We start from the raw sequence: 56,486 nt of genomic DNA, 5'->3' as shown, positions 1-56,486 counted from the left end.
GCGCCGGGCGCGGCGCAATCCCCGTTTCCCGCTCTTCGGGACCGTGGCCGCGCATGCGCGCGGACTCCTGGACGGCGACGCGGACAGGCTCGTGGAGGCGGCGGAGCGGTACGGGACCGCTCGACCGCTGCTCAGGGCCCAGGCGTGGGAGGACGCCGGCGGGCTGCCGACGGCGATGATATCGCCCGAAGCACGCGCCTGCTTCGAGCGGGCGCTGGAGGGGTACGAGGCGTGCGGCGCCCACCGGGATGTCCGGCGCGTCCGGAGCCGACTGCGCAAGCTCGGGATCAAGACGGGCGCCAGGCCGAGCGTCAAGCCCGCCGCGGCAGCCCCGGCCGCCGGAGCACCGGACGCCGGGTGGCGCGGGCTGACCCCGTCGGAGCTGGGCGTCGTACGCCTGATCGCGCACGGGGCGACCAACCGGCAGGCGGCCGAACGACTGTTCCTGTCACCGCACACGGTGAACACCCATGTGCGCCACGCGTTCGAGAAGCTGGGCATCCGGTCGCGTGTGCAGCTGGCCCGTCTCTACCTCAGTGAAGTCGACCAGCCGGGGGCTGTCGGGTAAACCCCACAGCCGTCGTGTGGGCGATGCTCAGCCCGCTCTGGAGCGTTCTCGACAGATTGCGGTGCGCGCTCTCACCAGACTGTTGAGCACGGCTTCGACACAGCGCTTCGACGCACGGCTTCGACATGAAAGCGAGAACGACATGTCCCACCACCTCGACTCCCCCATCGCCCGCCAGGACCCTCGTCTGGACATCACGGACCTGTATGTGTTCCGAGGTGAGCAGGGCACTGTGTTCGTCACGGACCACAGTCACTCGCTGGCCGGCGAGGACATCCCCCGTGGCCTGCACCCCGAGGGCAAGTACGAGTTCAAGATTGACTCGAACGGTGACGCCGTCGAGGACGTCACCTACCGCTTCACCTTCGCCGAGGCCGACGCGAACGGCGTCCAGACCTACGAGGTGCGCCGGCTGGCCGGGCCCGATGCGCGGGACGACTTCGCCGAGGGTACCGTCATCGGCCGGGGCCGCACCGGCGAGCCCCTGGAGCTGCCCGGCGGCAGCCGCGCCTGGGTCGGCAAGGCGGGCGACCCCTTCTGGATCGAGCCGGACGTGCTGCACGCCGTCGGCCACGCCTTCCAGGACGGGACCAAGGTCGACCTGTCCTCCTGGGACCCGGAGCGGGCGGCGAACCTGTTCGCCGGACACACCGTGTACTCGATCGTCCTGGAGGTCGCCGACGAGGAGCTGCTGCCCATCGCCGGTGCGGACCGCACGATCGACGTATGGGCCGTCGCCTTCCTGGCCACGGACGCCGGCGGCTGGCGTCCGATCAACCGGGCCGGCCTGCCGATGATCCACCCGCTCTTCACCCAGTACGACGAGACCCTCGGCGACCGGCTCAACGAGAACGTGCCGAGCGAGGACGTCGCGCTGTACGGCAAGGCCCTCACCAAGTCGGTCGCCGGTGTGGTCCGCGCCTACGGCACGGCCGAGGACCCCGAGGCCTACGCCAGGACGGTCGTGGACCGGATCCTCCCCAACGTCCTGCCGTACGTGGTCGGCACCCCCGCCTCGTACGGGTTCGCGCAGTGGAACGGCCGCACCCTCACGGACAACGCGCCGGACGTGATGTTCTCCTTCGCCAGCAACACCCCGGTGACCCTGGGCATCGGCAAGGAGTCGATCACCGCGAAGCCGTCACAGACGTTCCCGTACGTGCCGCCGGCGGCCTGAACGGTCTGACGCACCGAGCCGTGCGGACCTGGCGCAGGTCCGCACGGCTCTTCTCATGACCGCGCCCGCCCGACCCGCACCCACGGAAAGAGGAACCACGATGTCCGCTCCCACGCTGAGACCACTCCCCTCCCCCACCCGCCTGTCCACCGTCCGTGGCTCGCTGACCAAGGCGGAGTGGTCACGCCTGGGAGCCGTCTTCGCCGTCGTCACCGCCTTGCACATCATCGGCTGGGGCATCCTCGTCACGGTCGTGGCTCCCCACCACTTCACCGTGGGCCAGAAGAGCTTCGGCGTGGGCATAGGTGTCACCGCCTACGTCCTCGGGATGCGGCACGCCTTCGACGCCGACCACATCGCGGCCATCGACAACACGACGCGGAAGCTGATGAACTCCGAGAAGCGGCCGCTGACGGTCGGCTTCTGGTTCTCCCTGGGCCACTCCAGTGTCGTCTTCGCCCTGTCCCTCCTCCTGGCCTTCGGGATCAAGGGTCTCGCCGGCCCCCTCCAGAACGACGACTCCGCCCTGCACAACCTGACGACCTGGATCGGCACCCTGGTCTCCGGAGCGTTCCTGTACGTCATCGCCGCCATCAACCTCCTTGCCCTCGTAGGCATCTGGAAGGTGTGCCGGGGCATGCGCTCCGGCCGTTACGACGAGACGGAACTGGAGGAGCACCTGAACAAACGGGGCTTCCTCAACCGCGTGCTCGCCACCTTGATGAAGTCGATCACCCGCCCCGGCCAGATGTACCCGCTGGGCCTGCTCTTCGGGCTCGGCTTCGACACGGCGACGGAGATCGCCCTGCTGGTCCTCGCCGGCTCCAGCGCCGCCTCCGGCCTGCCCTGGTACGCCATCCTCTGCCTGCCCGTGCTGTTCGCGGCCGGCATGTCCCTGCTGGACACCATCGACGGCACGTTCATGAACTTCGCCTACGGCTGGGCCTTCTCCAAGCCGGTCCGCAAGGTCTACTACAACCTCACCGTCACCGGCCTGTCCGTCACTGTCGCCCTCCTCATCGGCACGGTGGAACTCCTCGGCCTGCTCGCCGACAAACTCGCCCTGCACGGCGGCTTCTGGGACTGGATAGCCGGTGTGGACCTCAACGCGATCGGCTTCGTCATCGTCGGACTCTTCTTCGCCACCTGGGCCGTCGCCCTGCTCGTCTGGAGATTCGCCGACGTGGAGGAACGCTGGACGAACGGCCTGACAAGCCGAGGCACACCACCATCTGTCTAGTCCACGGCAGCGGACCGGTCCCCCGGTCCCGAAACCTGCCCATCAGCGGACAGCGCCGTGGCGAACACCTCCAGCAGCTCAGCCGGCATCCGATAACCCTGCACCTTCCCGAAGCCCGGCCCCACCGGAGCGACAGGAGCACGCAGTCCATCCGGCCACCAGCCCAACCGGGCCCCCCGCTCCAGGGTCTGCCTCAACGCTCCGGCATGCCCGCGCAGACTCGCACCAGGAGTAAGCCGCAACTCCTCGGCAGACACGAACCCTTCCCCCGCCACGGCACCCTGAACGATCCGCCGAGCCCGCGCAGGCAACTCCTCGTAGAACCGCGCCGCACGCTCGACGTTCCAGTCGGTGTCCAACCGAACCCGGTCCGCGTGCTTGGCCAGCAACGCCAACAGATCCCGCTGGAACTCATCGTTGGGCTCCCTGATGGTCAGGATGATCTCCACAAGGCCCCTCGTCTCTTCTCGTTTATTCCCGTCTACTGTAACGGGACACACATCCCGAAGAACGCCCGCCGCCGCGCATCACGGATTTCCCGCCCGGACCCGGCCCCGAACGGCTCCCTATTACGCCGTAATAGCCAGTGGTCCGGACCAGAGGTCCGAACCACTGTCACCGAACCCCAGCAGAGGTGGCCACGCGACCCCTGGGCTATTACGCCGTAATAGCCGTCACCGAGGCCGGTAGACGGTGGCCAGCACGGAGACGGTGACCTGATCGGGCAGAAGGCCGTCATCGCTCACGTCGGCACGACTCACATGCCGTGCGCTAGGTGTCATCGCCACCAGATCCAGCACCTCCTGCCGGGTCAAGGGCTCGGTGTACTCGACGCGTTCGGTAACGACGGCCTCGAAGAAGGGATCCAGCGCTCGGTGTAGGCGTTCTTCCTTCGCTGGGTCGACCGTGACCATCGCAGAGACCCGGCTGCGCAGCTCGGCAAGATGCCGCCCGGTAGGACGGACCACGACCAGCCGACCCGTCGGGCGCAGCACTCGACGGAACTCGGCCGGGTTGCGCGGGGCGAACACGTCCACCACCACATCGGCCACTCCGTCGGCCAACGGAAAGGGACGGAAGACGTCCCAGGCCACCGCGGCGATACGTTCATGGACGCGCGCCGCTGAGCGCAGTGCGCGCACCGACGTGTCCAGACCCAGACCACGGGCACCGGGCAACTGGTCGAGTACGCCGGCCAGGTAGTAGCCCGTGCCACAGCCGACGTCCACGATGCTGGCGTGTGCGGGCGCGGAGTCGACCACCAGGCGGGCCACGGCTGTGCGGATGGGCGCGTAGATGCCGGTCGACAGAAATCGCTCCCGGGCCTGGACCATGGACGAGTCGTCGCCGCTGGTGGCACGGATGCCTGTCAGCAGGCCGGCATAGCCGTGCCGGGCGACATCGAACGTATGCCCCGCCGGGCAACGCAGTGCGCCACGGCTGGGGGACAGACGGGCTGTGCGGCAACGGCACGTGGGGCAGCGCAGCAGGTCGAGAGAGAGTTCGAGGGCAGGGGGAAGCAATACGGGCACGAGACACTCCTGGCAACGGTGAGGGGAAGAGACCGTGCCTGCGGGGGCGGACAACCCCGGAAGGGTGGTGACTCACCCAGCAGGCACACCAAGGAGGGCGACGCCGCCCGGCGTCGCCCTCAACGTCTCCCCATCACAGGAAGCAGCAGTGCGGGGTGCTCATGAATGCCACACCATGAGTCTACGAGCCTCGGTCACACAGCGCGGGCCGTCGGCTATTACGGCGTAATAGCCGGGGGAGGCTGCGTGGGGACTGGCGCTGATGTCGCCGGGATGGTGCCGACATGGTGTCGGCTACCTGATGTCTCGTACAGCTCGTTGAGCGACGCTTCGACGTCACCACAGGGAACCGTCACCAAGAGCCTCGACGCCGTCGTGCCACTTGGCTTCCAGGCCACGGCGGGCATCGTCGTCGGGAAGCATCCCGGAAAAGGCGTAAGCCCCGGGCTGCTGAGGCAGCGTCCCTGCCCTGGCTATTACGCCGTAATAGCTGTTCCAGGCTCAGCTGGCCTTTGAGAGCGTCGAAGACGGCCTCGATCACTGACGGCCTCGGGTGAGGCGGCCGTGCCAGAGCGGCCTGCCCTTGCGGTCCGGCCGCACCAGATGGCACCCAGGCGCTCGGTCAGCAACGCCTCGAAACCTCCCGCTGCCGTAGTCAGCAGACAGAGCCGAAAGCCCCAGCAGAAGCGGGAATGGCTGTGACAGTAGCTGCATCCGGCGGGCCCGATCAGCGGGCCGGGGTGAGGGTCTGAAGAGGGCAGGGGGCTGGCTATTACGGCGTAATCATCGTGACCACCGCAGTGGGGGAGTGGCGGCACCAGGGGACAGACGTCAGGCAGGGGCCAGCACGCAGATCTCACACTTTCTTTGACCCTCACCTGGTGGGAACGCCACCAGACGTACGTGCCCCTGGAGCCCTCCGGGCAACTCGCCGTCGGCCCCCGCCCTGTGGACGGACTGGAGGTGGGGGAGAACCTGCTGAAAGATCTGCCACAGCCCATCGGGTCGGACGCCAGACGCTCCGCTAATTCTGCCAGGTTGCCTCCGCACCCTGCTTGCGCCAGAGCGAACTGCGCCGTGCCCGGTTTCCATCCAGCGTGGTCTCGTAGGTGAGGTGCACCGGCCCCGGGGCCAGCAGGACACCGGTGACCTTCGAGGGCTCGTAGCGCGGACCGCCTTCTGCCGCACCGTCCATCTCGGGCAACGCGGCAAGCATCTCGTCATACGTCCACCGCCGCCCCGGCCCCGACCTTCCCAGGGCCCGCTTCGCAGGCGGCCGGCCACCTGCGCGGACAGCGAGCCCTGCTTCCAACTGCACAAAACCGCCATGGGCGTCTCGTCACGGCCGTCTGGGGTGGGGACGAGCAACTCCAACGCCGCTTACAGGCCCGCGCCTTCACCCCGCGCCGATGCGGGCGGGCGAACTCGGAGAGGAGAAGTCGCGGCAGGGCTGGGGCGTTTCCTGTGGATCACGAAGCGGGGACCTCCGTCCTGAGCCAGGAGGGGATGATCGGTGAAGCTAGCCTGGCGGCATGCCCAACTCCTGGCGGTCCAGTGCCGAAGCGTTCGAGCAGAACCTGGGCCGGCATGGCGTCGCCGCCGGTGCCAGCACCATGGAGGCGGCGTGTGCTTCATCGTTGAGTGGGGCGTCTGGGGCTGGACCGGGAACCGGCCCGCGCTGTCTCTTGGACGACTGCTGGCGGTCAACGAGCACGGCGATCGGCAGGATCCGTACGGGCAGCCCCAGTACTGGAAGGTGGAGTTCCAGGCATGCTTCGCCGAGGACCCCGCCTGGGCAGACATGTGGGCAGGGTAGCCGCACCTTCGGGTCGTCTGTCCGGCCAGATGAAGTATCGAGTGGCCAGGCCGCGCCACTGCTTGAGCTTGTTGATGCACCGCTCGACGGTGTTGCGCCGTCTGTACGCCTCGCGGTCGAAGGCCGGTGGTCGGCCGCCGGATCGGCACCGCTTCTTGCGCATGTCGGCCAGGACCATCTCCGGTGTGGTCCTGGGCCGGCCGACCGGCCGGGGCACCCGTAACCGGGCCATGCGAGCGGGCGGCAGCGGCTGTCCGCGGCGACGTGGATCTTTGTGGTCGGGCCGCCGGGGGAGCGTCCGAGGATGTGATGGTCCGGTTCGTCGGCCAGGGCCCTTTTTGACGGGCCCCGACGGCGCGCTGATGAGCCCGCACGATCGTGGAGTCGACCGCGACGACCCACTCAAGATCGCCCTCGGTGTCGGCTCGGGCCAGCAGAGCGGTGAAGACCTTCTCCCAGGTGCCATCCGCGGCCCACTTCCGCAGCCGGTTGTGGACGCCATGCCCTTCCACGACCCGAAGTGCTCGGGCAGGTCCATCCACGGCGTACCGGTGCGGTACTTGAACCCGATCGCGTCGATCACCTGCCGAGGAGCACGCCCCCGCCCGCCCCGCCGAGGTGTCCACCCGCGGAAAGCGGTGAGGTGGCCCGCAGTCGCGGACCTGCTTGCTCTCATCGACCGGGCAAAGCCCTACTGCACAACCGAACAAGACTGAAACGTCACTTCAGCCCCAATCGCTGGCACAGCCCGCATTGGGCGCGGTATTGTACAGGAATTCCAACCTAGCCTGCTTCGCCGGCGTCGGTGGTGGTTCAGCCAGACCGTGGGCGGGGACCGGTAACAGCGACCGAAGCGACTGAACTTCGGGATCTATCTGACGCGTCGGGGATACCGAAGAAGCACAGCCCGGCCGGGCGGGCGGGGGCTTCAGTCGCTGTCCCGGCCCCCTCCGAGTCTTCAGTCGCTGCCTCCAGTCCCCTCCCACCCTTCAGTCGCTGCCCCAAAACGCCCTTCCAGACGTCCTCCCACCCCCAGCGACTGAAGCTCAGCGACCCTGGGACGCTTCGGTAGCTGGCCCGAAGCACCGCAAAAGCGCAGGTCAGAGGGGTGACGGGGGAAACGCAGCGACTGAAGCGACCCAAGGTTTCTATATATGAGGGGATTATGCGCGCGCGTGTGCGCGTCATAGATAGAAGCCTTCAGTCGCTACAGTCGCTAAATGGGTAACCCAACCCCGCCTGACCTGCGCTTTTCTCAGCGACCGAACGACAGCGACTGAAACTCCTCAGTCGCTGGGGCTTCAGTCTCAGTCGCTGGGAGCCGCCGGGGAGCCAGGGAGGGGACGAGCAGCCCGACTTGCCTGCGCCTTTCCGGGGTGGACATTCCATGCTCCTCGCGCTCACGTTCGCTAGTCTGTGTGCGTCACTGGGTAGCTTCGGTCGCTGGTAGGGGGTGTGTATGTCCGCTGAGCTGCACTTTTCCACCAGCGACCCACACCAGGCATGGCCGGGGTCTTCAGTCGCTCCCGCCTCCCTGGCGACGGCGCGCTGGTGTGCCCGCCGGGGGTGGCCCGTCCATCCGCTGGCTCCCGGGCGCAAGACGCCCGCCGCCAACTGCGCGGCCTGCCGGGCCACTCCGCACCCTGCCGCCGAGTGCGCCTGTCTGCCGCTCGGTCGCTGGTGCCACGGTTTCCACGCGGCGACGCTGGACCAGCGCCGTATCGGCCAGTGGTGGGGCGCCCACCCGGACTTCGGAGTCGGGGTCGCCTGCGGGCCCGCCAACCTGGTGGTCATCGACATCGACGCCCACGCGGCGCAGCCCCCGCACCGCAGCCGCATACTGCCGGGCATCGCCATCGGTGAACAGGTCGACCTGAGCGGCCTGTCGAACGGCTTTCACACCCTTGCCGTGCTCGCGGCGTTGCGGGACCAGGCGAGCCCGGCCGACGACGAGACGACGCTGCGGGTGCGCACGCCGTCGGGCGGGATGCATGTCTGGTACCGGGCCGGGGACTACCGCCGCTGGCAGTGCTCGTCCGGGTCCAGCAGGGGCCGTGCGCTGGCCTGGCAGGTCGATGTGCGGGCGCACGGCGGCTACATCGTCGCTCCGGGCACCGTGACCGACAAGGGCACCTACACGCCCATCGGGAGCGTCCGGGAGCCGGCGGAGCTGCCCAAGTGGCTGGCGCAGGAGCTGGAGCGGACCGGGCACCTGCCCGCGCCCAACATCCCCGCGCCGCGTCCTGTGCCCCCCAGGGCGCAGCAGGCGGTCCTCGCGGCGGGCGGGGGCCGGGGAGGGGCCACGCGGGCCCTGGAGGCTATTCTGGCGCCCGTGTGGGCATGCGGAGAGCTGGCCGAGGGCGCCGGCTTCTCGGACGCCCTCAACCGGGCCGCGTACACCCTGGGAGGCCTGGTGGCGGCCGGGCGCGTGACGCTGACGGAGGCCGAACGCATCCTCACCGAGACCGCCGAGGCGGTCAGGCCGGGACAACGTCGTCGGGCCGAACAGATCATCCGCAGCGGTCTGACGGCCGGCTCCAAACGACCCCTGTACAACGGCGGGGGACACCTGTGACATCGCCGAGCAACCAGAAACTCTTCGACTTCGATCCCGCCGCGGTGGCGGCCCAGATCCGCAGCCAGGTCGCTCTGCCCCTCCCGGCACAGAACGACTCCGGCCGGGTGAGCGACCCGCGGGTCACGGCCGCGGGCCTGCTTCCTGACACCCTGTCGGACCGAGGCAACGCCAAGCTGTTCGTGAAGCTGTACGCCAACGACTACCGGCATGTCCCGGGGATCGGCTGGTACCGCTGGGACACCACCCGCTGGCAGATCGACGAGGACGACACGGTCCTGTGGGCCGCGGGGGACCTGGCCGAGAACATCGCGCTCCAGGATCCGCGCGGTGTCTTCACCGCGGCCTCCCTCCAGCAGCACCGCAAGCGCGCGCTGTCCACGGCGGGCATCAACGCCATGCTGGCCCAGGCCAAGTCGGCCCCCGGCATGGTCCTGAACGCATCGCGGCTGGACGCCGACCCGTACGCCCTGTGCACGCCCGACGGGATCGTCGATCTGAAGACCGGGCTCATCAAGGCGCCCGACCCGAACAAGGACTTCCACTCCCGCTCGACCACGGTGGGCCCCCAGCACGTGCCCACCCCCCGGTGGAACCGCTTCCTGACGGACACCTTCGGCGACGACGCCGAGGGAACCGAGATGATCAGTTTTCTCCAGCTGCTGCTCGGGTATTCCGTCACGGGTGATGTCGGTGCTCAGGTCCTCCCGTTCCTGTTCGGTTCCGGAAAGAACGGTAAATCCGTCCTTCTGGACGTCCTGATGCGGTTGCTCGGGGATTACGCGGATGCGGCGCCGCCCGGGTTCCTGATGTCGCGCCCTTATGAGGGTCATCCCACCGATCTGGCCGAACTCCACGGCCGCCGGGTCATCGTGTGTTCCGAGGTGAAACCCGGGGACAAGTTCGACGAGGCCCGGGTCAAGCTGCTGACCGGCGGTGACCGGATCAAGGCCCGGCGCATGCGGCAGGACTTCTTCAGTTTCCAGCCCACCCACAAGCTCTGGCTGCTCGGCAACCACCGTCCCGAGGTCGGGACCGGCGGCTTCGCCTTCTGGCGCCGTATGCGTCTCATCCCGTTCGAGCGGGTGGTCTCCGACGACCGGAAGATCGACAACCTGGCCGACATCCTGGTCACGGAGGAGGGGCCCGGCATCCTCGGCTGGCTCATCGACGGGGCGCGGCGCTATCTGGAGGGCTCCCGGGACCTCACGGGCCCGGAGCGGGTCAGGATCGCCACGAACGCCTACGCCGAGACGGAGGACCACACGGGCCGGTTCTTCGAGGAGTGCTGCGTCCTGTCCGCCGACCTCCGCGCCGAGCAGACGGGCCTCTACAAGGCGTACAAGGACTGGTGCCACAATGAGGGAGTGCCCCCCATGTCTTCTCGTGCCTTTGCCGCGCGGGCCCGGGAACTCGTCGGATTGGCGTCGCCGAAGGAGATGATCCTGTCCAACCAGCGGAAGTACTACCCGGGTATCGGTCTGCTCACCGGCGAGGAGAGGGAAGCCGTCGCATGAGCTCCTTGATCACCGAAGACGAGATCAGTCACGAGACGGACCTCGTCTGGCTGGAAGACATCGGGCAGCTGGACTACGTTCGGCAGAGTCTCGACCGGCTGCCCACGCGGAGGGGAAAGCCGGCGTATCACCGTGACGGACGCATGGTGGGATACGCCTGCCTGAGCACCGAGGCGAAGCCGTCGCGTTCTTCGGGGACGTTCAGGCGCCGGGTGTTCTGGCTGCTTCCGCACGACCGCGACAGCGAGCCGGAGGGCCTGTACGCCAAGGGCGCGCCCGCCGAGGCCGTCGACCCGCGCACCCTGTCGGCGCGCGTCAAGGGCTACAAGACGGAGCGTTCCGAGGGAGGTCCGCCCTCCAGCGCCATGCAGGAACTCGGGATAACGCTTCCGCTCTGATCCGTTCTGGGCGCGGTTTCCCGAAAATATCGCACCTCGATATCAGGGTGTCCGTACGGCGTCCTGTTTCGCCGGGGAAAATATCGGGGTGCGACGTTCAGCATTCTCACCGGGGCAGGGAAACGGAGAGTTTCCGTACCTCGAACGGCGAGGATATCCGGGGAATATTCGGTGCGAGGAGGCCCGCGCCGGCCGGTAGCGCCGACCGCGCGGCTCAGCCCAGGTGGGCAGGGTGCTCCGGGGAGGGCAGCGCGCGCGGGCCCTGCCGCCGGTCGGCCCGCCAGTCCGTCACCGCCGGCACCAGCGCCACCAGGATCGCGAGGATGCCCGCGCCGACCGACAGGGCGACGGCGGTGGACGCCCCGTCGTGCGCGCCCCGGACCAGGTAGTACAGCCCCGGCAGGACGGCCGTACCGACCGCGCCGCCCAGCCGCTGGCCCGTCTGGAGCGCACCGCCCGCGACCCCCGCCATGCGCACGGGGACCTCGCGCAGGGTCATCGTCACGTTGGGGGAGATGACGAAGCCGCTGCCGATCCCGCTCACCAGGAGCGCCGGTACGACCGCCCAGATCGCGGTGTCCGCCGGGACCAGCCACAGCAGCAGCGCGGTGGCCGTCAGGCCCGCCGCCACCGCGACCAGGCCCAGGACCGTCAGCAGCCGCCCCAGGCGCTCCACGAGCCGGCTGGCCACCACGGCGGCCGCCGCGGACCCGAACGCGAAGGGCGTCACGGCCAGTCCGGACTCCAGCGGTGAATACCCCAGCGCGTCCTGGAAGTAGAGGGCGAACACCAGCCAGATGCCGCTGAAACCGACGAAGTAGACGGTGGCCAGCGCGGCCCCCGCCGCGTACCCGCGGACCCCGCGTATCAAGTGCGGCTCCACCAGGGGCTCCAGGCCACGGGCGGAGACCCGGCCCTCCCAGCGGGCGAAGCCGTACAGGAGCAGCGCTCCGACGGGGAACAGCCACCACATGCGGCGCAGCCCGCCGGAGTCGGCCTCGACGAGCGGCAGCATCAGCGCGAGGACGCCGGAGCCCAGCAGGCCCACCCCGGCCAGATCCAGGTGCCCGCGCCTGCCGGGAGCCGACCTCGGCAGCAGCCGGCGGCCGAGGAGCAGCGCCGCCGCACCGATGGGGACGTTGACGTAGAAGATCCACCGCCAGCCGTCCGTCCCCGTGGCCAGGGCGAGGATGATGCCGCCGGTGATGGGGCCGACGGCGCTGGAGATGCCCACCGTGGCGCTGAACAGGCCGAAGGCGCGGGCGCGTTCGGAGCCGGTGAAGAGCTGCTGGATCAGCGCGGAGTTCTGCGGTGCCAGGAAGCCGGCCGAGACGCCCTGGGCGAGCCGGGCCAGGACGACCAGGCCGATGGTGGGGGCCGCGCCGACGGCCGCGCTGCACAGGACGAAGGCGGACAGCGCGACGAGGAAGATCCGCCGGCGGCCGACGGCGTCGCCCCAGCCGCCCCGCCACCACCAGCGCGAGCGCGAAGGTGAGCGCGTAGCCCGACACGACCCACTGCACCGACGACGGCTTCGCGCCCAGGTCGCGCCGCAGGGACGGCAGGGCCACGGACACGATCGTCACGTCCAGCAGGATCATGAAACCGGCGACCAGGGTGACCCAGAGGGCATGCCACCGGTTGGGGTCCGGTCCGGGGGCCTGCCGGGTGTCCGGTGGGGCACTGGTGCGAGACAGAGGGCTCACCGCGACTCCTTTCACCGATGTCTCGCAGTGTGCGTGCGGGGCACGCCGACGGGCATCGCACGAACATGTGTTTAAAGGGTGATGAGGGGGAGGCGCATTGCCGTCAGATGACGAATGCTCCGTCTGCCGGGTCTGTCCAGGTTGAAGGGGTACGACGCGGTGTTCGAACGCGCTGGGCGGGGGAGCGCGCGGACAGCCATCCGACACACGGTGAGGACGTCAGCCATGGGGGGAGCCGCGGTGAGCCGCAGGATCGGGCGGGTGCGGCAGGGGAACGCCTCCGCGCGGGCGGACACGGTGGCGGCCGAGGAGCCGAGGGGATCGGCGCCGAACGGTCCACCCTCCAGCGCGACTTCTCCACCACGTCGTCCTGCGGCCTGTGCGGCAAGGCCAGCCTGGACGCCGTACGGACCGCCCGCCGGCCGTTGTCCGACGATCCCTCCCTCACCCTGACCCCGCAGCTGCTGGCCTGCCTGCCGGACAGCCTGCGGCAGGGGCAGAAGGTGTTCCCACGGACCGGCGGACTGCACGCGGCCGGGCTCTTCGACGAGCGGGGCGCGCTGCTGGACCTCCAGGAGGACGTCGGCCGGCACAACGCGGTGGACAAGCTGGGCGGGCCTCGTTCGAACTGGTGCAGAAGGCCGTCATGGCCGGCAGCCCGGTCCTCGCGGCGGGCTCCGCTCCCTCGTCACTGGCGTGCGAACTCGCCGACGAGAGCGGGATGACACTCGTCGGCTTCCTGCGCGGTGACTCGCTGAACGTCTACAGCGGTGACTGGCGCGTCGCGCTGTGAGACACGGCGGCCGGACAGCGCGTCGACGTGTGCGTGCTGTCCTGCTGGATGAAGTAGCAGATCACGGCCAGCCACACGGCGACCGCGCCGAGCGTGACCCAGGTCCACGGGATCCTCGGTGTGCGGCGCATGAAGGCCCGTTCCACCTCGGTCACCGGCCTGCCCGGCCGGCGGCCCGAGGCGTCGGTGTCGGCGATCCTCCGTTCCGCCGTCCGCCGCGCCCGTTCAGTCGCCATGGTCGACACCTTCGATCGCTCGTCGTGGTGGACGTCCGGCGGCCGGGCCTGGGAACGCACCGGCCGCCGGACGCCTTGGCGCGGCCGACGCCACGGGTTCCATCATTCCGGTCGGGCCGGGAAGCCACGATGGAGCAGACCCCATGGGCGCGGTGTTCCGCTCCTGTGGAGATCCCCATGGCTGAAGCCGGGATGCGCCGCAGTCACGTGGTCAGACATATGAGATGCGTATGACATCAGTATGAGAGGCGTGAGTGTACCTATCACGTACACTCGACACATGAACTCTCACCCTATGCTTCTCGCGACGGCGGAACGCCCTGGCTCCCCCCGCCCGGGTCGTTCCGCCGTCGTCGGCTTGCCCTGACCGACAGCCCATCCGCCGCAAGACCGGTCGAACATCACGGTCACCGCGACCTCCGTGATCGCCGGTCCCACGCACACCGGGGGAGTGGAGGACGCAGGCCCGGCGCGCGTACCTGCGCGAGTACCGGCCGCAGTCCCTGCTGCAACGGCTGATCGAGCCCGAGGAGGGCGCCCACACGGTCGTCTCTCCTCAGCTCCGAGCAGGCGTCCGCGACCACGGGCGGGGCGCTGCGCGTCGGCGGCGGTGACGTCGACGCGGTCCCGCCCTGACGCGGTCCCGCCCCGATGTCGTCCCCGGTCCAGGATGCTGTGAGCAGAGGAGTCCCTGAGTGCGATCGATCGGCATGGTTCTGCCCGTCATCCTGGACAGCGTCCCGCAGGTGGTCTGGGTCGTCGACCACCGGGGGAGGATCCTCTACACCAACCCGGCCGGTGTGGCGGCGCTCGGCTACGACGGCGCCGGCGAGCTGGTGGGCCTCTCCAGCCACGAGACCCTGCATCCCCGCCGCCCGGACGGGACGCCGTACCCGGCCGCCGAGTGCCCGATGCTGCGGCCGGCGACCACGGGCGTACCGGCGCACGGCAACGACGAGTGGTTCCAGCGGCGGGACGGCTCCTTCTTCCCCGCCTCCTGGTGGGCCGCCCCCATCGATCTGCCGGACGGGCGCGGGGTGGTCTACTCCTTCTTCGACGCCACCGAGAACCGCGAACTGGAGCGGGCCCGGCGGGAACGGGACGCGGCCCGCATCCGGGCGGACGAGTCGCGTGCCGCGCAGCGCCGGATCATGCAGAGCATCGAGTCGGTGCGCCGGCAGACGGCCCGCGACCTGCACGACGGCGCGCAGCAACGCCTGGTCAGCCTGCTGATCGGGCTGCGCCTCACCCGCGATCTGCTGCCGGACTCCGCCGACGCGGCCACCGGGCTCCTCGACCAGGCCATCACCGACGCGCAGACCGCGATCGACGAGCTGCGCGAGCTGGCGTACGGCGTCTATCCCTCGGTGCTCCAGGCCAAGGGCCTGAGGGCGGCCGTGGAGTCGCTGGCGGAACGCTGCGCGGTGCCGGCGACCGTGGTGGGGGAGTACCCGCACCGGCTGCCCGCCGAGGTCGAGTCGAACGCGTACTTCGTCATCGCGGAGGCACTGACCAACGCGGTGAAACACGCCGGGGCGTCACACATCCGCATATCCCTCGAACTGCGGGACGCGCTGCGCATCGAAGTCACCGACGACGGAATCGGCGGTGTGCCGCAGAACGCCGTCGGCGGCGGCCTCACCGGTCTGGCGGACCGCGTCGGCGCCTTCGACGGCGTCCTCGTCATCGACTCGCCGCCGGACCGGGGCACCTCCGTGCGCGCGGAGATTCCCATACCGGGACGAGCAGCGAATCGTGGGGATGCCCCTATGGCCTGTCCGTCGCGATCCCGGGCATCCTGAGAAGCATGTCCGTCAACATCGTGGTCGTCGACGACGACCCTGGGTTCCGTCGCATCGCGAAGACGCTGCTGACGGCGCGCGGTATGCGCGTCGTCGCCGAGTCGGAGGATGGCGCTTCGGCCCTGGCGGCGGTACGTGAACACCGGCCCGATGGTCTTCTGCTGGACCTGCACCTGCCGGATCACGACGGGGTGGCCGTCGCCCGTATGCTGCGGGCGGAGGATCAGCCGCCACGGATCGTGCTGACCTCCACCGAGCAGTCGTTCTGGTCCGTGGACGAACTGCAGCAGGCGGGGATCGAGTCCTTCATCGCCAAGGACCGGCTGTTCGACGCCGACCTCAAGGCGATCTTCAGCGCGACCGCCTGAGCCCGGTTCCCCCCGCTTCCCCCTACTGCTTGAGGTACCGCAGTACGGCCAGCACCCGGCGGTGCTGGCCCGAACCGGCCTGGCTGAGACCGAGCTTCATGAAGATGCCCGTCACATGGCGCTCCACCGCCGGCACGGTCACCACGAGCTTGCGCGCGATGCCGGTGTTGGAGTGACCCTCGGCCATCAGGGCCAGGACCTCCTTCTCCTTCGGCGTCAGCGCCGCCAGCGGATCCTGTTTGCGTTTGCGCCCGACAAGGGTGGAGATGACATCGGGGTCCAGAGCGGACCCGCCGGCGACGACCCGTTCCACGGCGTCGGTCAGGATCTGCGGGCTGGCGACCTTCTCCTTGAGGAGATAACCCACGCCGCTCGGATCGTCGCCGACCAGGTCCAGGGCGTAGGAGGCGTCGAGGAACTGGGAGAGCACGATGACGGCGGTCTCCGGCTGCGCGGCACGGATCTCCTGCGCCGCCTGCAGACCGTCGGCGTTCAGGTCGGGCGGCATCTGGATGTCGGTGATCACGACGTCGGGCCGCTGCTCCTTGGTGACGCGGACGAGGTCCACCGCGTTGTCCACCGCCGCGACCACGGTGATGCCGGCGCTGCGCAGGATGGTCGCGATACCTTCGCGGACGATCGCCTGGTCTTCTCCGAGTACCGCTCGCAGTGGTTCACTCATGACGTCATCCTAGTCCGTGGCCCATGAAGTGGGTCCATGGTGTGGTGAGGGCCAGTGATGTGAGGCATGGCAGTCATATGACATCGGTGGCAGTCATGTCCTGCTCCACCCAGATGGTCTTGCCGTCGCCCGAGTATCTGGTGCCCCAGCGCCGGGCCAGCGCGGCGGCGATCAGCAGGCCCCGGCCGTTCTCGTCCTGGGCCCGGGCGTGCCGGAGGTGCGGCGCCGTCGCGGAGTGGTCGGAGACCTCCACGGTGAGGCCGCCGTCCTTGATCAGCCGCACGCACGGCTCCCCGGAGGCGTGCCGGAGCACATTGGTGACCAGTTCGCTCACGATGGTCTCGGTCGCGAAGGACCGATCGGCCAGCCCCCACCCGGCCAGCCGCTCGCGGACCCACCGCCGGCAGGCGGCCACGCCGGCCGGATCCCGCGACCCCGTCCAGGTGGCGACGCAGTCCTCCGCCAGCCGGTGCGCCGCCGCGGTGAGCACCGCCGCGCCCCGCTCACGGGGTCCGCCCATCATCCGGTACACGACGGTGTCGCAGGTGCCCTGTGCGTCGCCCGGTGCGGCGGCCACCGCGTGCCGGAGCCGGACGGCGGGCTCGTCGCAGGGCGGCTCCCGCAGGAGCGAGGCCGAGTAGAGGGTCAGCACGCTGCCGGGGGCGAGCCGCGTCCGGGCGGCCTCGTAACCGACCCCGCTGCCCAGCGCCGGGCCGCGGGGCACCGGCAGCTCGCCCACGGTGCCGTCCGGCGCGGTCACCAGCGGGCGTGGCCAGCCCGCGGAGGCCACGGCGAGGTCGCCGGTGACGGGGTCGTAGACGCAGTACTGGCACCGGGCCCGCTCGTCGGCGGTCCGGGCGTCCGGGGGGATGCCGGCCGTGTCCGCGAGGCCCAGGCGCGGGACGACGTCGTCCAGGTGGGCGAGTATCTCCTCCGGGGGCAGTTCCAGGCCCGCGAGCGTGGTCACCGCCGTCCGCAGCAGGCCCATGTCCACCGAGGCGTCCAGGCCCTGCTCCGGCACCTCTCCGATGACCAGGGCGACGCGGGCGCTGGACAGCGGCAGGACGTCGAACCACGCGGTCCGCCGGCGCTCCGGCAGCCAGAAGTGCGCCGTGGTCATCGCCGTCACCTCCGGCAGGGACCGTGGCAGCAGCCGCCGTTGCAGGGTCACCGCCGTGGTGTGCTCGCGCATGAATCTGCGCGCGTTCTCGATGTCCGCCGACGCCTTCGCCACGACCTGCTCGACCAGGGCGAGGTCCTGCGCGTCGAAGGGGGCGGGGTGCCGTGGGCCGCGGTAGAAGCAGGCCAGGCCCAGCACGCGGTCCTGGTGCACCAGCGGGGCGACGATCATGGAGTGGACGCGGGCGGCGCGCAGCGCTCCCGCGCGGGCCGCGTCGTGCATGAGCCAGTCGGAGAGCGCTCCGGAGGGATCGACCAGCCGGGGAGTCAGGTCGCCGAGCACCTGGGTGTAGGGGGTGGGGAAGAAGAAGTGGCTGGGCTCGCCCACGGCGTACACGCCTTCCAGGCCGCCGGGGGCCTCGAAGGCCGTACGGCGCAGGGGAGTCGAGGCGTCGAGCGGGGCGCCGGGCGGCTCCGCCCCGTGCAGCACGCCGTCGACCAGGTCGACGGACACGGCGTCGGCGAAGTCGCGGGCGAGGGTGGAGGCCAGCTCCTGGCTGGTGCGGGCCGCGCTGAGCGTCGTACCGATCTGGCGGTGCGCCGCCGACAGCAGCCGTTCCGCGGCGCGCGAGCGGGCCTCGCCGGTCACGTCGTGGATGAACGTGGCGGCCCCGACGACCGTGCCGCCGTCACGCAGACACAGGGCGGTGACCCGGTAGACGCGGTGTCCGGCGCCCTTCGTCGGCACGCTGACGAAGCGTTCGGCCACCTGGTGCGGTCCCTCGACGACCTCCCGCAGCAGGCGGCTCGTCGGCAGGCTGGCGTCCAGGTCGGCCGCGTCGCGCTGCAGCACCTGGGCGGCGGTGCGACCGCGGATGCGCAGGGCCGCCGCGTTGCTGCGCAGCACCCTCAACTCCGCGTCGTACAGCTCCATTCCGGCCGCTGCGTGCTCGAAGGCCGAGCGGGTGTACGCGGCCTGGACGCGCGCGAACGCGGCGGTGGGTGCGGTTCCCGCGACGGCGACGTGGGTGTGCGACGTGTCGCGCCACACGTCGAGTTGGAGCACGGCGGACGCGTCGCAGCCCGCCCGGTCGAGCAGTTCGCCGAGGAAGCGGTGGGCGGGCTCGTGCCCGAGTCCGTCCGGCCGCCCCGCGCCGTCCGGCCGGACCCATGTCCCCTCCGCGTCGAAGGCGAAGGACTGCTCGCGTGTCATGTCGGAGAACCTCCTCCGCCGGCCGTTCGGCGCCCTCTCGCTTTTGCATTTCGTCCGAATTGTCCGGCCGGCACCATCCCACGGTGCCCACTGCCGGGCGGCTGGGCAAGCCTCGGCCCGGGAAACGGGGCGGGAACGGGTCGGTTTCACCTGTTCATGCGATGTGCGCGGGCGGCGCCGACGCGGGCGGTTTCGCCGTTGCCGCGTTCCGTGGATCTCCTCGGTCGTTTCCAGGTCCGAGTAGCCTGGTCCGCATGGACAGCGTCAACCAGCTCGGCCGGTTCCTGCGTGCCCGCAGGGCGGCGGTCTCCCCCCGGGAGGCCGGGCTGCCGGACGACGACGCTCCACGCCGTACCCCCGGCCTCAAGCAGGAGGAAGTGGCCCGGCTCGCGGGTCTCAGCGAGGGCTACTACGCCCGCCTGGAACAGGCCCGCGAGAAGTACCCCTCGGAGCAGGTGCTCCAGGCCCTCGCCCGCGCGCTGCGGCTGAACCCGGACGCCGCCCGGTACCTGCGCGGGCTGGTGCGCGACCAGGACCGGCCCGCCCCGCCGGACGCGGAGGTCTCCCCGCACGTCCTGCGCCTGATCGAGGCCTGGGACGCCACGCCCGCCCTGGTCCTCGGCTCCTGCCTCGACGTGCTGGCCGGCAACGCCCTCGGCCGGGCCCTCTACGCGCTGGTCCTGCCGTACGGCAATCTGGTCCGCTTCACCTTCCTCGACCGATCCGCCCGCACCTTCTACCGCGACTGGCGGGTCATCGCCGAGGCCGGCGTCGCCTGGCTGCGGGCGACGGCGGGCGCCGCGGCGGAGCACCCCCGGCTGGCCGAGCTGGTCGCCGAGCTGTCCGGGGACGCGGAGTTCCACCGGCTCTGGAGCCGTTTCGACGTGCGGGACAAGGCGAACGACACCAAACGCCTGCACCACCCCCTCGTCGGCGACCTGACCCTGAACTACCAGGTCTTCGACGTCGACGGCGCCCCGGGACAGCACCTCTTCACCTACCAGGCCGAGCCCGGCTCACCGAGTGAGCGGGCACTGGCCCGGCTGCGGGAGCTGACCGCCGCCGCGTGAACCGTCACGCCCGCTGAACCGTCACGCCCGCTGAACCGTCGGGTGTACCCCACGCCTGTGCGCGGGCAGCCCCATGCGCGGCGTCCAGCCCGCTCGATGGTGGCCGCGAAGGCACCGGCGGAAGACTGGTGGTCGTGCCGACGGGCTCTCTTCCCTCGGTCCTGTTATCGATGCTTCCTGTTATCGATGCTCACGGATAACTGTTGTCGATGCTCTCAGGTCGTGTTATCGTCGATCACGTCAAAGCGGCATCGCTGAGTACAACCTCACTCGAAGGACTGGTCACCATGACGGAAACCAACACCCGCGTCGCACTGGTCACGGGCGCCACCGGAGGCATCGGCCGGGCCGTGACCGACCGGCTCGTCCAGGACGGCTTCGCCGTCGCCGTGCACTACGCGGGCAACAAGGCCAAGGCCGACGAGGCGGTCGAGGCCATCAAGGCCGGCGGCGGCGCGGCCATCGCCGTGGGCGGTGACGTCGCGGACGAGGACGCCATGGCCGCGGCCTTCGACGCCATCGAGGCGGAGTTCGGCGGCATCGACGTCGTCGTCAACTCGGCCGGCATCATGCTCCTTTCGCCGATCGCCACACTGAAGCTGGACGACCTGGACCGGATGCACCGCACCAACATCCGCGGCACCTTCGTCATCTCCCAGCAGGCGGCCCGACGCCTGCGCCCCGGCGGCGCGCTGATCAACGTCTCCTCCTCCCTCACCCGCCTCCAGTTCCCCACCTACGGCGCCTACGCCGCGAGCAAGGGCGCGGTCGAGGCGATGACCCTGGTCCTGGCCCGCGAACTGCGCGGCAGGGACATCACCGTCAACGCCGTCGCCCCCGGCCCCACCGCCACCCCGCTGTTCCTGGAGGGCAAGGACCAGACGGCGCTCGACAACCTCGCGAAGGCGGCCCCGCTGGAGCGGCTCGGCACCCCGGCGGACATCGCCGAGGCCATCGCCTTCCTGGCCGGCCCGGCCCGCTGGATCAACGGCCAGACCCTCTACGCCAACGGCGGCATCGCCTGACACCCGGCGACTCTTCTCACCCCCCGCCTTCACCCGCCTCACCCCTTCGGCAATCCACCCCGCGGTCAAGGAGATCCCCATGAGCAAGATCGTCGTCATCACCGGCGCCTCCAGCGGCTTCGGCGCGCTCACCGCCCGCGCCCTCGCCGACGCCGGCAACACCGTCTACGCCGGTATGCGCGAGACCGCCGGCCGGAACGCGCCGCAGGTCCAGGCCGCCGCCGACTACGCCGAGGAACACGGGGTCGACCTGCGCTCCATCGAACTGGACGTCAACTCCGACGACTCCGTCGACTCGGCGGTCAAGCAGGTGATCGGGGAGCACGGCCGTATCGACGTCGTGATCCACAACGCCGGTCACATGGTCACCGGACCGGCCGAGGCCTTCACCCCGGAGCAGTTCGCCCAGCTCTACGACATCAACGTGCTGTCCACGCAGCGGGTCAACCGGGCCGTGCTGCCGCACCTGCGCAAGGCCGGCCGGGGCCTGGTCGTGTGGGTCTCCAGCTCCAGCGTCAAGGGCGGCACCCCGCCCTACCTCGCCCCCTACTTCGCCGCGAAGGCCGCGATGGACTCCCTCGCGGTCAGCTACGCCGGCGAGCTGGCCCGCTGGGGCGTCGAGACCTCGATCGTGGTGCCCGGCTCCTTCACCAGCGGCACCAACCACTTCGCCCACTCAGGCCACCCGGCCGACGGTGCCGTCGAGGCGGAGTACGAGACCAAGTACCCGGGACTGCTCCAGCAGGTCTCCCAGAAGCTCGCGGCGCTCGCCCCGGAGGGCGCCGAGGCCTCGCTGGTCTCCGACGAGATCGCCCGGATCGTGGCGCTGCCCGACGGCGAGCGCCCCTACCGCGTCCACATCGACCCGGCGAACGACGGCTCCGAGGAGGTCTCGGAGGTCGCCGACCGGATCCGCCGCGAGTTCCTGACCCGGATCGGCCTGGACGACCTGCTGACCGTGCACCCGGCCGGCGCGTGACGGCGCGTACCACCGGCATCACCAGGCGAGGGGCCGACCGGACAGGTCGGCCCCTCGCCCGGTGTCACACCGAGTCGGCCGGTGAGTCACTGAAACCCACCAGATTGAGCCATACCTGACACATACTCTCCGGCGTCCCGCCGGACAGCCGCGGCCGGACGCCGCCGCCGTGGCCGGGCCGACCGCGCGGGAGACCGAGACCGCGCTGCTCGCGGCGGAGGCCCTGACCAACAAGCGGACCGGCGAGCGGCCGTTCCTCCCGCCGCGCACCGTGGGCTCCCCTCTCTGCCACCTCGCGAGCGGCCCTGCGCGATGTCCTGTCGCGCTCGGCGGAGCCCGGTCCGGTCCCGAACCGCCGACCGTGACCTGGGGAAACGCAGGCAGCGTCAAATGACGGATGCCTTGTGGGGCCGTCCGCTGCGAGAGTCGTGCCATCGAGGCACGTTCTCGACATCCCTAGGGAAGGGGCAGGGCGATGACGTCAATCGCCGATGATCTGGGAAGCATCCTTGACGTCATTGAGCAGCCGGCCTGGGCCGTGGACGCCGATCACCGGGTGTCGTACGCCAATCCGCCGGCTGCCGCGTTCACGGGTCACGACCGCCCGTCCGATCTGCTGGGCACCGACGGCAGGCCCGAGGAACACCCCGGCGTGCGGTCACCGACCCGCGCCGACCCCTCCCGTGGGCGCGGCACCCTCACGCACGCGGACGGTTCCCTCCTCCCGGTCGAGTGGTCCCGGGTCCCCCTGGCCCGGCCGGACGGCGAGGCGGCCCTGTACGTCTTCCGCACGAGCACCGGCACGTCCGCTGCCACCCGGGAACCCCCCAAGGAGGAGGGACCACCCCGGGCGCTCGCCGCGCAGGCGCACACCGACCGGTGCCGCACCGCCGCCGGCACGCTCCAGCACGGCGCCCAGGAACGTCTGGCGTCGGTGCTGCTCGGCCTGAACCTGGCCCGTGAGCGACTGGGCGGACAATCCGCGCCGTCGCCGGCGGCCGGGCTGCTCGACGACGCCGTCCGGGACGCCGAGGAGGCGCTGGCCCAGGTCCGGGAGGTCACGGCCGCGCTGTATCCGGGCGTGCTCGGGCTCCGTGGACTCCCGGCCGCGCTCACCGCCCTCGCCGCGCAGTGGCCGGTGCCCGTCGCCGTCTTTGGGAACCTGCGGCAACGGCTGCCCGACGCGGTGGAGTTGCACACGTACTTCCTGGTCCGGGAGGCGCTCGCCCGGGCGGTGCACGGCGCCCGGGCCGGCCGGGTGCGGGTGGTGGCGGAGCTCGGCCCGGACCTGGTGGTGACGGTCGCGGACGACGGCACGGCTCCCGGTCACGGGCCGGACTCGGCACCCCTGGCGGCGATAGCCGACCGGGTGGCCGTACTGGACGGGACGCTGAGCGTGCGGCACGCGCCGGGGGAGGGCACCACGGTCCGCGCCGTCATCCCCGTCCCGTACTGATCCGCCCGCACCGCGCCGGTGCCACGCAGGACGCACCGGCGGATGTCTTCCCAAGGCGTCAAATGACGGATGCCCGAACCTCGTCCGAGCCGACAGGCTGGGCCCGTGGTCGTCAGGACAGTGAACGGAGCAGACCATGGACCAGCATCGTGAGCACGCGGCCCGCCCGGCCGGCCAGGCACCGCCGGCCGGCCCCTCCGACACGGTCCGGCACGGGATCCGGGTGTGGCTGGCCCCCGCCGGGACGATCCGGATACCCGTCCGGGCCCGCTTCGCGTACGACCGCCTCGATCCCTGCGCGGTGCGGGTCTCCTTCTGCCCGCGCCACCAGCACCGGGTGACCTGGATCTTCGCCCGGGACCTGCTCGCCGACGGCCTGTACTTCCCCGTGGGAGCCGGCGACATCCACATCGCCCCGGACGGCGGTCCGGCCGGGGCGAACGTCCGCATCACCCTGAGTCCGCCGTCCGGGGCCGCGCTCATCGAGGTGCGCAGGGCCGCCGTACGCGACTTCCTGCGGGCCACCGAACGGCTCGTCCCGCGCGGACGGGAGGAGATCGACATCGACGCCTTCCTCGCGGAATGCGTCGAGGAGGGCTGAACCCGCCGTCCGCATCCTGATCCTCGCACGTTCATGTGATGCGGAACGGCCGTACCGCTGGAAGGCTCAACAGCAGCAGAAAGCCGACGAAAGGTGTACGTCATGGGATTCGTGACGGTGGGCCGGGAGAACTCCGAGTCGATCGAGCTGTATTACGAGGATCACGGCAGTGGCCGTCCGGTGGTGCTGATCCACGGGTATCCGCTCAACGGGCACTCGTGGGAGAAGCAGGAGCGGGTGCTGCTGGACGCGGGGTACCGCGTGATCACGTACGACCGGCGGGGGTTCGGCCGGTCGAGCCAGCCGACGGTGGGCTACGACTACGACACGTTCGCGGCGGACCTGAAGGCGCTGCTGGACCACCTGGACCTGCGGGACGTCGTCCTCGTCGGATTCTCCATGGGGACGGGCGAGGTCACCCGGTACCTCGGCCGCTACGGGTCGGAGCGGGTGGCGAAGGCGGCACTGCTGGGCGCGATCCCGCCGTTCCTGCTGAAGACCGACGACAACCCCGAGGGCGTGGACGCGTCGGTGTTCGAGGGCATCAAGGCGGCCGTGCTGAAGGACCGTCCCGCGTATTTCAAGGACTTCCTCGACAACTTCTACAACGTCGACGTGTACGCCGGGACGCGGATCAGCGACCAGGCGTGGCAGAACAGTTTCAATGTCGCGGTGGCGGCGTCGGCATGGGCGGCCTACGCGTGCGTCGACACCTGGCTGACGGACTTCCGCGCGGACCTGCCGAAGATCGACGTGCCGACGCTGCTGGTGCACGGCGACGCGGACCGGATCCTGCCGTACGAGAACACCGCCAAGCGGCTGCCCGGACTGATCAAGGACCTGACGTTCGTCACGGTCGAGGGCGGCCCGCACAACATCGCCTGGACCCACCCGGAGGAAGTCAACACCGCCCTGCTGGACTTCCTCGCCAAGTGACCGCGCCGAGCCCCGACCGGTCCCCGTGGCCCGGGCGGAGCGGAGCCACCCGGCACCTGCTCACCCTCGCGGCCGGAGCGGCGAACGCCTTCGGGTTCCTCGCCCTCGGCGGCGTCTTCACCAGCGTCGTCACGGCGAACTCCGCACTCCTCGGCCTGCACCTGGGCAACGCCCACCTGGCCGCCGCCCGCCTCGTCGCCGTAGCCCTGCTCGGCTACGTCGTCGGGGCGGCGGCCGGCGGCCTGGTGGCGGCCGGCCGGGGCCGGCTCCGCGGCGCGGGCATCCGGGGCGGCCTGCTCCTGGAGGCCCTGCTGCTGTGGCTGGTGGTCTGCGGCTGGCTGGGCTGGCACATGGCACCGCACGGCGCGGCCCGCACCCTGCTGCTGTTCCTCACCGCCGTCGCCATGGGCTGCCAGAACGGCAGCGTCCGGGTCACCGCCGGCAGCGAGATCACCACCGCCTATCTGACGGGCCTGCTCACCTCGACCGTCACGGCGTTCGCCACCCGGGGACGCCTCCAGGCGCGCAGCGTCGGCATCGTGGCCTCGCTGATCGCCGGGGCCGCCGTCGACGGCGCCGCCTACCGCTGGCTGCGCCCCGGCGCCCCGCTCGTGCCGGCCCTGCTGGTCACCGCGGCCCTGGCGGCGACCTGGCTGCGCGCGCCGACCCGCCCGGCCGCCGTCCCGCTGCGGCTCTGAGCCTTCCGAGCCCCCCGTTTCCGAGTCCGCCCCCCCCGGGGCACGGCCCGTTTCGACAGAGAGAGCGCACGACATGACCGCATCCGATGGTGACCCGACGCCGGACCAGCAGGACCGCGCGGTCGGCCGCTCGGCCACCGGCGGCGACGGCCCGGCCAGCGACAAGCGGCCGTCCCACCGCTCCTACCACCACCCGGCGGCCGGCTGGGGCGCGGCCAAGAGCGTCGGCCGCGTGCTGATCAGGGAACGGGCGCTGTTCGAGGGGCCGCGGGCCATCCTCAAGATGAACCACGAGAACGGCGGCTTCGACTGCCCGGGCTGTGCCTGGCCCGACGACACCAAGGGCCTCAAGCTCGACATCTGCGAGAACGGCATCAAGCACGTCACCTGGGAGATGACGTCCAAGCGGGTCGGCGCCGACTTCTTCGCCCGGCACACCGTCTCCGAGCTGTCCGAGTGGTCCGACTTCGCGCTGGAGGACCAGGGCCGGCTGACCGAGCCCCTCGTCTACGACGAGACGAGCGACCGGTACGTCCCCATCACCTGGCAGGACGCCTTCGCCCTCGTCGGCCGTGAACTGCGCGCCCTGGACAGCCCCGACGAGGCCGCCTTCTACACCTCGGGCCGGCTGAGCAACGAGGCGACCTTCCTCTACCAGCTGATGGCCCGCGAGTTCGGCACCAACAACCTGCCCGACTGCTCCAACATGTGCCACGAGGCCTCCGGCCGGGCCCTGACGGCGGCCCTCGGCACCGGCAAGGGAACCGCCGACCTCAAGGACTGGGAGACCGCCGACGCCCTGTTCGTCATGGGCGTCAACGCCGCCTCCAACGCCCCCCGCATGCTCACCGCGCTCGCCGAGGCCTACCGGCGGGGCGCGCAGATCGTCCATGTGAACCCGCTGGTCGAGGCGGCGGCCACCAGCACGATCGTGCCGCACGAGTTCACCGACATGGCGCTGTTCAAGGCCACCCGCACCAGCACCCTCAACCTCCAGGTCCGCGCGGGCGGCGACATGGCACTGCTGCGGGGCATAGCCAAGGCGGTCCTGGAGGAGAGCCGCAGTGACCCCAAGGCGCTCGACAAGGAGTTCATCGAGCGCCACACGCACGGTTTCGAGGCCTACCGCGAGCTGTGCGAGGCCACCTCCTGGGAGGAACTGGAGGAGCAGTCCGGTCTCACCCGGGCCGACATCCTCAAGGCCGCCGGGATCTACTCCCGCTCCGACCGCACCCTGATCAGCTGGTGCCTCGGCCTCACCCAGCACGAGCACGGCGTCGACACCGTCCGCGAGATCGTCAACGTCCTGCTGCTGCGCGGCAACCTCGGCCGGGAGGGCGCCGGCCCCTCGCCGGTGCGCGGACACAGCAACGTCCAGGGCAACCGCACCTGCGGCATCGACCACCGGCCCCGGCCCGAGTTCCTCGACCGGCTCGCCGACGTCTGCCGTATCGACCCGCCGCGCGAGCACGGCATGGACACGGTCGACACCATCGAGGCCATGAACCAGGGCCGGGTGAAGGTCTTCGTCGGCATGGGCGGCAACTTCGTGCTCGCCGCGCCGGACACCGCGTACACCTCCCAGGGGCTGCGGAACTGCGAACTCACCGTGCACGTCAGCACCAAGCTCAACCGCAGCCACCTCGTGCACGGCAGGAAGGCGCTGATCCTGCCCTGCCTCGGCCGCACCGAGAAGGACCACCAGCGGCGCGGCCTGCAGTCCGTGTCCGTGGAGGACTCCATGAGCATGGTGCACCTGTCGGTCGGCATGAAGAAGCCCGCCTCGCCGCACCTGCTGTCCGAGCCGGCCGTCATCGCCGGCATGGCCCGGGCCGCCCTCCCGGAGAGCACCACGCCCTGGGAGTCGTACGTCGAGGACTACGACCGCATCCGCGACACGATGGCGAAGGTCCTGGACGGCTTCGAGGACTTCAACCGCAGGGTGCGGCTCCCGCTCGGCTTCCGCATCAAACAGCCCGCCCGGGAACTGGTCTTCCTCACCCCGTCCGGCCGCGCCGAGTTCTCCGCCGCGCCGCTGCCCGAGGCGCCGCCACGGGACGACGTGCTCATCCTGCAGACCATGCGCAGCCACGACCAGTGGAACACCACGATCTACTCGGACAACGACCGCTACCGCGGCATCAGCGACCTGCGCACCCTCATCCTCATGAACGGCGACGACATGCGCTCCCGCGGCATCGAGCCCGACAGCCTCGTCGACATCACCGCCACCGCCCGTGACGGCAGTCAGCGGCACTTGAAGCGGTACACGGCGATCGAGTACAGCATGCCCAGGGGCTGCGCCGCCGGATACATGCCGGAGATGAACGTCCTGGTCGCCGCCAGCGACTACAGCAAGCAGAGCAACCAGCCCCTGATGAAGAACATCAAGGTGCGGGTCGCGCCCAGCGCCGAGGACTGACCGGCCATGACGACAGCCGGCGCGCTCGCCCGTCTGCCCGCACTGGCCGCCGCGGACCCCGCGCAACTGCTGCCCGCCCGGGAGCAGATGGCCTTCACCCTCGGGTTCCACATCATCCTCGTGCCGTTCGGCGTCGCCCTGACCACCCTCATGCTCATCGCCCACCACCGAGGGCTGCGCAAGGGCGACGCCGAGGCGCTGCTGCTCGCCCGCCGCTGGTCGAAGGCGGCCGCCGTGCTGTTCGCGGTCGGTGCCATCACCGGGACCGTCCTCTCCTTCGAACTGGGCATCCTGTGGCCCGGTCTGATGGGCGCCTACGGTTCCGCCTTCGGCTTCCCGTTCGCGATCGAGGGCCTGTTCTTCTTCCTCGAAGCCATCTTCGTGGCCCTCTACATCTACGGCTGGGACCGCATGCCGCCCTGGGCGCACTTCTGGACCGGGGTGCCCGTCTCCCTGGCCGGCGTCGGCGGAACCGCCTCGGTCGTCGCCGCCAACGCCTGGATGAACCAGCCCGGCGGCATCACCGTCGAGCACGGCAGGGTGGTCGCAGTCCGGCCCGCCGAGGTGTTCTTCAACGACGCCTTCTGGCTGGAGTTCTGGCACATGCTGATCGCGGCGTACATCGTCGCCGGCTTCGTCGTGGCCGGCGTCTACGCGGTGGGCATGCTGCGCGGCCGGCGCGACCGCTACCACCGGGTCGGCTTCCTCACCGGATTCGTCACCGCCGCCTGCGCGCTTCCCGTGCAGATCATCGTCGGCGACACCATCGCCCGGCAGGTCTTCGACGACGAACCGGCGAAGTTCGCGGCCGTCGAGCTGCTGCCCGACACCGGCTCCCACGTCCCCGAGACACTGGGCGGCGTACTGGTCGACGGCAAGGTGCGCTACGGCATCGAGATCCCCGACATGGCGTCCCTGCTGGCCGGCTTCAAGCCCTCGACCACCATCAAGGGACTGGAGGCCGTCCCGGCCCGCGTCCGGCCGACCGACGCGCAGGCGAACATCGTCCACTGGGCGTTCGACATCATGGTCGGCACGTCCTTCCTCATGCTCGCCGTCGCCCTCTGGTTCGCCTGGCTGTGGTGGCGCCGCCGGCACACGCTCGCGACCGACCGCTGGTTCCTGCGGGCCGCCGCCGCGTGCGGGACCGTGGCGATCCTCTGCCTGGAGAGCGGCTGGGTGGTCACCGAGGTCGGCCGCCAGCCCTGGATCGTCGTCGGTCACCTGCTGACCCGGGACGCGGTGGCCACCCGGGGCGACCTGTGGCCCTTCTTCGGCGCCGTCCTCCTGCTCTACCTGGCCGTCGGCACCGCCGCCCTGTGGGTGCTGCGGTCCATGACACGGCGCTGGCGGCAACAGGGCGACGAGGCCGTGTCCGTGCCCTACGGTCCCGAACGCCCCGCCGGGACCACCACGGGAAAGGCGTCCTGACATGGCGGACCTGGTAGCGGTGTTCCTCTTCATCGGGGTGATCGCCTACTGCGTCCTGGGCGGCGCCGACTTCGGGGCGGGGTTCTGGGACCTGATCGCGGGCGGGGCCGGCCGCGGGCGGGAACCCCGCCATCTGATCGACGACTCCCTCGCCCCCGTCTGGGAGGCGAACCACACCTGGCTGATCTACTGCCTGGTCATGCTGTGGAGCGGCTTCCCCCCGGCGTTCGCCGCGCTGACCTCGACGCTGTACCTCCCGCTGGGGATCGCCGCGCTCGGCATCGTGCTGCGCGGAGCGGGCTTCGCCTTCCGCAAGGCCTCGATCCGCACCCCCGAACAGCGCGTGTACGGCGCCGCGTTCGCGTTCTCCTCCGTGCTGACGCCCTACTGCTTCGGCTCGGTCGCGGGCGCCCTGGCGTCCGGGCGCGTGCCCACCCGGGGCGACGGGGACCCCCTCACCAGCTGGCTGAACCCGACCAGCGCCCTCGGCGGCGTGCTCGCCGTGCTCGCCTGCGCCTACCTGGCCGCCACCTACCTGACGGTGGCCGCCAGGCGGCACGGGGACCCGCACCTGTTCCGGTACTTCCGCGACCGTGCCCTGGCGGCGGGCGTCGTCACCGGCGCCGTCAGCATCGCGGGAATCTTCGTCCTGCGGGCGGACGCCCCACGGCTGTTCCACCAGCTCAGCCACCGCGCGCTGCCGCTCGCCCTGCTCGCGGCGCTCTGCGGCCTGCTGGGCCTGGCCCTGCTGCGCGCCGAGCGGACCCGTGGCCTGCGCGCGACCGCCGCGGCGGCCGTCGCCCTCATCGTCAGCGGCTGGGGCGTCTCCCAGTACCCCTACCTCCTCGGCACCCACCTGCCGGTCCAGGACGCGGCGGCACCGCACGCCACCCTCGCCGTCCTCGTCGGCGTCGCCTGCGCCGCGGGCATCCTCATCCTGCCGTCCCTGGTCCTGCTGTTCCGGGTCATGGGACGGGTCGACGTCGCGGACCCGGCCTCGCACGAGACTTCCTGAGCGGGGGGCTTGAACGGTGGCCCGGGACAGAGGTGACGTGCCCGGGGTACGGCGGGCACCTCAGGCCTCGCTCCCGCCCGGCTCGGCGTCCGGGGCCGGGCGCTCGTGCGCCGTGGGGTCCGGGTGGCCGGCGGCGTGGACCAGGCGCCGCAGTGCGGCCTCGCTCGGTGAACCCGGTTCGGCCTGGTAGGTGCCGAGCTGGTGGCCGGGGGAGCCGTTGACGGTGAACGTCTGGTAGGTGAGCGTCAGCTCACCGGCCCTCGGGTGCAGCAGCCGCTGGGTCTGGTGGGTCTTGGCACGGACGTCGTACTTGGCCCACAGCTGTGTGAACTCCTCGCTGTGCGTGGACAGCTGACCGACCAGGGCGTGCAGGGCGCGGTCCTCCGCGTCCAGTGAGGCCGCCGCCCGCAGGCCCGCCACACAGGTCCAGGCGATCTCCTGCCAGTCCCGGTAGAACCGCCGGGCCGCCGGGTCCAGGAAGACGAACCGGAGCGGGTTGGTCTCCGTGCCCATGACACAGAGCAGGGCCTTCGCCGGGGCGTTGGCCGCGAGGATGTCGAACCGGGGCCCGAGGATCAGCGCCGGAGTGCTCCAGGAGTCGATCAGCCGTACCAGGTGGGCCGCCGCGCGGTCGTCGGCCGGCGGACAGCCGCCGCGGCGCTTGCGCAGTCCCTGCCGCGCCAGTCTGTGCAGATGCTCGGCCGCCTCCGCGTCGAGTCCGAACACCCGGGTCAGCGCGTTGAGGACCTGATCGGAAGGATGTTTCTCCCGGCCCTGCTCCAGCCGCGCGTAGTAGCCCTCGCTCACGCCGGCCAGCATGGCCACCTCATGGCGCCGCAGCCCCGCGGTGCGGCGGGGCCCCTCGTCCGGCAGACCCACTTGCTTGGGCGAAGTGGCAGCTCGGCGAGCTCGTATGAACTCACCCAGCGGGTTGACGCGTTGCATTTGACTAAGGTTACTTGCTGGGGTGACACATGAAACGTCACATCACCGGGTGTAGGTGTACGTGCCGCGTATACCCACCGGGAAATAGCGAACGGAATTCTTCGCGCCCGCCGTAGGGAATTGCACGCTTTTTACTCGGGCGCAGCGCGAGCAGCTCACGCGTGTACCTCAATGCCTCCTCCAGGGGTCCGGCACCACGCACAGCGGCAGCCACCCGTCCGCGCGCCGCCCGACCCGGCGCAGCGCCCGCTCGGAGAGCGCGCCCAGATACACCGGGGGACGCGGCAACGGGCGGGCTTGAGCGGGGCGCCGGGGTACCGACAGCAGTGCCCCGGACTACTCGGCGGGATCCTCGGTCCATACGGCTTCGAGCGCGTCGAGCAGTTCGTCCAGCAGGGCGCCGCGCCGGCCGAAGTCCCGTCCCGCGGCCTCGTACTCCTCCGGCGGCGCCAGCCGATGCCGGCCAGCAGCCGGCCGCCGCTGATCAGGGGGCCGGCGGCCGGGTTCAGCTCCGGCGGAATGGTGGTGCCCTGCCCGCCGTAGCCGACGCGGGGCCGCACCGCCGCCACATTGCGGTCGCCGGCCCAGAGGCTCGCGGCACCGGCACGCCGCATGACTGCCTCCGCGGGGTGGGGCTGACGGCCGGGCCCACCCCGCGCAGGCCCTGTTGAGTCAGTACCGTGCACACGTGAAGTCACTAGTTGTTCAAGATGTCTGCCTGTGACAGTGGCATCTGTCGCGCAGGCGACAGGTTCGACCTAGAGTGAGGCTGATCCACGCATTCGTCCGTCGCCGACTCGGCTGGGAAGGGTATGACGCATGGCCCAAGACGTTCCCGAACCGGTGCCCCAGATGGTCCTGTCCCCGCTGACCAGCGCGGCGATCTTCCTGGTGGTCACCATCGACAGCGGCGGCGAGACCACGGTCCGTGAGCTGCTGTCCGACGTCGGCTCACTGGAACGGGCCGTGGGGTTCCGCGCCCAGCCCGAGGGCCGGCTCAGCTGTGTCACCAGCATCGGCTCACACGCCTGGGACCGTCTGTTCACCGGACCGCGCCCGGCCCGGCTGCACCCCTTCCGGGAACTGAGGGGACCGGTGCACCGGGCCCTGGCCACCCCCGGCGACCTGCTCTTCCACATCCGGGCCGCGCGGCTCGACCTGTGCTTCGCGCTCGCCACGGAGATCATGAGCCGGCTGCGCGGAGCGGTCACGGTCCAGGACGAGGTCCAGGGCTTCAAGTACTTCGACGAACGCGACCTGCTCGGCTTCGTGGACGGCACGGAGAACCCGACGGGCGCCGCGGCCCGCGCGGCCGTCCTCGTCGGCGACGAGGACCCGCCGTTCGCGGGCGGCAGCTACGTCGTCGTACAGAAGTACCTGCACGACCTGGAGGCCTGGGAGGCCCTGCCCGTCGAGGCGCAGGAACGGGTGATCGGCCGGCGCAAGCTGTCCGACGTGGAACTCGCCGACGACGTCAAGCCGGCCGACTCGCACGTCGCCCTCACCACCGTCACCGACCCGGACGGCACCGAACGCGAGATCCTGCGCGACAACATGCCCTTCGGCGCGGCGGGCCGGGGAGAGTTCGGCACCTACTTCATCGGCTACGCCCGCACCCCCGAGGTGACGGAGACGATGCTGGAGCGGATGTTCCTGGGCACGGAGTCGGCGCCGCACGACCGGATCCTGGACTTCTCCACCGCGGTCACCGGCTCCCTGTTCTTCACACCCTCCGTGGACTTCCTCGAAGACCTCCCCGAGCCGCCGTCCGCCGGAACCCCCGCCGCCGTCACACCGACCGACAGCCAGGTCCGATCCTCCGGGTCCTCCCTCGGGATCGGCAGCATGAAGCGGAGCCTTGCCCGATGAACAATCTGCACCGTGAACTCGCGCCCGTCTCCGATGCCGCGTGGGCCGACCTGGAGGAGGAGGCCCGCCGCACCTTCAAGCGCCATGTCGCGGCCCGTCGTATCGTCGACGTCCCCGAACCGGGCGGCGTCGCGCTCGCCGGCGTGGGCACCGGTCACCTGGACGCCGTCGACACCCCCGCGGACGGGGTCATCGCGCACACCCGCCGCTTCCAGCCGCTGGTCGAACTGCGCGTGCCGTTCACCGTGGACCGCCGGCAGGTGGACGACGTCGCCCGGGGCGCCAAGGACGCCGACTGGCAGCCGGTCAAGGACGCGGCCCGGCGGCTGGCGTTCGCCGAGGACCGGGCCGTGTTCGAGGGTTACCCGGCGGCCGGGATCACCGGGCTGCGGGCGAGCTCCTCCAATGCGGCGCTGACGCTCCCCGCCGACGTGCGCGACTACCCGGACGCCATCAGCCAGGCGGTGACGGCCCTGCGCCTGGCCGGCGTGGACGGCGCCTACACACTCGCGCTGAGCGCCGAGGCGTACACGGCCGTCAGCGAGACCTCCGACCACGGCTACCCGGTCATCAAGCACCTCGCCCGGCTGCTCGACGGCGACATCGTCTGGGCGCCCGCGATCGACGGCGCCTTCCTGCTGTCCACCCGCGGCGGCGACTTCGAACTGCGCCTCGGCCAGGACGTGTCGATCGGCTATCTGTCGCACGACGCGACGAGCGTCACGCTGTACTTCCAGGAGACCCTGACCTTCCTGGCGTACACCGGCGAGGCCGTGGTCGCCCTGTCACCCGCCCCGGCCGGCGTCTGACGCGCGAGGCCGGTCGAGCAGGCCCGTCGGCTGCGCCGGGAGAACCTTTGGTGACTGAGCTGCTGTAGTGATGTCAGGACTGACTCCCAACCCATGTAATGTGTCGCACCATCACCGTGGCATGGCCACGCAAAACATGACTCTTTATTGGAAGGCAGATCCATGTCCATAGAGGACTACACCGGCGGGTCGGCACCTGATGCGGGCGTTCTGGTCGTGACGACCAACGACGTCCCGGGCCACGACGTGAAGCAGGTGATCGGCGAGGTGTTCGGGCTGACCGTCCGCACCCGGCACCTGGGCGCACAGATCGGCGCGGGGCTGAAGTCCGTGATCGGCGGTGAGCTGCGAGGCCTGACCAAGACGCTGGTGCAGGCCCGCACCGAGGCCATGGACCGCCTGGTGGAGGCGGCGCGCGCCCGCGGCGCCAACGCGGTGCTCGCCGTGCGGTACGACGTGACGACGGCCCAGGACTCGGGCACCGAGATCTGCGCCTACGGCACGGCCGCGGTCATCGCTCCGGCGGCCTGAGGCCTACGGCGTCACCGGGGCGGCGTGACCTCCGAGGGTCCTCTTCGGTACGACCTCCACGGCACCGTCGTCGCGTCATTCCGCCCCGGTCGGCACCGGCAGCACGGCACGGACGGTGGTGCCCGCGGCCGAGGAACACGTCACCGTCAGCGTTCCCTCCAGCAGGGTGACGCACTCCGTCATCGCCGCCACCCGGGCGTCGGCACCCGGCCCGCGCGGCGGACACGCGTCACTGACCACGCTCACCACGAGGCCGCAGCCGATACGCGTCAGCTCCACCTCGGCACGGCTCGCGCCGGAGTCCTTCACCGCGTGGGCCAGTGCCTCCGCGACCAGGAAGTACACATGGGTCTCCACCGCCCGCGGCAGCCGGCCGGCGCGGACGGTGACGGTGGCGGGAACCGGGCTCGCCGCCGCGAGGGCGGCGACGGCCGGGCCCAGTCCGCGCAGCTGGAGCACCTGCGGACACAGCCCCGCCGCCACCTCCCGGACCTGTGCGAGTGCTGCCTCGGCATCCCGGATCGCGTCGTCGAGGAGTCCGCAGGCGGTCGGCGCGGAGGCCTCGCCCAGCTGCTCCCGAGCCATCCGCAGACCGAGCAGGAGGGACACCAGCCGTTCCTGGGCCCCGCCCCGCAACAACTGCGCGGCCTGCCTGCGCCGGTCCGCCGCGGCGTCGGCGGCGGGCGGCGCGGTGGCGTCCGCGCCCTCCCGCCTGACGTCCCGGCGCGTCACGTTCTCGGCGATGGACTGCGATGAAGCCGTCATGAAGTCACCTTGGCACCGGCCGCCCGGCGGCGATAGCGGCCCCAGCTGTATGACCTCATAAGCGCCGCTTATGAGGAGGAGCTCATGCGCCGTCCGGGCCCCGAGGCCGGTCCAGATCGACCCGGTGCAGCAGAGCGAGCAGCACGAGGGTGACCGCCGCACTGGCCCCGGCGGCCAACGCGTGTCCGCCCGCGTACGCCAGGCGCGGCACCGCCGGATCCCCGGGCGGCAACCGGAACATCGAGTCCACCAGCAGCAACGTGCCGCAGCCGAGCCCGGCCAGCGCCACACCGCACAGCGGGGCGATCACGAACAGCGCGCGCAACGGACGAGGGCGGTCCGGGACGGGACGTACCCGCCCGCTTCGCGCCAGGAGCGCGGTGAGCGCGCAGGCGACGGCCAGCACGAGCAGGTCGGCCCCGATGGTGTCACTGGGCCGGTGCCAGCCCGCCGCCACCGTGTAGGCGCCGACGAAGGTCGCCCACAGCGCGCAGACGCCGACGGCGACGCCCCGCAACCGGTGGGGAACCACCAGGGTGAGCCCGAACAGCACGCTCATCGCGATGGTGGTGTGCCCGCTCGGAAAGCTGTTGCCCAGCAGCCGCTCCGGGGCGTCCACGAGATCGGGACGGTACAGCGCATACCGCTTCAGCACCTCGGCGAGCAGCAGGGAGACGCCCACGGTACCGACGGCCACCACCGTGAGGGCCCAGCGCCGCCGTGCCAGCCCGATCAGTACCAGCACCGCCACCGCCACGCCCAGCGAGGACAGGGTGATGTGATCCAGCATGCCGTTCGCGGCCCGGGCGGCGGCCAGGGTCTCGTCCTCGCGCCGCCCCGCCAGCACCGCGTTCTCCCAGCGCTGCCCGGTCGCCGTCCGTACGAACGCCCCGTAGACACCGGCCAGCAGCAGCGCCGCGCCTGCGGCGGCGGCCTCCAGCCGCCCGCGCACGCGCGTACCGAAGGGCTTCTCGTCTCTCCCACAAGGGCACACGCACTGATGTTAGGTCAGCGTCCTTGAATCGGGTGAGTGATGATCCCTCATACTGGACTGTTACCGTCCATCGGTATGGGAACACCTGACATCATTGAGGCGGCTGCTCAGGCCTGGATGGCCAGTGTCGGAGCCATCGCCGAGGCCGTACCCGGCGGACAGCGCACGGAGCGGGAGCCGGGGCTCGCCCTTCTGGCCACCGGGGCGCCCCTCGCCGCGGTGAACGGCGTCTTCGACGTGCGGGCCGCACCCCGCGCGGCCGGGATCGGCGATCTCGCGAAGCGTGCCGCCGAGGCGGTCGACGCACCCTGGTGCATCCAGTACCGGACCGGACCGGACGCCGAGATCGCGGGTGTGGCGGCCGATCACGGACTGACGAGTACCGCACGGAGCCCCTTCATGGTCAGGGAGCTGGGGGAGCACACCCCGGGCGGCGGTCCCCTGCCCGCCGGCCTCACCGTCAGGGCGCTCGGGGCCGGGGACAGCGCCGTCTTCGTCTCGGCTCTGGCGGCCGGATTCGAGGCACCGGTGGAGACGATGAGCCCGCTGGGCTGCCCCGAGATACTGGCTCTGCCGTGTGCGACCGGCTATCTGGCCGAGCTGGACGGCGACGTGGTGGCGACGGGGCTCGCCCTGCGCGCCGAGGACTGCGTCGGCGTCTTCAACATCTCGGTTCTTCCGGCGCGGCGCCGACAGGGACTCGGCGCGGCCGTCACCGGCGCCATCCTGCGCGCCGAGCAGGACCGCGGGGCCCGGGTCGCCTACTTGCACGCGTCGGACATGGGGCTGTCGCTGTACGAGTCCCTGGGCTTCCGCACCGTCGAGCAGTGGACGCGCCACACGCGGTGAGCGGGCTTGCCGAACGACGGGTGAGCCAGGTGTGGCGGCCGGACCAGTGGAGCCGATGGCTCATGCGCTGCGCGGCGGTCGGCCACGAGCTGCCGGGCGGCGGGGACGATCCGCGTGGCGAAGAGGCCGATCCGGTCCGGGGTCTCGCGCTCCGGCACGAGGTTGACCGTGTCGCACCGCTGGTCCGTGACGAAGGGGGCGAGGACGCGGGGCCCTCGCTCCGCATGGGCGTGCAGCGGCCGGCCGTCGGGGCCGGACAGCGGCGGCCCGGCGCTCGCCGTGGCGCCGGTGACGGACCCGGCCGGCTGGATCCCCGGCGGACGTCCTGCGGGACCCGGCAGGCGGCACGCGTGGCCGCCGAGCCAGTACCGCCGCCGAGCAGCACCAGCAGCAGGCCGGCGGACCAGCTCATGACCGTCGTCGCCGTTGGTGATCCGGGACCAGCGCACCTAGGCCCTGTCGTCAAACTCCCGTCTGCCGCGCGGCGCCATGCACGCACTCTCGCCGCACCGGGCCCCGACCCAAGTACATCCAGTACGAGGGCCGGGGCCTGGCACGCCGAGAGCACGCACCTGACGCCGCGCGGCCCGCCCTCCGGGCGGACGACGGGAGTTTGACGACAGGACCTAGGACACACAGACACCATGCGGCTTACGCATGGCCCATGTGTACGACGTGCTAGGTTCGGCCTTATGAGTATGGGCCTGGCCGAGCGAGTGCGGTCCGCGGTCGCCGCGCTGCTGCACGCGACCGGCGAGTCGCAGACCGCTCTCGCCGCCGCGCTGGGGGTGAGCCAGGCCCAGGTGAGCCGCCGTCAGTCCGGGAGCGCGGCCTGGAGCCTGGCCGACTGCGACGCGGTCGCCGCACACTACGGCGTGGACGTCCTCGACCTTCTCGCCGGACCCACCCGCGCCGTCGAGGCGCTGCCCGCGGCACGCCGTCGCCTCCCCGGCGGCCCGGCCGCCACCGCCCGGCCCGCGGCCGTACCGGACGGGGGGACCCGATGACGGACTTCGACGCGATCGACGCCCTGCTCGCCGGCGCCAGGCAGGAGGTCCCGCTGCCGCCCGCCGGGGAACGGCGTGCCCTGCGCGAGGGGCTGAACCTCTCCCGGACGCAGCTCGCTCGGGCCCTGGAGGTCAGCCCGTCCACGGTCGCGGGCTGGGAGTCCGGACGCGATCCGAGCGGCGAAGTCCGGGAGAAGTACGCGTACTTCCTGAAGGGCGCGCGGACGAAGCTGGCGGCGGCGGCCCCGGCCGAGCCGGAGGAAACCGAACCGGCGGAGGCCGGGACCGACCCGCACCCCGTCTCCGGGGGCGGCGACGACGGCGACGGCGACGACGACGTAGTGGCCCTGCCCGCCCCCCAGCCCTGCGTCCTGTGCGGACAACCCGCCCGCCACCAGGTCGCCGGATTCCCCCAGCACCTGGACCCCGCACAGTGCGGCACACCCGAGCGCACGCGTACGACCCGCCCCGCGCGGCCGGCCGAGGAGCCCCCGCCTAGGCCCGCCCCCGCCCACCCCCGCCCGCAGACAGGCGGTGGCGTCAAGGTCGTCCCCGCCGGCCGCCGGCTCAAGACCGCCGACGACCCCGACCTGATCGCCGCCGCCGTGACGGCCGCCCTGGACCAGCACGGCGGTGACATCGAGGCGGCGACCGCGGCGCTGGTCAGGCGGGCCATCCCGGACGCGATGGCGTTGCTGGACCAGACCCGCAAGGGCGGCCGGTACGACATCGTCGCGCACCCCTGGCTGCCCGACGTCCTGCGCAAGCAGACCTCCCGCGGCCCGGACCAGATCTGGGAGGCCCGCCCCAAGTGGACGCGCGCCGAACTGCCGCCCGGCGCACACGAGGTCACCGCGCTGGACGTCAACGGCGCCTACCTGTCCGCGCTCAAGACGCACCTGCCGCTGGGGCAGCTGGAGCACTCCACCGGCAACCAGCACGACCGCCGCCGCGCCGGCGTCCACCTGATCACCCCGCCCGTCTGGGAGCACGACGCCTACCTGCCGAACCCCATCGGCAGCCGCGACGAGCCCGGCCCGCTCTGGGTGACGGAGCCGACCCTGCGCCTGCTGCTGCGCCTGTCCGGACCGAAGTACGGCCTGTGCGACCCCCCGGAGATCCACGAGTCCTGGACCTCCGGCGCGACCGAGGGCCTGCTGGAGAAGTTCCGCGTGGCGCTGAAGGAGGCCCGGGACCGCGCGATCGCCCACAACGACGACGTGACACTGGAGTACGTCAAGGCCATGTACTCCAAGTTCGTCTCCACGATGGGGGAGTCGAACTACAACCGGGAGCTGTACCGCACCGACTGGATGCACCTGATCCGCTCGCAGGCCTTCGCGAACCTGTGGTGGAAGGCGCACCGCGCCTACGACGAGGGGCTGATGGTCGTCCGCGCGATGGGCACCGACGAACTCCACGTGATCGGCGACTGGCGCGCGGTGTTCCCCGAGGGACGCGGGGTCAGCGAGGTGAAGGTGAAGGACGTGTACACCGTCGGCACCCCGGTGGCGGCCGACCAGGACGTGTAGCGTGACGCGTACGTGAGGTCGTATCGGGTCGAGGGGCGGCAGGAGAGAGGGAGATGCCGGAGAGGACGCTCAACTTCGGTGCGTACGGGGCGCGTGGCATCAAGGGGTACGAGGCCGTCGCCCGGCAGCTGGACGCGCTGGCCGGATTCGTCGCCACCCCGGTCACGGCCCGGCGCGGCCTGCTCGCCCGTCTGCGGTACCTCACCCGCAGCGACCAGTCCCGCCAGGCGGCTCGCGCGGCCGGCCTGACCGTCACCGACCGCACGCTCAGGGCCTGGCTGCGAGGCGAACGGAATCCTTCGAAGAGGAACCTGGAGCGGATCGAGACGGCGTACCGCACGGTCCGCCGCCAGAACGTCTCCCGCTACCTGGTGGCGCGCCTCAACCGCGAGGGCCGCGGCACCCGCGTGGAGTTCCACCCGCTCAACCAGTCCCAGGTCCTCCGCCCCCGTCAGCGGGTGGTCGCCTACCGCACGCTCAACGTCCGCCGCTGGGACCGCATCGTCGAGGCCTGGGCGGCGGGCGACGCGCAGGCGCTTGACGACGCGTGGATCTACGACGCGGTGGTGGACCTCGGATCCGAGTGGGGTCAGTACGAGTACGTCACCAACATCGGCTTCGCCGCCTGAGTCCTGATGCCCTTCACGGCGGCGCCCGCCGGCGTCGGTACGGCAGGTCTCCCGTGCCGTGCGTCGCGATCGGACAGCCGCTCAGCACCTCCTCGGCGATGCCGAAGCCGGCGACCGGTGTGGGTGCGGCGGGGACCAGTTCCCCGACGACCGCGTCCGTGGCGTCGGGCAGCGCGACGGCCTCCTCGGGGCGCAGCCGGTCGGTCAGCAGCAGGTCGCCCGTGTGCGGTGCGATGCTCCGCAGGGCGAACAGCCGGTGCACTCACATCTGACCCATCCATGTGTCACGACTCGGTTCGCCGGGGTCCGCGCCCGCGCGCCCTGCTACGCTAGGTAGACCGACCTACCTAGTCTGGACTGTGATGGGCGGACCCGATGTGAGCACGACGGACAGCACCCGACGGCGCCCGGCCCGCGAACGCCTCCTCGCGGCGGCGGCCCGCCGCTTCTACGCCGACGGCGTGGCGGCGACCGGCATCGACACGATCACCGCCGAGGCGGGCGTGGCGAAGATGAGCCTCTACAACAACTTCTCCTCCAAGGCCGACCTGGTCAGGGCCTACCTGGACGCCCGGCACGAGGAGTGGCTCGGCCTGTACCGGGCCCGGCTGGAGCACGCCCGGGGACCGCGGGACGGCGTGCTCGCGGTGTTCGACGCCTACGCCGACCACGCGGCCTTCGCCTACGAGCACGGCTTCCGCGGCTGCGGACTGCTCAACGCCGCCGCCGAGCTGCCGGCCGGCGACGAGGGCCGTGCCGTGGTGCGCGCCCACAAGGAGGAGGTGGAGCGGCTGATCGCCGGACACCTGGAGGAGCTGCTGCCCGAGCGGCCCGAGGAGGTCCGGGCGACGGCCGAGCACCTCGCCTTCCTCCTGGAGGGAGCGATGGCCCGCGCCGGCCTGGAAGGCGACGGCGACCGCCTCCGGCACGCCCGCTCCATGGCGGCCACCCTGCTGGACCGGCTGTGAGCCGGCCCGCCGTACCCGGCCGGTCCGCCGGAACGGGGGCGCTGTGCGTGCTGGCGGCCTCCGTCCTGTGGGGCACGACGGGTACGGCCGCCACGTTCGCGCCGGAGGTCGGCCCGCTCGCCATCGGCGCCGTCGCCATGGGCCTGGGCGGATTTCTCCAGGCCCTCCTCGCCGCCCCGCGGATCGCCCACCACGCACCCCGCCTGCGCGAGCAGCGCGGCACGGTACTGCTCGGCGCCGCCTCCGTCGCGGTGTATCCCCTGGCGTTCTACAGCTCCATGCGCCTGGCCGGAGTCGCCGTGGGCACCGTGGTGTCCCTCGGCACCGCCCCGCTCGCCTCGGCCCTGATCGAACGCGTCGTGGACGGCCGCCGGCTCACCCGCCGCTGGACGGTCGCCGCCGCCCTCGGCCTGCTCGGCACCGCCTTGCTGTGCGTCGCCGAGGCCGCGCACGCGGGCGACGGCACGGGCCAGGCATCCGTGGCCGCCACCCTTCTCGGGGTGAGCCTCGGCCTGGTCGCCGCCGCCACCTACGCGCTCTACTCGTGGGCCGCGCACCGGCTCATCACCCGCCGGATCCCCTCCCGCGCGGCGATGGGCGCCGTCTTCGGGCTCGGCGGACTGCTCCTCCTGCCCGTCCTGCTGACCACCGGCGCCCCGCTCGTCAGCTCCTGGTCCAACGCGGCGGTCGGCACGTACATGGCCCTGGTCCCCATGTTCACCGGCTACGTCCTGTTCGGCTGGGGCCTCGCGCACGTGCCGGCCAGCACCGCCACCACGCTCTCCCTGCTGGAACCGGCCGTCGCGGCCGTACTCGCCGTCCTGGTCGTCGGCGAACGCCTCCCCGCCGCGGGCTGGGCGGGCATAGCACTGGTCGTCGCCTGCCTCACGGTCCTCACCACCGCACCCCGCCGGCGCAACCACGCCCCGCGTCCGGCCGGGGCGGAACCCCACGCAGCACCGCCGGTCACGGCCGGCCTCACCATGACCCCCGACCAGCCGGCAGAGCGAGCGGAGGGGCAGGGCGCGGACCGCTGACGGCCATCGCGGGCATGCGGCAGCGGTCCCGTGCGCCGGCGGCCCCGCGCGGCTACGGCGCCGGATCCTCCTGCGTGCGCCGGACCGCCTTCTTCACGGCCTGCTCCAGCTCGTACCGCGACCCGCCCTCGCGCGCGGCGTACGCGGACAGAGCGGTCTGGAACGCCTCGGTCGCCCCTCGCCACGCCCGCCACTGCGCGTCGTACGCCTCACCGCACAGGCCGGCCAGCTTCGCACGCTCCGCTTCACAGGAACGTTCCAGCTCGACCAATTCGTCGGGAATGTCTTTCACACAAGGATGCTATGCAGGGCATCGCCAGGACGCCCGTCAGCCCTTCGGAACGCGGCGAGCCGAAGCGGTCGCGGTCTCCGGCGCGGGGCAGCGACCGCATCCGCGCTCCTTGTGGGTCTAGTGGCCCCCGCTGCGGATGACCCACTTGATCCACAGACGCAGGCGTGTGACGTCCCCGAACGAGGCGACCTCCGTCCGGTCCGACGCGGACAGGACGCCGACGAGCACCTCACGGCCCGCCTTGTCGAACGCCGTGGCCGGACCACCCGAGTCACCGCCCGCCGGCAGGCCGGTGCCGCGCTGCGCGCAGAAGTCCCCGGTGCCCACGAGCAGATCGCACCGCCGGTCCGCGTGTGCCACGATCCTGACCTGCGCCTGCCTGAGCACGTTCGACTGGCACGAGGCCTCGCTCTTCGGCGGCGCGCAGGTGGCTCCCCAGCCGTAGGACCGCACGCTGCGCCCCACCTTCACACTGCCGCTGGTTCCCACCCCGATGGGCTCGATGTCCAGGCGGGGCACCCGCACGAGGGCCACGTCGGCTCCGGGGGCGAACACCGTGCCGTTCTCGACGCGACGCACGACCTTCCCGTGCCGCTGGTCGAGACTGCCGACGCGGAACGTGACGTCCCAGTTGTCGTAGCGGACGCAGTGACCGGCGGTGATCACCCACTCGGGGGCGACGACGGTGCCCGTGCAGGACGGCTCGCCGTCGGTGTACACACGCACCGCCCACGGGCCGTGCTTGCTGACGGTGCCTCCCTGGATGGCCGAAGCCGGTTCCGCCATCGCCAGAAAGAAGGCGATGAAGGCGCACATCACGCCGTATACACGCGTCTTGCTCAACATGGGGTGTTCCTCGGGTTCGATGGCTGCCAGTTGCATGCGTCCGGCAAGAGCGAAGGCCCGCCCGGGTGGTTCCGCGACCGCGCGATCCGTGCACTGCGGGAACAGAACAGTTCCTTCCGTGCTGACGTCCCGTCAGGCTTCCCGAACATGAGACCGCCGGTGCCGCGGACGCCAGTTGACTCGCGTTTGGTTTTCCGTTCCCTCAGCGTTCAACCGGGGACCGCTGTCGGTGTCGTGTGAACTTCCTAGGGTCCATGAGGCTTTCCCGAAAGAAGGGGCTCATGGACTCACAGCTCGCGATCCGGGCGCGCGGGATCAGCAAGTGCTTCGGTGACGTCGTCGCGCTCGACGGCGTGGATCTGGATGTGGCGCGGGGACGGATCCACGGCCTGGTCGGACCGAACGGTGCCGGCAAGACCACGCTGCTCGGCCTCCTTCTCGGTCTGACCGTGGCCGACAGCGGCAGCCTGGAGATCCTCGGCACGCCGGTGGGCCGGGCGTTCGAGGCCCCCGGCGGTGTCTCCGGGTTCGTGGACGGGCCGGGGCTGTACCCCTCGCTCACCGCCCGGCAGAACCTCGCCGCGCTCGCCGCTCTGCGCGGCGACGACACGCGGTCGGCGCGGATCGACGACGCACTCGACCAGGTCGGGCTCACGGACGTCGCCGACGAGCGCACCCGCGGCTTCTCCCTGGGCATGCGCCAACGGCTCGGCCTCGCCGCGGCCCTGCTCACCGGGCCGCGGCTGCTCGTCCTGGACGAGCCCTCCAACGGCCTGGACCCGGCCGGAAAGAAGCACGTCCACGGTGTCCTCACCCGGCTCGCGCGGGAGGGCACGAGCGTCGTGCTCTCCAGCCACCGGATGGACGACCTGGAGGCCCTGTGCTCCGAGGTCACCATCCTCGCCACCGGACGGACCGTCTTCTCCGGGCCGCTGGGCGAACTGGCCGCCGAGAACCGCGAACTCGACTACCGGCTGGTCACGTCCGACCCGGAGCGCGCACGCCGGCTGGCCGCCGGCACGCCCAGGATCCACCTGGCCGACGGCACCGCGGGACGCCGGGGCGGAGAGGCGCTCATGGTGCGCGCGCTGGTGCCCGACCTCGACGACCTGGTGGCGCGGCTCGTCCACGAGGGCATCGCCCTGCGCGAACTCGCCCCGGTCGTCTCCCCGTTGGAGGCGGCGTTCCTGGCCCTGACCGAGCAGCGCAAGAGCGGCACCCAGCAGCGGGACGACGCCGGCGCCCCGCGGAAGTCCGACGCCCAGCAGCAGGAGACCGGTCGATGACCGCAGCGCCGACCCCCACCGCGACCACACCCCCCAGCCCCACCGCCGTACCCCCTGCGCACACCACCGCGTCAGGCCGCGTCACGGTGGCCCGGAGCTACCGCTTCGAAGTCGTCAAGCTCCTCTCCCAGTGGCGGATCCGCCTGCTGCTCCTCGCCTGCTGGATCGCGCCGGCGCTGTTCGTGGCCGGGGTGAGCGCGCAGAGCACGCTGCCCACGGACACCCTCTTCGGCCGCTGGATGCACGCCACCGGGTGGGCCGGCCCCCTGGTGACGCTCGGCTTCGCCGGCACCTGGGCGCTCCCGCTGCTCACCTCCGTCGTCGCCGGCGATGTGTTCGCCTCCGAGGACCGGCTCGGCACCTGGCGCCACCTCCTGGTCGCCGTCCGCTCGCCCCGGCGGATCTTCGCGGCGAAGGCACTGGCCGGCCTCACCGTCATCCTGCTGCTCGTGGCCGGGCTGGCCGTCTCCAGCACGGCCGGCGGACTGGTGGCCGTCGGCAACCAGCCGCTGGTCGGACTCGACGGCCACCTGCTCACGCCGGGGGACGCCGCCGGCACGGTCCTGTCCGCGTGGGCCGGTGTGCTCGCCCCGACCCTGGCCCTCGCCGGGATCGGGCTGCTCGGGTCGGTGGTGCTGGGGCGCTCCCCGATGGGGCTGCTGCTGCCCGCGCTCGTCGCGCTGGCGATGCAGCTCGCCCAGATGCTGCCGCTCCCCGTCGCCGTACGCCTGGCCCTGCCCGGCGACGCCTTCCTCACCTGGAACGGCCTGTTCACCAGCCCGGCCCAGCTCACCCCGCTGCTCATAGGCATCGTTGTCAGTCTCCTGTGGGCCGTGACGGCGACGGCGCTGGCCTGTGTCCTGTTCCTGCGGCGCGACTTCACCAACCCCACCGACGACGGCTCGGCGCGCCGCGCGGTCACCACGGCCGCCCTGCCGCTCGCGGGGCTGCTCGGCGTGACGGTCGCGGTCGTGGCGGCGACGACCACGGCCACGGGTTCCGGGATCGAGCAGGCCAAGGTGCAGCACGCGCTCGCCACGGAGTTCGCCCACCTGTACCGCCTGCAGACCGAGCAGCTCCACCGGCCCGCCGTCACCGAGGCGCAGCTCAAGACCTCGGCGGCGTGCACCAAGGCCGGTGTCCAGGACGGCGCCCGGGGCCCGGGCAACGACTGGCGGTGCGTCGTCTCCTGGCATCTGCCGGGCGTCGCGGCCACCGGGTCGGCCGTCTACCAGCTCGACATCACGGCGGACGGGCGGTTCGTCGCCGACGGCGACGGACCGAAGGAAGTCAACGGCTACTTCGTGGTGCGGACCCCGACCGGAGACGCTCCGAACCCGCTGTGGCAGTTCGACGGCGACGTCGACCTGCTCTCCGCTTCCCCGGGCTCCCGGACCCCCTGAACCCTTCCTCTCCGGCCACCCCCCAACTCTCCACCGAATCCCAGGGAATGACGCATGCAGACAGCACGCCGCCGCCGGCAGGCCGAGAAGAAGTACTACGACCTGCTGGGCAGACGTGTCAGCCGCCGGGCCACGCTGGTCACGGCGTGCATCACCACGGCCGCCCTGGCCACCGGCACCGCCGTCGCCGAGACCCGCCAGTTCGGCACCGACCAGGTCGGCCAGGTCACCGACAAGGGCCAGGTCGTCTCCGCCGACCAGTACATCGCCCCGTACGGTGACCGGCTCGTCATCGACGACGGCAAGATCATGTCGTCGACGGTCAGCCCGGACGGCAGCCACCTCGCCGCCTCGGTCACCGACGGCGACGCCTCGCTGGTCGTCGTGGACCTCGCGACCGGGCGGATCAAGCAGCGCGTCGGCACCAACGCCGCCGACGACCTGCGCATCAGCAGCAACGCCGTCGGCCAGGAAGGCCCGGCGTACTCACCCGACGGCAAGCAGCTGTGGCTGGGCCAGCTCGACGGCTACACCAGGTTCACGGTGAACGCGGACGGCACCCTCGCCGACCCGGTGGCCGTCAAGATCCCGGCCGACGGCAGCAAGCAGGCCCTTTCCGCCGCGGCCGTGTTCTCCGCCGACGGCTCCACCGTGTACGGCGCGGTCAACGGCCAGAACCGGGTGGTCGCGATCGACGCGGCGACCGGAGCCGTCAAGCGGAGCTGGTCGGTGGGCAACGCCCCGCGCGGCATGGCCCGGGCCGGCGACAAGCTCTACGTCAGCAACGAGGGCGGCCGGCCCGCGAAGGCCGGCGAGTCCACGCTCAACTCCTACGGCACCCAGGTCCCGGCCGACCCGAAGACCGGCGCCACCACCACCGGCACGGTCAGCGTCATCGACCTGGCCGACCCGTCCGCCGCCGTCGGCACCATCGACGTCGGCCTGCACCCGACCGCCGTGTACGCCCAGCACGGCGCCGTGTTCGTCACCAACACCGCCGACGACAACGTGTCGGTCATCGACACCGCCAAGGACAAGGTCGTCCAGACCATCTCCACCCAGCCGTGGCCGGAGGCCTCGGTCGGCTACGAACCCGACGCCGTGACCCTCACCGACGACGGCCGGCTGCTGGTGACGCTCGGGCGCGCCAACGCCGTCGCCGTCTACCGCTACACCTCCCCGCAGGAGCCGGTCAGCTACATCGGTCTCCTCCCGACGGACTACTTCCCCGCCGAGATCACCACCGTGGGCGGGAAGGTCGTCGTCTCCCACACCCGCGGCATCGACGCGCGCCGCCCCAGCAGCGCCGGCCACGGCACTCACGACACGACGTCCAGTCTGACGCGGTTCACCCTGCCCAGCGACCGTGTCATCCGCTCCCAGACCGCCAAGGTCTTCCAGCAGAACGGCTGGAGCGCCGGCTCCGTCCGGCTGGCCAAGGGCCACGGCGACGCCAAGCCGCAGCCGGTCCCGGCGCGGATCGGTGACCCGTCGACGATCAAGCACGTCTTCCTGATCGTCAAGGAGAACCGCACCTACGACCAGGTCCTCGGTGACATCCCCGAGGGCGACGGCGACCCGTCGCTGACGCAGTTCGGCGAGAACGTCACGCCGAACCAGCACGCGCTGGCCGAGCAGTTCGGGCTGTACGACAACACCTACGACATCGGCACCAACTCCGCCGAGGGCCACAACTGGCTCATGCAGGCCGACAACCCCGAGTACACCGAGTCCTCGGCCGGCGAGTACAAGCGCAGCTACGACACCGAGGACGACGCCCTCGGCCACCAGAAGACCGGCTTCCTGTGGACGGGCGCGCAGGCGGCCGGCAAGTCCGTGCGGAACTTCGGCGAGTTCCAGCAGTTCCTGACCAAGCCGTCCGGCGCCAGCTGGCAGAACCTGTACTGCGACGCCAAGAACATGGACGCGACCGGCCAGGCCACCGCCTACCCGCTCAACTCGTCCTCGCCGATCCCGTCGCTCAACAGCGTCTCGGTGCCCGGCTTCCCGAAGTTCGACACCAGCGTCCCGGATCTGTACCGGTACGAGATCTGGAAGCAGGACTTCGAGAAGAACGGCCCGGCGAACCTGAACATGTTCTGGCTCTCCAGCGACCACACCGGTGGCCCGGCGAGCCCGGCCGCCCAGGTCGCCGACAACGACCTCGCCACCGGCAAGATCATCGACAGGATCTCGCACAGCACGTACTGGAAAGACTCGGCGATCTTCGTCGTCGAGGACGACTCCCAGGCCGGCCTGGACCACGTCGACGGCCACCGCGCCCCGGTCCAGATCATCAGCCCCTGGGCCCGGCACGGCACCGTCGACAGCCACTACTACTCGCAGATCACGATGATCCGCACCATCGAGCAGATCCTCGGGATCCACCCGATGAACCAGAAGGACAGCGCGGCCACCCCCATGCGGGGCGCGTTCACCCGGCACCCCGACCACACGCCGTTCACCGCCCTGCCCAACCGCACCTCGCTGACCGACGGCGTGAAGACCCCGCCGTCCTGCGGCCCGGACACCCCCGCCGCCCAGGACCCCAAGGCCGCGGCCGTGCCGTCGGCGAAGGTGCCGGCCGACAAGAAGTCCCTCGCCGCCGCGTGGGACGTCTGGAAGTCCAAGCAGCACCTCACCGGCCCGCACGCCGTCCCCGACTACGCCAACCCGGCCCAGATGAACCACCTCACCTGGTACCAGACCCACAACTGGACACGCCCGTACCCCGGCGAGAAGAAGATCTACGCCCCGAACGACGTGCCCGGCGCCTACCTGCCGTCGGCGGAGTCCGACGGCTGACGGGTCCGACGGCTCAGACACGCTGAACCGGCGAGGACCCCTGGCAGGCCGACAGCTCGCCAGGGGTCCTTTCCTCACGGTTTCCTAGGGGTCTTACGGGGCCTCCCCTCAGAACTCGTCCTCCGGGAAGTCCTGGTCGAGACCGCTCGTGTCGAAGTCGGCACCGCTCATCGGCGGCCCGCCGAGGAAGCCGTTCATGAGGTCGCCCAGGTCGAGCTTCGTGGCACCGGCCGGAGCGGTGGGCCTGCTGCCCTCGGCCATCCGCAGGGTCAGGCCCAGCTTCTTCACCTTGGCGGTCCCGGCCAGCTTGGCGAGGTCCACGTCCACCTGGGACAGCTCGCCGTTCTTGAGGGTGAAGTCCGCCGTCACCTTGGCGTTGGGCGCGCCCTTCAAGTCCTTGTCCGTCGGCAGCTCCATGCCCGGCGGCAGGTCCTTCGCCAGCGGACGCAGCTCGCCGAACAGCTCGGTGATCAGCGTGCGGAAGGGGGCCGTCGCCGTGACGTGCTCGGTGCCGTCCCCGCCGCCGGCCGTCTTGAAGCGCACCTCGCGGGCGACGACCTCGCGGAGCGCCTTCACCAGCTTCTTCTGCGTCTTGACGTCGAGGGACGGCGCGGGCGCGGGACCGCCCCCGGCCCCCTGGCCCTCGGCGGCGGCCTTGTCCATCTCCTTGGTGCTGAACTTCACCCACTTGCCCTCGAGGACGGCCTTGAACGCCCCGGCCTGCGGGGGCAGGTCGTCGGCGGACGGTACGGGGCTGCCCGACACCTTGCCCATGGCGTCGATGTCGGCACGGATGTAGGTGTAGTCGCCGATCACCCGGTACTCGGCGAGGTCGCCGTCCGGGGTGCTGACCTTCACGGCCGTGCCGACGAGGTCCTTCTCGCCGGACTCGGCGAGCGGCTTCTTCGACTCCACGGTCACAGTGATCTTCGCGCCGCTGATCAGCTCGGCGGCCTCGTCCGGGATCTCCTCACCGGGGGAGGGGTCCGACTTGGCGTCCAGTGCCTTCAGGGACGCGGCGTCGGTGTCCACGTCGAGCTCGAAGGAGAGCCTGTTCTTCTCGCCCAGCTTCTCGAAGGCCCGGTCGAGCTTCTTGCCGGCGGACAGCTGCTCCACCGTTCCGCAGGCGGCGGAGCCCGCGAGGACGGCACCGACGACGGCGGTGGCGGTCAGGGTCTTGCGTATGGCGTTGATGATGGTCTCCTCGTGGCTCCGATCACCATGTGATCAATCAGAAGACTCACAACCTGCCCACAGGGTTGTACGGTCCGTCGCGCGACCCGGCGTCGGCCCGGACACGGGGGCGCGTCAGGACGCGTCGCCGCCGAGGGCGTTGCGCAGCGCCGCGCGCTTGCTGATGCCCAGCTTCGGGAAGATCTGGTACAGGTGGGTGCTCACCGTCCGGGGTGAGACGAACAACCGCGCGGCGATCTCCTTGTTCGTCATGCCGGACGCCGCGAGCCGCGCGATCTCCAGTTCCAGAGGGGTCAGGGCCGCGACGCCCCGGGCGTGGCGCGAGGTGCGCACGGCCTGTCCCGCCGCCTTCAGTTCCCGTTCGGCGCGGGCCGCCCACGGAGCGGCGCCCAGCTTCCGGAAGGCGGCGAGCGCGAGCCCCAGCTGGGTCCTCGCCTCGGTCTTCGCCCGGACGCGGCGCAGCCGTTCACCGTAGAGGAGGCGGACGCGCGCGGTGTCGAACGGCCAGTCCCCGCCCCGGGACAGACCGAGGGCGTACGCGAAGCGCTCCCGGGCGTCGTCATCTGCGACGACGGCGGCACAGGCCGCTTCGAGCATCGCCAGCCGGGGCGAGAGAGCCGCGACGCCCGCCTCGCGCAGCGCCTGGACGTGCCGCTCCGCCTCGGCCCTGCGGTCCGTGCGAACGGCGGCCTCGACCAGGTCCATGGCCACCCAGAGGCTGTGCGGAACGTGCGAGGCCAGCGTTCCCGCGGGGCTGATGTCCGTCGCCCGGTGATAGGCCGCCTCGAAGTCGCCTTGGCCGGTGTGCGCGAGGACCAGGGCATGGCGGGCGTACGTCTGAGCCATGCCCACCCCCCGCGGACCGGCCCAGCCGATCATCTGCTCGGCGAGGGCCCGGCTGGTCTCGAACCTGCCCTGGACGGCGGCGAGAAGAGCCTGGTGATAGCGGAAGTAGAAGCCGAAGAACCTGCCCCCGACGTCCTCGCACACGGCAAGACCCTCCGCCGCGAGTTCGCCGGACTCCGTCCACTCACCGCGCACGAAGCCGGCGAAGCACAGGTCCATCAGGGCGACGATCCGCCGTCTGCCGGGGCCGCCGGCCCGCCCCCGCCGGACGATCCGCCACAGCGGCTCGCGCACCTCGGCCAGGCGGTCCGTGTAGATCGCGCCCGCCGCCACGTCCTGCACCACCGCGGGATCCGGCTCGTGACGAACCGTCGCCAGCCTGGCCTCCAGCACCGGCAGCAGGGCCACCCCTGTCCGGACGGGGTCGGCGGCGAACAGGCCGACGGCCAGGTCCGTCGTCTCCGGGATCCCGGGGCGCAGACGGTCCACCGCCGCGCGGAACGCCCCCCACGGCGCGGCCCGTCCGCCGAGGAGGCAGACGAGAGCGAGCGTCCCGAACGCGTCGACCAGTGCGGTGTCCTCGGTGTCCTCACCGCTCGGCCATGACGCGAGCGCGCCGACGAGCAGACGGTGGGCGGTGTCCACGTGCCCGCCCGAATCGAGGATCTGCAGCGCGGCCGCCGACGCGTAGTGCAGCGAGGCGGACGCCTGCTCGTCGGTCTGGCGGACACCCTGAAGCAACTCCCTGGTGCTCGTCGTGTCCGCCGCGCCTTCCGCTCCGATGAAGGCGGCCTCGGCCAGACGGCGGCTGCGCGCCTTTGCCGTGGTGCTCAGACCGGCGGCGCGCCGCAGCAGGGAGATGGCGGCCTGGTAGTCCCCGCGTCCGGTGACACGGCGCGCCGCGGCCTGCAGAAGCTCCGCCACCTCCTCGTCGGGTGCCACGGTTGCCTTCCCCAGGTGCCACGCCCGGCGCTCGATGTCGTCGTGGAAGACCTCGGCCAGTGCCCGGTGCACCCGCCGGCGCTCGGCGGAGGTCGACCCGGCGACGACGGCCGACCGGATCAGCGGATGCCGGAACGTCACCTCGTGCGACGCGGCGTCGACCGCGACGAGCTGGTCCTGTTCGGCGGGCGCGAGATCGTCCAGCCGGTCATCGGCTCCCGTCGCGTCCCGCAGCACCCGGACGGCACCGGTGCCCGCGAGCGCCGCGGTGAGCAGCAGGGCGCGGGTGGCGACGGGCAGTGCCGCCACCCTGGCCTCGAACAGCCCCTGCAGGCGTCGACTCGACGGAAGCGCCTGCGGAACGGACCGCACCGGGCCGTTCGGGGACTCCCGCAGTGCCACCGGCAGCTCCAGCAGGACCAGGGGATTGCCCTGCGCGTTCGTCAGCACCAGTTCCCGGATACGCGGGTCGAGGCCGGGAAAGCGCTCCGCCAGCAGCCGGCCGGCCGCCTCGTCGTCCAGCGTCCGCACCACCAACTCGGGCAGTCCCGATACGGCGAAACTCCCGGCCGACCCGGTCCTGAACGCCGCCAGGAGCCCTGCCCTGCTGCCGCCGAGCCGGCGTGCCACGACGCTCAGCACCCCCGCACTGGCCCGGTCCAGCCAGGGCACGTCATCGACGATCAGCAACAACGGCGTACGAGCCGCCACCTTGCGCAGCAGCAGCGTCACGGCGTCGTACAGCAGATGCCGGCCGGGCGTGGAGCCGGCTTCGAAGCCCAGCGCGACCCACAGCGCCCCGGCATGCTCCTCACCGAGGCCGGAGAAGTCGTCGAGCAGCGGGAACAGGGCCTGATTGAGTCCGGCGAAACCCACCTCCGCCTCGAACTCGGCACCGGTCACGCGCAGAACCGTCGTCCCGGACGCGCGGGCGAGGTCAGCGGCCCGCTCGAGAAGCGCCGTCTTCCCCACACCGGCTTCTCCGGACAGGACCAACGCCCCGCCGCTCACACCTGCCTCGCGGACGAAGCGCTCCAGCACACCGGTTTCACGTGACCGTCCGACGAGGTCACGGGGGCGGGCACCGGGCTGGAACACCCGTGCAGTCTCCCTCGGCGCGATGGACGCATCAAGGCGGGGTACGCGGACAGGGCCCGGGCCGCCCGAACGCGCGGCGCCGGCCACGGCGACATCGCCCATGGGGGCGTGCGGCTGCCGAAGATGTGGGACGGTAGTGCCGGCCGGGCCCGTTGCTTCCCCCGTGGTGACGGGCCCGGCCGCCTCCTTCACCGTATTCGTCGGTCCGCCGCCTCACCGAGGGGCTACTGTACGGACACGCCGCGTTGCCCCCGCGGTCACCGAGGAGGAATCCTGTGTCGTCGCCCTGTGGCCCCGAGCACGCTCCCGTCGGCGATGTGGGCGTGGCGCTCATGATGATCGACTCCCGGCTCAAGGGCATCTACGACGGCAGAACCGGAACCGACCCCGAACAGCAGGCGCTGATCGACCACTTCACCGCCTCTCTGGGCCCCACCGGAGCCGATGACGTGCTGGACGGCGCGTGCACGCTCATCTTCATGTTCATGAAGTGGCTGCGGATGGCCTACGAGGAGCACGGCAAGGACGTCATCGCGTGCGTGGTGCCCAACCTCGTGGCCTCGATGCGCATGATGCCCAGGAGCGTCCGCCCCGAGACCATCCCGACCATGGCCGGCCTGCTGGTCGCCGCGGGCACCGGCCTGAGCCCCAACCTCTGGCGCAAACAGTACGGATACTGGACCAAGGCCGAGATGACCCCCTTGGAAGTCACCGCCTTCCTGCTCGCGGAGCACATCAACCGCCTCACCGACGACCCCGACTTCGCCACCCGCCTGATCACCGAAGCCCTGTCCAGCGCGGACGAGGCGTGACGACGTCCGCGGGCGATGACGTGCCTCGGTCCGCTGAGTGTGGCGCTGACCCCGCTCCGACTCGCAGGGGGCTGATCATCTTCTTGAACGGGACGTCCAGCTCGGGCAAGTCCAGTATCGCCAAGGAGCTGTTGCGGATCCTGGATGAGCCGTACTTTCACATGCCGGTGGATGCCTTCCACGCGATGCGAACCCGCCGGGAGGTCAGTCCACACCGGCTGCCCGAGGTCCTGCGGCGAACGTGGATGGGATTCCACCGGGCGGTCGCCGGTATGGCCGTGGCCGGCAACAACGTGGTGGTCGACCATGTGCGGAGCGAGGAGTGGCGTCTGCTGGATTGCCTGAGGCTCTTCAGCGCCAGAGACGTCGTTCTCGTGGGTGTGCGGTGTTCGCTGGAGGAACTCGCACGGCGTGAGCAGGCACGCGGCGATCGTCCCGTGGGTCTCGCGGCGCACCAGTTCCAGCGTGTCCACGCGCACGGTCTGTACGACGTGGAGTGTGATACCACCACGGCCGGCGCTCTGGACTGCGCCCGGCGGATCAGCGCCTTCCTGCCGCAGCGGCCGGTCCCCACCGCGTTCGAGCAGCTCCGGACCAAGCTGCACCCCACGCCCGTCACAGAACCAGCGACCGGCTGATCCGGACGGAAGCGTCTGAGCGGTCGGACGGCACGCCACCGCCGTGCGTGTCACGCCACTGGCTCGGAGACATGCCGTACGCGGTGCGGAAGGCCCGGCTGAAGTGGGCCGAGTTGGTGAAACCCCAGCGCCGGGCCCTGTGGGATCCGGAGCGCCCGCCGGTGATCGACTCCGCGCGCGGTGTGGCCGAGGCCGCCACGGGCGAGGACCAACGCGCCGTGGCGAAGAGCGCGCTGGAGCGGCTCGACGCGTCCGCCGGAGCGAGCGAGGCCCAACTGCTCCGCATCAACCTGGCGTTCGCTCACGCGCTCCTCGCCGACGACGAGCAGGCGGAAGAGTGCTTCCGGTCGGCACTCGATCTGGACATGTCCCGTGCGCCGTTCGCTCGCGCCCGGCTCATGCTCGCCTACGGCGGGTGGCTCCGACGGCGTCGCCGTGTGATGGAAGCCCGCACTCCGCTGCGGATCGCCCGCGACTCCTTCGCCGCCCTCGGTGTGGAGTCCTGGTGCGAAAGGGCCCGGCAGGAACTGCGCTCGCCGGGAGAGGGCAGCAAGAGCCAGAGCCGTACCGACTGGGACCTGCTCACCCCGCAGGAACTGCAGATCGCCCAGCTCGCGGCGGAAGGCCTGTCCAACAAGGAGATCGGCCAGCAGCTGTATCTGTCCCCGCGGACGATCGGCGCGCACCTGTACCGCATCTTCCCCAAGCTCGGGATCACCTCATGCGGCCAGCTGAGGGAGAGGCTGAGCGTGCACTGAGCACACCTCGTCCGTCCGGGCACTGACAGGCAAGAACCGGTGCGCTCGCCGGCAACGTACGGCGGCGCCTGCCGCCCTAGCATCAGCGAGCCAGTCACTCCCAGCGAAGGAATCGAGAACGTGCCGTACATCACCGTGGGCCAGGAGAACTCCACCGCCATCGACCTCTACTACGAGGACCACGGCACCGGGCAGCCCGTCGTCCTCATCCACGGCTTCCCGCTCGACGGTCACTCCTGGGAGCGGCAGAGCGCCGTGTTGCTGGACGCGGGCTACCGCGTCATCACGTACGACCGCCGCGGCTTCGGACAGTCCAGCCAGCCCACGACCGGGTACGACTACGACACCTTCGCGGCCGACCTGAACACCGTGATGGAGACGCTCGATCTGCGGGACGCCGTTCTGGTCGGCTTCTCCATGGGCACCGGAGAGGTCGCCCGGTACGTGTCCGCCTACGGCTCCGCCCGGGTCTCCAAGGTCGCCTTCCTGGCCTCGCTGGAGCCCTGCCTGCTCAAGACCGACGACAACCCCGACGGGGTCGCCCCGAAGGAGTTCTTCGACGGCGTCGTCGCGGCCGTCAAGGCGGACCGCTACGCCTACTACACGGAGTTCTACAAGGACTTCTACAACCTGGACGAGAACCTCGGCACCCGGATCAGCGAGGAGGCCGTGCGCAACAGCTGGAACGTCGCGGCGGGCGGCGGGTTCTTCGCCGCCGCCGCCGCGCCGTCCACCTGGTACACCGACTTCCGGGCCGACATCCCGGCCATCGACGTGCCGGCCCTGATCCTGCACGGTACCGCCGACCGGATCCTGCCCGCCGAGGGCACCGCCCGGCCCTTCCACAAGGCGCTGCCGTCCGCCGACTACGTGGAGATCGAGGGCGCCCCGCACGGTCTGCTGTGGACCCACGCGGAGGAGGTCAACACCGCACTGCTCGCCTTCCTGGAGAAGTGACGTCACTCGCCGGCCTTGATGCCGTTGATGACCGTCGTGCCCTGCTGCGCGGGGACGCCGAGGGTCTTGAGGAAGGGCGCAGGGGGAAGCCGAGGGCCGGGGCGGTCAGTGCGTCGAGTACGGCGAGGTGCCCGGCGGACCAGCTCCCGCTCGGCAGGACACGGAAGGCGATTGACGGTCCGCCGGCCCGGCGCCCGCCGGGCCGCCCCTAGGCCCTGTCGTCAAACTCCCGTCTGCCGCGCGACGCCATGCACGCACTCTCGCCGCACCGGGCCCCGACCCAAGTACATCCAGTACGA

Annotated in this window: 49 protein-coding genes and 7 pseudogenes (1 of these 56 running past the window's edge); 37 read left to right on the top strand and 19 right to left on the bottom strand. The window is 71.3% G+C overall.

Annotated elements, in window-relative coordinates; genetic code table 11:
- From AB0L21_RS21635 to AB0L21_RS21625, 3 genes are all read left to right on the top strand, one after another.
- A protein-coding gene (locus AB0L21_RS21635) for a LuxR C-terminal-related transcriptional regulator (RefSeq protein ID WP_365785734.1) crosses the window boundary here: on the top strand, positions 1 to 568 show its 3' end. Its footprint begins 2,309 nt before the window's first position; the window shows 568 of its 2,877 coding nt (coding positions 2,310-2,877); the start codon falls outside the window, past its left edge; its stop codon occupies positions 566 to 568.
- A gap of 142 nt (positions 569 to 710) precedes the next feature.
- Positions 711 to 1,745 (top strand): DUF4331 family protein, encoded by a 1,035-nt coding sequence (locus tag AB0L21_RS21630; protein WP_365785732.1) that lies wholly within the window; start codon positions 711 to 713, stop codon positions 1,743 to 1,745.
- A 100-nt stretch (positions 1,746 to 1,845) separates the two neighbouring features.
- A complete protein-coding gene (locus AB0L21_RS21625) occupies positions 1,846 to 2,985 on the top strand; it encodes a HoxN/HupN/NixA family nickel/cobalt transporter (protein WP_365785730.1) in 1,140 nt (379 codons plus the stop codon).
- Here the strand turns inward: AB0L21_RS21625 and AB0L21_RS21620 are convergent.
- From AB0L21_RS21620 to AB0L21_RS21605, 4 genes and pseudogenes are all read right to left on the bottom strand, one after another.
- Entirely contained in the window at positions 2,982 to 3,434 is a 453-nt protein-coding gene (locus AB0L21_RS21620) for a hypothetical protein (RefSeq protein ID WP_365785729.1), read from the bottom strand. The two genes, AB0L21_RS21625 and AB0L21_RS21620, sit on opposite strands and share 4 nt — an antisense overlap.
- 225 nt (positions 3,435 to 3,659) lie before the next feature.
- Positions 3,660 to 4,517: a methyltransferase domain-containing protein gene (locus AB0L21_RS21615; protein ID WP_365785727.1), complete on the bottom strand. Its 858-nt coding sequence runs from the start codon at positions 4,515 to 4,517 to the stop codon at positions 3,660 to 3,662.
- 490 nt (positions 4,518 to 5,007) lie between these two features.
- Positions 5,008 to 5,248: pseudogene (locus AB0L21_RS21610) on the bottom strand (IS982 family transposase); the annotation flags it as partial.
- 293 nt (positions 5,249 to 5,541) lie between these two features.
- A pseudogene (locus AB0L21_RS21605) lies at positions 5,542 to 5,775 on the bottom strand (DUF4440 domain-containing protein); the annotation flags it as partial.
- A gap of 366 nt (positions 5,776 to 6,141) precedes the next feature.
- Between AB0L21_RS21605 and AB0L21_RS21600 the strand changes: the two are divergent.
- On the top strand, positions 6,142 to 6,333 hold the full coding sequence (locus tag AB0L21_RS21600) for a hypothetical protein (protein ID WP_365785821.1): 192 nt from the start codon (positions 6,142 to 6,144) through the stop codon (positions 6,331 to 6,333).
- A 34-nt stretch (positions 6,334 to 6,367) separates the two neighbouring features.
- Here AB0L21_RS21600 and AB0L21_RS21595 read toward each other — a convergent pair.
- A pseudogene (locus AB0L21_RS21595) lies at positions 6,368 to 7,009 on the bottom strand (IS5 family transposase); the annotation flags it as partial.
- Between the two features lie 783 nt (positions 7,010 to 7,792).
- Between AB0L21_RS21595 and AB0L21_RS21590 the strand changes: the two are divergent.
- From AB0L21_RS21590 to AB0L21_RS21580, 3 genes are read left to right on the top strand one after another with little or no spacing between them, the layout of a single operon-like run.
- Complete coding sequence (locus AB0L21_RS21590; protein WP_365785725.1) at positions 7,793 to 8,908, top strand: bifunctional DNA primase/polymerase; 1,116 nt, start codon at positions 7,793 to 7,795, stop codon at positions 8,906 to 8,908.
- Positions 8,905 to 10,425: a phage/plasmid primase, P4 family gene (locus AB0L21_RS21585; protein WP_365705388.1), complete on the top strand. Its 1,521-nt coding sequence runs from the start codon at positions 8,905 to 8,907 to the stop codon at positions 10,423 to 10,425. The genes AB0L21_RS21590 and AB0L21_RS21585 overlap by 4 nt, the downstream gene beginning before the upstream one ends.
- Positions 10,422 to 10,823, top strand: a complete 402-nt coding sequence (locus AB0L21_RS21580; protein WP_356119608.1) for a DUF6009 family protein — start codon at positions 10,422 to 10,424, stop codon at positions 10,821 to 10,823. The genes AB0L21_RS21585 and AB0L21_RS21580 overlap by 4 nt, the downstream gene beginning before the upstream one ends.
- A 214-nt stretch (positions 10,824 to 11,037) precedes the next feature.
- Here the strand turns inward: AB0L21_RS21580 and AB0L21_RS21575 are convergent.
- Positions 11,038 to 12,529: pseudogene (locus tag AB0L21_RS21575) on the bottom strand (MFS transporter).
- Between the two features lie 338 nt (positions 12,530 to 12,867).
- Between AB0L21_RS21575 and AB0L21_RS21570 the strand changes: the two are divergent.
- A pseudogene (locus AB0L21_RS21570) lies at positions 12,868 to 13,322 on the top strand (formate dehydrogenase accessory sulfurtransferase FdhD); the annotation flags it as partial.
- Here the strand turns inward: AB0L21_RS21570 and AB0L21_RS21565 are convergent.
- Positions 13,292 to 13,558, bottom strand: coding sequence for a hypothetical protein (locus AB0L21_RS21565; RefSeq protein WP_365705392.1), 267 nt, complete (start codon positions 13,556 to 13,558; stop codon positions 13,292 to 13,294). The pseudogene AB0L21_RS21570 and the gene AB0L21_RS21565 overlap by 31 nt on opposite strands.
- A gap of 406 nt (positions 13,559 to 13,964) precedes the next feature.
- On the opposite strand from AB0L21_RS21565, the pseudogene AB0L21_RS21560 reads away from it, so the two are divergent.
- The 3 genes and pseudogenes from AB0L21_RS21560 to AB0L21_RS21550 form a co-directional block, all read left to right on the top strand.
- Positions 13,965 to 14,194 (top strand): annotated as a pseudogene (locus tag AB0L21_RS21560) (SDR family oxidoreductase); the annotation flags it as partial.
- Positions 14,195 to 14,253: 59 nt separating this feature from the next.
- Positions 14,254 to 15,360, top strand: coding sequence for a histidine kinase (locus AB0L21_RS21555; RefSeq protein WP_365785723.1), 1,107 nt, complete (start codon positions 14,254 to 14,256; stop codon positions 15,358 to 15,360).
- A gap of 5 nt (positions 15,361 to 15,365) precedes the next feature.
- Positions 15,366 to 15,728, top strand: a complete 363-nt coding sequence (locus AB0L21_RS21550) for a response regulator (RefSeq protein ID WP_365705396.1) — start codon at positions 15,366 to 15,368, stop codon at positions 15,726 to 15,728.
- A 22-nt stretch (positions 15,729 to 15,750) separates the two neighbouring features.
- On the opposite strand, the gene AB0L21_RS21545 is transcribed toward AB0L21_RS21550, so the two are convergent.
- Together AB0L21_RS21545 and AB0L21_RS21540 are read right to left on the bottom strand one after the other, a co-directional pair.
- Complete coding sequence (locus tag AB0L21_RS21545; RefSeq protein WP_365705398.1) at positions 15,751 to 16,410, bottom strand: response regulator transcription factor; 660 nt, start codon at positions 16,408 to 16,410, stop codon at positions 15,751 to 15,753.
- A gap of 73 nt (positions 16,411 to 16,483) precedes the next feature.
- Entirely contained in the window at positions 16,484 to 18,742 is a 2,259-nt protein-coding gene (locus tag AB0L21_RS21540) for a SpoIIE family protein phosphatase (RefSeq protein WP_365785721.1), read from the bottom strand.
- Positions 18,743 to 18,996: 254 nt separating this feature from the next.
- On the opposite strand from AB0L21_RS21540, the gene AB0L21_RS21535 reads away from it, so the two are divergent.
- The 10 genes from AB0L21_RS21535 (at position 18,997) to AB0L21_RS21490 (ending at position 30,375) form a co-directional block, all read left to right on the top strand.
- On the top strand, positions 18,997 to 19,812 hold the full coding sequence (locus tag AB0L21_RS21535; RefSeq protein ID WP_365785719.1) for a helix-turn-helix domain-containing protein: 816 nt from the start codon (positions 18,997 to 18,999) through the stop codon (positions 19,810 to 19,812).
- A gap of 287 nt (positions 19,813 to 20,099) precedes the next feature.
- Complete coding sequence (locus tag AB0L21_RS21530) at positions 20,100 to 20,837, top strand: SDR family oxidoreductase (protein WP_365705404.1); 738 nt, start codon at positions 20,100 to 20,102, stop codon at positions 20,835 to 20,837.
- 79 nt (positions 20,838 to 20,916) lie between these two features.
- Positions 20,917 to 21,816 (top strand): SDR family NAD(P)-dependent oxidoreductase, encoded by a 900-nt coding sequence (locus AB0L21_RS21525; RefSeq protein ID WP_365705406.1) that lies wholly within the window; start codon positions 20,917 to 20,919, stop codon positions 21,814 to 21,816.
- Between the two features lie 475 nt (positions 21,817 to 22,291).
- The gene (locus AB0L21_RS21520) at positions 22,292 to 23,272 is read left to right on the top strand and encodes a histidine kinase (RefSeq protein WP_365785717.1); all 981 of its coding nucleotides are present in this window, start codon (positions 22,292 to 22,294) and stop codon (positions 23,270 to 23,272) included.
- Positions 23,273 to 23,408: 136 nt separating this feature from the next.
- On the top strand, positions 23,409 to 23,873 hold the full coding sequence (locus AB0L21_RS21515) for an SsgA family sporulation/cell division regulator (RefSeq protein ID WP_365705410.1): 465 nt from the start codon (positions 23,409 to 23,411) through the stop codon (positions 23,871 to 23,873).
- A 102-nt stretch (positions 23,874 to 23,975) separates the two neighbouring features.
- Positions 23,976 to 24,809: an alpha/beta hydrolase gene (locus AB0L21_RS21510; protein WP_365705412.1), complete on the top strand. Its 834-nt coding sequence runs from the start codon at positions 23,976 to 23,978 to the stop codon at positions 24,807 to 24,809.
- Positions 24,806 to 25,507, top strand: coding sequence for a YoaK family protein (locus AB0L21_RS21505; RefSeq protein WP_365785715.1), 702 nt, complete (start codon positions 24,806 to 24,808; stop codon positions 25,505 to 25,507). The genes AB0L21_RS21510 and AB0L21_RS21505 overlap by 4 nt, the downstream gene beginning before the upstream one ends.
- A 73-nt stretch (positions 25,508 to 25,580) precedes the next feature.
- Positions 25,581 to 27,929, top strand: coding sequence for an FdhF/YdeP family oxidoreductase (locus AB0L21_RS21500; protein WP_365785712.1), 2,349 nt, complete (start codon positions 25,581 to 25,583; stop codon positions 27,927 to 27,929).
- A 6-nt stretch (positions 27,930 to 27,935) separates the two neighbouring features.
- The gene (locus AB0L21_RS21495) at positions 27,936 to 29,360 is read left to right on the top strand and encodes a cytochrome ubiquinol oxidase subunit I (RefSeq protein ID WP_365785710.1); all 1,425 of its coding nucleotides are present in this window, start codon (positions 27,936 to 27,938) and stop codon (positions 29,358 to 29,360) included.
- 1 nt (position 29,361) lies between these two features.
- Positions 29,362 to 30,375: a cytochrome d ubiquinol oxidase subunit II gene (locus AB0L21_RS21490; protein ID WP_365785708.1), complete on the top strand. Its 1,014-nt coding sequence runs from the start codon at positions 29,362 to 29,364 to the stop codon at positions 30,373 to 30,375.
- A gap of 60 nt (positions 30,376 to 30,435) precedes the next feature.
- On the opposite strand, the gene AB0L21_RS21485 is transcribed toward AB0L21_RS21490, so the two are convergent.
- Positions 30,436 to 31,320, bottom strand: coding sequence for a helix-turn-helix transcriptional regulator (locus AB0L21_RS21485; protein ID WP_365705423.1), 885 nt, complete (start codon positions 31,318 to 31,320; stop codon positions 30,436 to 30,438).
- A 210-nt stretch (positions 31,321 to 31,530) separates the two neighbouring features.
- Positions 31,531 to 31,808 (bottom strand): annotated as a pseudogene (locus AB0L21_RS21480) (LLM class flavin-dependent oxidoreductase); the annotation flags it as partial.
- Between the two features lie 331 nt (positions 31,809 to 32,139).
- Between AB0L21_RS21480 and AB0L21_RS21475 the strand changes: the two are divergent.
- From AB0L21_RS21475 to AB0L21_RS21465, 3 genes are all read left to right on the top strand, one after another.
- Complete coding sequence (locus tag AB0L21_RS21475) at positions 32,140 to 33,189, top strand: Dyp-type peroxidase (protein WP_365785706.1); 1,050 nt, start codon at positions 32,140 to 32,142, stop codon at positions 33,187 to 33,189.
- Positions 33,186 to 33,998 carry a family 1 encapsulin nanocompartment shell protein gene (locus tag AB0L21_RS21470; RefSeq protein ID WP_365785704.1) on the top strand — a complete coding sequence of 271 codons (813 nt, stop codon included), beginning with the start codon at positions 33,186 to 33,188 and terminating at the stop codon, positions 33,996 to 33,998. The genes AB0L21_RS21475 and AB0L21_RS21470 overlap by 4 nt, the downstream gene beginning before the upstream one ends.
- Before the next feature lie 162 nt (positions 33,999 to 34,160).
- Positions 34,161 to 34,529: a YbjQ family protein gene (locus tag AB0L21_RS21465; RefSeq protein WP_365785702.1), complete on the top strand. Its 369-nt coding sequence runs from the start codon at positions 34,161 to 34,163 to the stop codon at positions 34,527 to 34,529.
- Between the two features lie 75 nt (positions 34,530 to 34,604).
- Here the strand turns inward: AB0L21_RS21465 and AB0L21_RS21460 are convergent, their stop codons facing one another.
- Complete coding sequence (locus AB0L21_RS21460) at positions 34,605 to 35,294, bottom strand: regulator (protein ID WP_365705431.1); 690 nt, start codon at positions 35,292 to 35,294, stop codon at positions 34,605 to 34,607.
- 82 nt (positions 35,295 to 35,376) lie between these two features.
- Positions 35,377 to 36,246, bottom strand: coding sequence for a phosphatase PAP2 family protein (locus AB0L21_RS21455; RefSeq protein ID WP_365785700.1), 870 nt, complete (start codon positions 36,244 to 36,246; stop codon positions 35,377 to 35,379).
- 117 nt (positions 36,247 to 36,363) lie between these two features.
- Here AB0L21_RS21455 and AB0L21_RS21450 point away from each other — a divergent pair, with 117 nt between their 5' ends.
- The 4 genes from AB0L21_RS21450 (at position 36,364) to AB0L21_RS21435 (ending at position 40,305) form a co-directional block, all read left to right on the top strand.
- Entirely contained in the window at positions 36,364 to 37,137 is a 774-nt protein-coding gene (locus AB0L21_RS21450) for a GNAT family N-acetyltransferase (RefSeq protein WP_365785698.1), read from the top strand.
- Positions 37,138 to 37,829: 692 nt separating this feature from the next.
- Positions 37,830 to 38,144, top strand: coding sequence for a helix-turn-helix transcriptional regulator (locus tag AB0L21_RS21445; RefSeq protein WP_365705437.1), 315 nt, complete (start codon positions 37,830 to 37,832; stop codon positions 38,142 to 38,144).
- Positions 38,141 to 39,676 (top strand): helix-turn-helix transcriptional regulator, encoded by a 1,536-nt coding sequence (locus tag AB0L21_RS21440; RefSeq protein ID WP_365785696.1) that lies wholly within the window; start codon positions 38,141 to 38,143, stop codon positions 39,674 to 39,676. Before AB0L21_RS21445 ends, AB0L21_RS21440 begins: the two co-directional genes overlap by 4 nt.
- A 53-nt stretch (positions 39,677 to 39,729) precedes the next feature.
- Complete coding sequence (locus AB0L21_RS21435; RefSeq protein ID WP_365705441.1) at positions 39,730 to 40,305, top strand: helix-turn-helix transcriptional regulator; 576 nt, start codon at positions 39,730 to 39,732, stop codon at positions 40,303 to 40,305.
- A 13-nt stretch (positions 40,306 to 40,318) separates the two neighbouring features.
- Here AB0L21_RS21435 and AB0L21_RS21430 read toward each other — a convergent pair whose 3' ends face one another.
- Positions 40,319 to 40,567, bottom strand: coding sequence for a hypothetical protein (locus AB0L21_RS21430; protein WP_365785694.1), 249 nt, complete (start codon positions 40,565 to 40,567; stop codon positions 40,319 to 40,321).
- A 100-nt stretch (positions 40,568 to 40,667) separates the two neighbouring features.
- Between AB0L21_RS21430 and AB0L21_RS21425 the strand changes: the two genes are divergently transcribed.
- Both AB0L21_RS21425 and AB0L21_RS21420 read left to right on the top strand, forming a co-directional pair.
- Positions 40,668 to 41,273 (top strand): TetR/AcrR family transcriptional regulator, encoded by a 606-nt coding sequence (locus AB0L21_RS21425; protein WP_365785692.1) that lies wholly within the window; start codon positions 40,668 to 40,670, stop codon positions 41,271 to 41,273.
- Positions 41,270 to 42,310: a DMT family transporter gene (locus AB0L21_RS21420; RefSeq protein ID WP_365785690.1), complete on the top strand. Its 1,041-nt coding sequence runs from the start codon at positions 41,270 to 41,272 to the stop codon at positions 42,308 to 42,310. Before AB0L21_RS21425 ends, AB0L21_RS21420 begins: the two co-directional genes overlap by 4 nt.
- Before the next feature lie 52 nt (positions 42,311 to 42,362).
- On the opposite strand, the gene AB0L21_RS21415 is transcribed toward AB0L21_RS21420, so the two are convergent.
- Together AB0L21_RS21415 and AB0L21_RS21410 are read right to left on the bottom strand one after the other, a co-directional pair.
- Positions 42,363 to 42,602, bottom strand: coding sequence for a hypothetical protein (locus AB0L21_RS21415; protein ID WP_365705448.1), 240 nt, complete (start codon positions 42,600 to 42,602; stop codon positions 42,363 to 42,365).
- Positions 42,603 to 42,719: 117 nt separating this feature from the next.
- Complete coding sequence (locus AB0L21_RS21410; protein WP_365705450.1) at positions 42,720 to 43,448, bottom strand: trypsin-like serine protease; 729 nt, start codon at positions 43,446 to 43,448, stop codon at positions 42,720 to 42,722.
- A gap of 281 nt (positions 43,449 to 43,729) precedes the next feature.
- On the opposite strand from AB0L21_RS21410, the gene AB0L21_RS21405 reads away from it, so the two are divergent.
- From AB0L21_RS21405 to AB0L21_RS21395, 3 genes are read left to right on the top strand one after another with little or no spacing between them, the layout of a single operon-like run.
- Positions 43,730 to 44,734 carry an ABC transporter ATP-binding protein gene (locus AB0L21_RS21405; protein ID WP_365785687.1) on the top strand — a complete coding sequence of 335 codons (1,005 nt, stop codon included), beginning with the start codon at positions 43,730 to 43,732 and terminating at the stop codon, positions 44,732 to 44,734.
- Positions 44,731 to 46,137, top strand: a complete 1,407-nt coding sequence (locus tag AB0L21_RS21400; RefSeq protein WP_365785685.1) for an ABC transporter permease — start codon at positions 44,731 to 44,733, stop codon at positions 46,135 to 46,137. The genes AB0L21_RS21405 and AB0L21_RS21400 overlap by 4 nt, the downstream gene beginning before the upstream one ends.
- 54 nt (positions 46,138 to 46,191) lie before the next feature.
- Positions 46,192 to 48,942, top strand: coding sequence for an alkaline phosphatase family protein (locus AB0L21_RS21395; protein WP_365785683.1), 2,751 nt, complete (start codon positions 46,192 to 46,194; stop codon positions 48,940 to 48,942).
- Positions 48,943 to 49,050: 108 nt separating this feature from the next.
- Here the strand turns inward: AB0L21_RS21395 and AB0L21_RS21390 are convergent, their stop codons facing one another.
- Complete coding sequence (locus tag AB0L21_RS21390) at positions 49,051 to 50,058, bottom strand: hypothetical protein (protein WP_365705458.1); 1,008 nt, start codon at positions 50,056 to 50,058, stop codon at positions 49,051 to 49,053.
- A 192-nt stretch (positions 50,059 to 50,250) separates the two neighbouring features.
- Positions 50,251 to 53,022 (bottom strand): LuxR C-terminal-related transcriptional regulator, encoded by a 2,772-nt coding sequence (locus AB0L21_RS21385; RefSeq protein ID WP_365785681.1) that lies wholly within the window; start codon positions 53,020 to 53,022, stop codon positions 50,251 to 50,253.
- Between the two features lie 275 nt (positions 53,023 to 53,297).
- Between AB0L21_RS21385 and AB0L21_RS21380 the strand changes: the two genes are divergently transcribed.
- Complete coding sequence (locus AB0L21_RS21380; RefSeq protein WP_365705462.1) at positions 53,298 to 53,834, top strand: hypothetical protein; 537 nt, start codon at positions 53,298 to 53,300, stop codon at positions 53,832 to 53,834.
- A 20-nt stretch (positions 53,835 to 53,854) separates the two neighbouring features.
- Positions 53,855 to 54,472, top strand: a complete 618-nt coding sequence (locus tag AB0L21_RS21375) for an AAA family ATPase (RefSeq protein WP_365785819.1) — start codon at positions 53,855 to 53,857, stop codon at positions 54,470 to 54,472.
- Here AB0L21_RS21375 and AB0L21_RS21370 read toward each other — a convergent pair.
- Entirely contained in the window at positions 54,450 to 54,758 is a 309-nt protein-coding gene (locus AB0L21_RS21370) for a helix-turn-helix domain-containing protein (RefSeq protein ID WP_365785679.1), read from the bottom strand. The two genes, AB0L21_RS21375 and AB0L21_RS21370, sit on opposite strands and share 23 nt — an antisense overlap.
- A gap of 79 nt (positions 54,759 to 54,837) precedes the next feature.
- On the opposite strand from AB0L21_RS21370, the gene AB0L21_RS21365 reads away from it, so the two are divergent.
- Positions 54,838 to 55,230, top strand: coding sequence for a helix-turn-helix transcriptional regulator (locus tag AB0L21_RS21365; RefSeq protein ID WP_365785677.1), 393 nt, complete (start codon positions 54,838 to 54,840; stop codon positions 55,228 to 55,230).
- Between the two features lie 120 nt (positions 55,231 to 55,350).
- Entirely contained in the window at positions 55,351 to 56,187 is an 837-nt protein-coding gene (locus AB0L21_RS21360) for an alpha/beta hydrolase (RefSeq protein WP_365705468.1), read from the top strand.
- Positions 56,188 to 56,486: the final 299 nt, after the last annotated feature.

Origin of the sequence: Streptomyces sp. NPDC052721, assembly GCF_040678315.1 — a bacterium.
Lineage (GTDB): Bacteria > Actinomycetota > Actinomycetes > Streptomycetales > Streptomycetaceae > Streptomyces.
The sequence above is the reverse complement of the archived record's forward strand: the minus strand, read 5'-3'. Positions and strand labels throughout refer to the sequence as shown.

What these genes read in the sequence shown, in the direction of transcription:
- AB0L21_RS21405 (WP_365785687.1), top strand. Translation starts at nt 43,730, where the DNA reads ATGGACTCACAGCTCGCGATCCGGGCGCGCGGGATCAGCAAGTGCTTC.
- AB0L21_RS21400 (WP_365785685.1), top strand. Translation starts at nt 44,731, where the DNA reads ATGACCGCAGCGCCGACCCCCACCGCGACCACACCCCCCAGCCCCACC.
- AB0L21_RS21580 (WP_356119608.1), top strand. Translation starts at nt 10,422, where the DNA reads ATGAGCTCCTTGATCACCGAAGACGAGATCAGTCACGAGACGGACCTC.
- AB0L21_RS21370 (WP_365785679.1), bottom strand. Translation starts at nt 54,758, where the DNA reads ATGCGGAGCAGTTGGGCCTCGCTCGCTCCGGCGGACGCGTCGAGCCGC.
- AB0L21_RS21530 (WP_365705404.1), top strand. Translation starts at nt 20,100, where the DNA reads ATGACGGAAACCAACACCCGCGTCGCACTGGTCACGGGCGCCACCGGA.
- AB0L21_RS21365 (WP_365785677.1), top strand. Translation starts at nt 54,838, where the DNA reads ATGTCCCGTGCGCCGTTCGCTCGCGCCCGGCTCATGCTCGCCTACGGC.
- AB0L21_RS21510 (WP_365705412.1), top strand. Translation starts at nt 23,976, where the DNA reads ATGGGATTCGTGACGGTGGGCCGGGAGAACTCCGAGTCGATCGAGCTG.
- AB0L21_RS21590 (WP_365785725.1), top strand. Translation starts at nt 7,793, where the DNA reads ATGTCCGCTGAGCTGCACTTTTCCACCAGCGACCCACACCAGGCATGG.
- AB0L21_RS21440 (WP_365785696.1), top strand. Translation starts at nt 38,141, where the DNA reads ATGACGGACTTCGACGCGATCGACGCCCTGCTCGCCGGCGCCAGGCAG.
- AB0L21_RS21515 (WP_365705410.1), top strand. Translation starts at nt 23,409, where the DNA reads ATGGACCAGCATCGTGAGCACGCGGCCCGCCCGGCCGGCCAGGCACCG.
- AB0L21_RS21535 (WP_365785719.1), top strand. Translation starts at nt 18,997, where the DNA reads ATGGACAGCGTCAACCAGCTCGGCCGGTTCCTGCGTGCCCGCAGGGCG.
- AB0L21_RS21460 (WP_365705431.1), bottom strand. Translation starts at nt 35,294, where the DNA reads ATGACGGCTTCATCGCAGTCCATCGCCGAGAACGTGACGCGCCGGGAC.
- AB0L21_RS21500 (WP_365785712.1), top strand. Translation starts at nt 25,581, where the DNA reads ATGACCGCATCCGATGGTGACCCGACGCCGGACCAGCAGGACCGCGCG.
- AB0L21_RS21520 (WP_365785717.1), top strand. Translation starts at nt 22,292, where the DNA reads ATGACGTCAATCGCCGATGATCTGGGAAGCATCCTTGACGTCATTGAG.
- AB0L21_RS21630 (WP_365785732.1), top strand. Translation starts at nt 711, where the DNA reads ATGTCCCACCACCTCGACTCCCCCATCGCCCGCCAGGACCCTCGTCTG.
- AB0L21_RS21525 (WP_365705406.1), top strand. Translation starts at nt 20,917, where the DNA reads ATGAGCAAGATCGTCGTCATCACCGGCGCCTCCAGCGGCTTCGGCGCG.
- AB0L21_RS21395 (WP_365785683.1), top strand. Translation starts at nt 46,192, where the DNA reads ATGCAGACAGCACGCCGCCGCCGGCAGGCCGAGAAGAAGTACTACGAC.
- AB0L21_RS21410 (WP_365705450.1), bottom strand. Translation starts at nt 43,448, where the DNA reads ATGTTGAGCAAGACGCGTGTATACGGCGTGATGTGCGCCTTCATCGCC.
- AB0L21_RS21565 (WP_365705392.1), bottom strand. Translation starts at nt 13,558, where the DNA reads ATGGCGACTGAACGGGCGCGGCGGACGGCGGAACGGAGGATCGCCGAC.
- AB0L21_RS21485 (WP_365705423.1), bottom strand. Translation starts at nt 31,320, where the DNA reads ATGCAACGCGTCAACCCGCTGGGTGAGTTCATACGAGCTCGCCGAGCT.
- AB0L21_RS21540 (WP_365785721.1), bottom strand. Translation starts at nt 18,742, where the DNA reads ATGACACGCGAGCAGTCCTTCGCCTTCGACGCGGAGGGGACATGGGTC.
- AB0L21_RS21470 (WP_365785704.1), top strand. Translation starts at nt 33,186, where the DNA reads ATGAACAATCTGCACCGTGAACTCGCGCCCGTCTCCGATGCCGCGTGG.
- AB0L21_RS21465 (WP_365785702.1), top strand. Translation starts at nt 34,161, where the DNA reads ATGTCCATAGAGGACTACACCGGCGGGTCGGCACCTGATGCGGGCGTT.
- AB0L21_RS21475 (WP_365785706.1), top strand. Translation starts at nt 32,140, where the DNA reads ATGGCCCAAGACGTTCCCGAACCGGTGCCCCAGATGGTCCTGTCCCCG.
- AB0L21_RS21445 (WP_365705437.1), top strand. Translation starts at nt 37,830, where the DNA reads ATGAGTATGGGCCTGGCCGAGCGAGTGCGGTCCGCGGTCGCCGCGCTG.
- AB0L21_RS21450 (WP_365785698.1), top strand. Translation starts at nt 36,364, where the DNA reads ATGGGAACACCTGACATCATTGAGGCGGCTGCTCAGGCCTGGATGGCC.
- AB0L21_RS21545 (WP_365705398.1), bottom strand. Translation starts at nt 16,410, where the DNA reads ATGAGTGAACCACTGCGAGCGGTACTCGGAGAAGACCAGGCGATCGTC.
- AB0L21_RS21625 (WP_365785730.1), top strand. Translation starts at nt 1,846, where the DNA reads ATGTCCGCTCCCACGCTGAGACCACTCCCCTCCCCCACCCGCCTGTCC.
- AB0L21_RS21490 (WP_365785708.1), top strand. Translation starts at nt 29,362, where the DNA reads ATGGCGGACCTGGTAGCGGTGTTCCTCTTCATCGGGGTGATCGCCTAC.
- AB0L21_RS21550 (WP_365705396.1), top strand. Translation starts at nt 15,366, where the DNA reads ATGTCCGTCAACATCGTGGTCGTCGACGACGACCCTGGGTTCCGTCGC.
- AB0L21_RS21495 (WP_365785710.1), top strand. Translation starts at nt 27,936, where the DNA reads ATGACGACAGCCGGCGCGCTCGCCCGTCTGCCCGCACTGGCCGCCGCG.
- AB0L21_RS21435 (WP_365705441.1), top strand. Translation starts at nt 39,730, where the DNA reads ATGCCGGAGAGGACGCTCAACTTCGGTGCGTACGGGGCGCGTGGCATC.
- AB0L21_RS21425 (WP_365785692.1), top strand. Translation starts at nt 40,668, where the DNA reads ATGGGCGGACCCGATGTGAGCACGACGGACAGCACCCGACGGCGCCCG.